Annotated in this window: 42 protein-coding genes (1 of these 42 running past the window's edge); 23 read left to right on the forward strand and 19 right to left on the reverse strand. The window is 68.9% G+C overall.

What is annotated here, in order from left to right:
• Positions 1–623, reverse strand: a 623-nt coding sequence (locus tag VMD50_RS26985; RefSeq protein WP_325432551.1) for a ribonuclease Z, incomplete at its 3' end; no start/stop codon positions are given.
• A 172-nt stretch (positions 624–795) separates the two neighbouring features.
• On the opposite strand from VMD50_RS26985, the gene VMD50_RS26990 reads away from it, so the two are divergent.
• The gene (locus tag VMD50_RS26990; protein WP_325432553.1) at positions 796–1,224 is read left to right on the forward strand and encodes a CBS domain-containing protein; all 429 of its coding nucleotides are present in this window, start codon (positions 796–798) and stop codon (positions 1,222–1,224) included.
• Positions 1,225–1,305: 81 nt separating this feature from the next.
• Here VMD50_RS26990 and VMD50_RS26995 read toward each other — a convergent pair whose 3' ends face one another.
• Positions 1,306–1,920 carry a type II toxin-antitoxin system PemK/MazF family toxin gene (locus tag VMD50_RS26995; RefSeq protein WP_325432555.1) on the reverse strand — a complete coding sequence of 205 codons (615 nt, stop codon included), beginning with the start codon at positions 1,918–1,920 and terminating at the stop codon, positions 1,306–1,308.
• Positions 1,921–2,048: 128 nt separating this feature from the next.
• Here VMD50_RS26995 and lepA point away from each other — a divergent pair, with 128 nt between their 5' ends.
• The 3 genes from lepA to VMD50_RS27010 all read left to right on the forward strand — a co-directional run bounded on the left by lepA (position 2,049) and on the right by VMD50_RS27010 (position 5,628).
• Complete coding sequence (gene lepA / locus VMD50_RS27000; protein ID WP_325432651.1) at positions 2,049–3,896, forward strand: translation elongation factor 4; 1,848 nt, start codon at positions 2,049–2,051, stop codon at positions 3,894–3,896.
• Between the two features lie 2 nt (positions 3,897–3,898).
• Positions 3,899–4,678, forward strand: a complete 780-nt coding sequence (locus VMD50_RS27005) for a sensor domain-containing protein (RefSeq protein ID WP_325432557.1) — start codon at positions 3,899–3,901, stop codon at positions 4,676–4,678.
• A gap of 212 nt (positions 4,679–4,890) precedes the next feature.
• Positions 4,891–5,628, forward strand: coding sequence for a sensor domain-containing protein (locus tag VMD50_RS27010; RefSeq protein WP_325432653.1), 738 nt, complete (start codon positions 4,891–4,893; stop codon positions 5,626–5,628).
• A 9-nt stretch (positions 5,629–5,637) separates the two neighbouring features.
• Here VMD50_RS27010 and VMD50_RS27015 read toward each other — a convergent pair whose 3' ends face one another.
• Together VMD50_RS27015 and VMD50_RS27020 are read right to left on the reverse strand one after the other, a co-directional pair.
• Positions 5,638–7,677 (reverse strand): glycoside hydrolase family 15 protein, encoded by a 2,040-nt coding sequence (locus tag VMD50_RS27015; RefSeq protein ID WP_414686188.1) that lies wholly within the window; start codon positions 7,675–7,677, stop codon positions 5,638–5,640.
• A 58-nt stretch (positions 7,678–7,735) separates the two neighbouring features.
• Positions 7,736–8,989: an FAD-dependent oxidoreductase gene (locus VMD50_RS27020; RefSeq protein WP_325432561.1), complete on the reverse strand. Its 1,254-nt coding sequence runs from the start codon at positions 8,987–8,989 to the stop codon at positions 7,736–7,738.
• Between the two features lie 54 nt (positions 8,990–9,043).
• Between VMD50_RS27020 and VMD50_RS27025 the strand changes: the two genes are divergently transcribed.
• The 5 genes from VMD50_RS27025 to VMD50_RS27045 all read left to right on the forward strand — a co-directional run bounded on the left by VMD50_RS27025 (position 9,044) and on the right by VMD50_RS27045 (position 13,358).
• Positions 9,044–9,238: a hypothetical protein gene (locus tag VMD50_RS27025; protein WP_325432563.1), complete on the forward strand. Its 195-nt coding sequence runs from the start codon at positions 9,044–9,046 to the stop codon at positions 9,236–9,238.
• Between the two features lie 289 nt (positions 9,239–9,527).
• Positions 9,528–10,574, forward strand: coding sequence for an extracellular solute-binding protein (locus tag VMD50_RS27030; RefSeq protein WP_325432565.1), 1,047 nt, complete (start codon positions 9,528–9,530; stop codon positions 10,572–10,574).
• Entirely contained in the window at positions 10,571–11,434 is an 864-nt protein-coding gene (gene cysT / locus VMD50_RS27035; RefSeq protein WP_325432567.1) for a sulfate ABC transporter permease subunit CysT, read from the forward strand. Before VMD50_RS27030 ends, cysT begins: the two co-directional genes overlap by 4 nt.
• Positions 11,431–12,243: a sulfate ABC transporter permease subunit CysW gene (gene cysW, locus VMD50_RS27040; protein ID WP_325432569.1), complete on the forward strand. Its 813-nt coding sequence runs from the start codon at positions 11,431–11,433 to the stop codon at positions 12,241–12,243. Before cysT ends, cysW begins: the two co-directional genes overlap by 4 nt.
• A 20-nt stretch (positions 12,244–12,263) precedes the next feature.
• Positions 12,264–13,358: a sulfate/molybdate ABC transporter ATP-binding protein gene (locus VMD50_RS27045; protein WP_325432571.1), complete on the forward strand. Its 1,095-nt coding sequence runs from the start codon at positions 12,264–12,266 to the stop codon at positions 13,356–13,358.
• Positions 13,359–13,364: 6 nt separating this feature from the next.
• Here VMD50_RS27045 and VMD50_RS27050 read toward each other — a convergent pair whose 3' ends face one another.
• The 5 genes from VMD50_RS27050 to VMD50_RS29945 all read right to left on the reverse strand — a co-directional run bounded on the left by VMD50_RS27050 (position 13,365) and on the right by VMD50_RS29945 (position 18,745).
• Positions 13,365–15,299, reverse strand: a complete 1,935-nt coding sequence (locus VMD50_RS27050; protein ID WP_325432573.1) for a gamma-glutamyltransferase family protein — start codon at positions 15,297–15,299, stop codon at positions 13,365–13,367.
• Between the two features lie 113 nt (positions 15,300–15,412).
• Positions 15,413–16,129, reverse strand: coding sequence for a sirohydrochlorin chelatase (locus VMD50_RS27055; protein WP_414686189.1), 717 nt, complete (start codon positions 16,127–16,129; stop codon positions 15,413–15,415).
• Positions 16,126–16,854 (reverse strand): phosphoadenylyl-sulfate reductase, encoded by a 729-nt coding sequence (locus VMD50_RS27060; protein ID WP_414686190.1) that lies wholly within the window; start codon positions 16,852–16,854, stop codon positions 16,126–16,128. Before VMD50_RS27060 ends, VMD50_RS27055 begins: the two co-directional genes overlap by 4 nt.
• An 11-nt stretch (positions 16,855–16,865) precedes the next feature.
• Entirely contained in the window at positions 16,866–18,533 is a 1,668-nt protein-coding gene (locus tag VMD50_RS27065) for a nitrite/sulfite reductase (protein ID WP_325432578.1), read from the reverse strand.
• A 113-nt stretch (positions 18,534–18,646) separates the two neighbouring features.
• Positions 18,647–18,745, reverse strand: coding sequence for an Ms4527A family Cys-rich leader peptide (locus VMD50_RS29945; protein WP_414686191.1), 99 nt, complete (start codon positions 18,743–18,745; stop codon positions 18,647–18,649).
• Between the two features lie 222 nt (positions 18,746–18,967).
• On the opposite strand from VMD50_RS29945, the gene hemW reads away from it, so the two are divergent.
• Positions 18,968–20,140 carry a radical SAM family heme chaperone HemW gene (hemW, locus tag VMD50_RS27070; protein WP_325432580.1) on the forward strand — a complete coding sequence of 391 codons (1,173 nt, stop codon included), beginning with the start codon at positions 18,968–18,970 and terminating at the stop codon, positions 20,138–20,140.
• A gap of 3 nt (positions 20,141–20,143) precedes the next feature.
• Here hemW and VMD50_RS27075 read toward each other — a convergent pair whose 3' ends face one another.
• On the reverse strand, positions 20,144–21,388 hold the full coding sequence (locus tag VMD50_RS27075) for a sodium-dependent bicarbonate transport family permease (protein ID WP_325432582.1): 1,245 nt from the start codon (positions 21,386–21,388) through the stop codon (positions 20,144–20,146).
• 242 nt (positions 21,389–21,630) lie between these two features.
• On the reverse strand, positions 21,631–22,866 hold the full coding sequence (locus VMD50_RS27080) for a sodium-dependent bicarbonate transport family permease (protein WP_325432585.1): 1,236 nt from the start codon (positions 22,864–22,866) through the stop codon (positions 21,631–21,633).
• A 387-nt stretch (positions 22,867–23,253) separates the two neighbouring features.
• On the opposite strand from VMD50_RS27080, the gene VMD50_RS27085 reads away from it, so the two are divergent.
• Both VMD50_RS27085 and VMD50_RS27090 read left to right on the forward strand, forming a co-directional pair.
• Entirely contained in the window at positions 23,254–24,606 is a 1,353-nt protein-coding gene (locus VMD50_RS27085) for a salicylate synthase (protein ID WP_325432590.1), read from the forward strand.
• Positions 24,607–24,710: 104 nt separating this feature from the next.
• Positions 24,711–25,727 carry an acyl-ACP desaturase gene (locus VMD50_RS27090; RefSeq protein ID WP_325432592.1) on the forward strand — a complete coding sequence of 339 codons (1,017 nt, stop codon included), beginning with the start codon at positions 24,711–24,713 and terminating at the stop codon, positions 25,725–25,727.
• Between the two features lie 6 nt (positions 25,728–25,733).
• Here the strand turns inward: VMD50_RS27090 and VMD50_RS27095 are convergent, their stop codons facing one another.
• The 4 genes from VMD50_RS27095 to VMD50_RS27110 are packed head-to-tail and all read right to left on the reverse strand — an operon-like array spanning position 25,734 to position 30,020.
• Positions 25,734–26,672, reverse strand: a complete 939-nt coding sequence (locus VMD50_RS27095; protein ID WP_325432593.1) for a MerR family transcriptional regulator — start codon at positions 26,670–26,672, stop codon at positions 25,734–25,736.
• Positions 26,673–26,684: 12 nt separating this feature from the next.
• On the reverse strand, positions 26,685–28,187 hold the full coding sequence (locus tag VMD50_RS27100) for a flavin-containing monooxygenase (protein ID WP_325432595.1): 1,503 nt from the start codon (positions 28,185–28,187) through the stop codon (positions 26,685–26,687).
• Complete coding sequence (locus VMD50_RS27105; protein ID WP_325432597.1) at positions 28,184–29,104, reverse strand: ferritin-like domain-containing protein; 921 nt, start codon at positions 29,102–29,104, stop codon at positions 28,184–28,186. Before VMD50_RS27105 ends, VMD50_RS27100 begins: the two co-directional genes overlap by 4 nt.
• Before the next feature lie 52 nt (positions 29,105–29,156).
• Entirely contained in the window at positions 29,157–30,020 is an 864-nt protein-coding gene (locus VMD50_RS27110) for an SDR family NAD(P)-dependent oxidoreductase (RefSeq protein WP_325432655.1), read from the reverse strand.
• Positions 30,021–30,244: 224 nt separating this feature from the next.
• Here VMD50_RS27110 and VMD50_RS27115 point away from each other — a divergent pair, with 224 nt between their 5' ends.
• Positions 30,245–31,693, forward strand: coding sequence for an FAD-binding oxidoreductase (locus VMD50_RS27115; protein WP_325432599.1), 1,449 nt, complete (start codon positions 30,245–30,247; stop codon positions 31,691–31,693).
• A 109-nt stretch (positions 31,694–31,802) separates the two neighbouring features.
• Positions 31,803–33,410 (forward strand): MFS transporter, encoded by a 1,608-nt coding sequence (locus tag VMD50_RS27120; RefSeq protein WP_325432601.1) that lies wholly within the window; start codon positions 31,803–31,805, stop codon positions 33,408–33,410.
• Positions 33,411–33,420: 10 nt separating this feature from the next.
• On the opposite strand, the gene VMD50_RS27125 is transcribed toward VMD50_RS27120, so the two are convergent.
• Positions 33,421–35,061, reverse strand: a complete 1,641-nt coding sequence (locus tag VMD50_RS27125; protein WP_325432603.1) for a (2,3-dihydroxybenzoyl)adenylate synthase — start codon at positions 35,059–35,061, stop codon at positions 33,421–33,423.
• A gap of 99 nt (positions 35,062–35,160) precedes the next feature.
• Here VMD50_RS27125 and VMD50_RS27130 point away from each other — a divergent pair, with 99 nt between their 5' ends.
• The 9 genes from VMD50_RS27130 (at position 35,161) to VMD50_RS27170 (ending at position 55,967) form a co-directional block, all read left to right on the forward strand.
• A complete protein-coding gene (locus VMD50_RS27130; protein WP_325432605.1) occupies positions 35,161–39,381 on the forward strand; it encodes a non-ribosomal peptide synthetase in 4,221 nt (1,406 codons plus the stop codon).
• Positions 39,371–40,696 carry a beta-ketoacyl [acyl carrier protein] synthase domain-containing protein gene (locus VMD50_RS27135; protein WP_325432607.1) on the forward strand — a complete coding sequence of 442 codons (1,326 nt, stop codon included), beginning with the start codon at positions 39,371–39,373 and terminating at the stop codon, positions 40,694–40,696. The genes VMD50_RS27130 and VMD50_RS27135 overlap by 11 nt, the downstream gene beginning before the upstream one ends.
• Complete coding sequence (gene mbtD, locus VMD50_RS27140) at positions 40,696–43,731, forward strand: mycobactin polyketide synthase MbtD (RefSeq protein WP_325432609.1); 3,036 nt, start codon at positions 40,696–40,698, stop codon at positions 43,729–43,731. The genes VMD50_RS27135 and mbtD overlap by 1 nt, the downstream gene beginning before the upstream one ends.
• Complete coding sequence (locus VMD50_RS27145) at positions 43,724–48,895, forward strand: non-ribosomal peptide synthetase (protein ID WP_325432611.1); 5,172 nt, start codon at positions 43,724–43,726, stop codon at positions 48,893–48,895. The genes mbtD and VMD50_RS27145 overlap by 8 nt, the downstream gene beginning before the upstream one ends.
• Before the next feature lie 35 nt (positions 48,896–48,930).
• Positions 48,931–53,280 carry an amino acid adenylation domain-containing protein gene (locus VMD50_RS27150; protein ID WP_325432657.1) on the forward strand — a complete coding sequence of 1,450 codons (4,350 nt, stop codon included), beginning with the start codon at positions 48,931–48,933 and terminating at the stop codon, positions 53,278–53,280.
• On the forward strand, positions 53,277–54,566 hold the full coding sequence (gene mbtG / locus VMD50_RS27155) for an NADPH-dependent L-lysine N(6)-monooxygenase MbtG (RefSeq protein ID WP_325432613.1): 1,290 nt from the start codon (positions 53,277–53,279) through the stop codon (positions 54,564–54,566). Before VMD50_RS27150 ends, mbtG begins: the two co-directional genes overlap by 4 nt.
• The gene (locus tag VMD50_RS27160; RefSeq protein ID WP_325432616.1) at positions 54,544–54,759 is read left to right on the forward strand and encodes an MbtH family protein; all 216 of its coding nucleotides are present in this window, start codon (positions 54,544–54,546) and stop codon (positions 54,757–54,759) included. The genes mbtG and VMD50_RS27160 overlap by 23 nt, the downstream gene beginning before the upstream one ends.
• Positions 54,760–54,865: 106 nt before the next feature.
• Positions 54,866–55,339: an MTB12 family secreted protein gene (locus VMD50_RS27165; protein WP_325432659.1), complete on the forward strand. Its 474-nt coding sequence runs from the start codon at positions 54,866–54,868 to the stop codon at positions 55,337–55,339.
• A 124-nt stretch (positions 55,340–55,463) separates the two neighbouring features.
• The gene (locus tag VMD50_RS27170) at positions 55,464–55,967 is read left to right on the forward strand and encodes an MTB12 family secreted protein (RefSeq protein WP_325432618.1); all 504 of its coding nucleotides are present in this window, start codon (positions 55,464–55,466) and stop codon (positions 55,965–55,967) included.
• Here the strand turns inward: VMD50_RS27170 and VMD50_RS27175 are convergent.
• The 3 genes from VMD50_RS27175 to VMD50_RS27185 all read right to left on the reverse strand — a co-directional run.
• On the reverse strand, positions 55,961–56,854 hold the full coding sequence (locus VMD50_RS27175) for a sigma-70 family RNA polymerase sigma factor (protein WP_325432620.1): 894 nt from the start codon (positions 56,852–56,854) through the stop codon (positions 55,961–55,963). The genes VMD50_RS27170 and VMD50_RS27175 overlap by 7 nt on opposite strands.
• The gene (locus VMD50_RS27180) at positions 56,851–57,447 is read right to left on the reverse strand and encodes a carboxymuconolactone decarboxylase family protein (protein ID WP_325432622.1); all 597 of its coding nucleotides are present in this window, start codon (positions 57,445–57,447) and stop codon (positions 56,851–56,853) included. The genes VMD50_RS27175 and VMD50_RS27180 overlap by 4 nt, the downstream gene beginning before the upstream one ends.
• Positions 57,448–57,519: 72 nt before the next feature.
• Positions 57,520–57,671, reverse strand: the end of a protein-coding gene (locus VMD50_RS27185; protein ID WP_325432624.1) for a type II toxin-antitoxin system VapB family antitoxin. The gene runs 163 nt beyond the window's last position; 152 of the gene's 315 nt are visible here — the last part of the coding sequence; its start codon lies beyond the right edge, outside the window; the stop codon is at positions 57,520–57,522.

Raw genomic sequence — 57,671 nt, forward strand, 5'->3', positions numbered from 1 at the left:
TGCGGGATGTTGGCGACGATGTCCTTGCGGATCACGGTGTGCACCAAAGCGTCGGCGCCGCCGGCCAATTCGTCCAGGCCGGCGCACGGAACGGTATCCCCGGCCAGCACCACCGAGGAGCCGTCGGCCCCGATGCGGAAGCCGATGGTCGGTGCCACCGGCCGGTGATCGGTCGGTGCGACCCGGATCGACACCCCGTCGCGGTCCCAGACCGGGCCTTCGGTGCCTTCGTGCACCTCGACCGCCGGCGGCGCGTTCAGATCGGCGTGATGGGCGATCCGGTAGCCGATGTCGTGGCCGAACGCCTTCAGCGTCGCCTCCACCGTCTCCGCGGTGCCGGGCGGCCCGATGATCGGCAGCGGCGGGGCGTCGGGCGCGAACGTCGTGATCCAGCGGGTGATGAGAAGGTCGCCGAGGTCGCCGATATGGTCGCTGTGCAAATGGGTCAGCAGCAGCGCCGACAACCCGGCGGCGCCCACACCGACCGCCGCCGCGCGCTGCAGCACTCCACGCCCGCAGTCCACCAGGAACACCTGCCCGCCGGCCCGCACCAGGGTCGACGGCCCGGCGCGGTTGGGGTCGGGAATGGGGCTTCCGGTTCCCAGCAAAGTGATCTCGATCATGGCCCCATCCTTGCAAGCCGCGCCCGAGCCCAGTGGCGTTTGGCCGATCCGGGTTTGGGCCGTCAAACCCTGGGTGTGGGAGGCCCCGGTCCCGGTTCTCGTGGTGGCTTTCCCGGCGCGCGAGTTAGCCGTAACCTGGTGTGAAGCGGATCACAACCGGCTGGAGGCCCTAATGCGGATTGCGGACGTCTTGCGGAACAAGGGCGCGGCGGTGGTGACGATCAACCCCGACGCAACCGTCAGGGAGTTGCTCGCCGGCCTCGCCGAGCAAAACATCGGCGCCATGGTGGTGGTGGGCGACGAAGGAGTCGTCGGCATCGTCTCCGAGCGCGACGTCGTGCGCCAACTGCACACGCACGGCGCCAGTGTGCTGTCCAGACCGGTCTCGAAGATCATGACCTCCACCGTCGCCACCTGCACCAAATCCGACACGGTGGACTCCTTGAGCGTGCTGATGACCAAGAACCGGGTGCGCCACGTGCCGGTGCTGGACGGCAAGAAGCTGATCGGCATCGTCAGCATCGGTGACGTGGTGAAGACCCGGATGGAAGAGCTCGAGGCCGAGCAGCAGCAGCTGCAGTCCTACATCACGCAGGGCTGATTACCCGTTTCGCCGAACGTGTACACGGCGCGAAAATTTTGCCGTTTTCTCGCAGTGGTCACACGCTCGGCGAAGCGCTGACTAGCTCCACGCGTACTCCGCGCGCAGCCGGGCGGCCACCACGTCGAAGATCTCGCGGTCCAGGATCGCGCCCTCGCGGCGAATGCCCTCCTCGGGCACGTCGAGCACCCGGTCCAGCCGGACCCAGCTTTCCCTGCCCTCGTAATCCCAAGCGCCGGCGCCGATCCCGACCCAGTCGCGATCACCGGCGTGCCGCTCCTGGCTGGACACCATCAGCCCGAGCAGGACGCGTCGGTCACGACCCACGACGAGGACCGGTCGGTCCTTGCCGCGGCTTGGGTCGTCTTCGTAGACCACCCACGTCCAGACGATTTCTCCGGGATCGGCCCGGCCGTCGAGGTTCGGGGCGTAGACCAGTTTGCGCGCCCGCTGAGCGGTGGGAAAGCTGGTGCTGGTCACCGGCCGGCCGGCGGTGACCGCCGCCGGTGGCTGCGGGGCGGCCGCGGCGATGACGTTCGCGGTGATCTTCACCGCGTGCTGAAGTTCCCGCAGTACGGTCTGCGAGGTCTGGACGTGCCGGGCCAGCCGCGGGGCGCGGTCGAATACCAGGTTCTCCGCGAACCGCTGAAACGCCTTCCACTGAGATTTCCCGGACGACTTCTTGGCCGCTGCCATATTTGGAGCATAGACGCGGGCGGCCGGGTGCGATCGCGTCCAAGTAGGTCCCGACCACCCCGCACAGATACCCTGAATACACCGGCGCACCGCCGCCTACCCGGCCTCGAGCAGGCCCCGACCAGGAGATTCCCATCAGCAGTTTCGCCGACAAGACCTTCACGCCGCCGGCGCAGATCAGGAATTTCTGCATCATCGCTCACATCGACCATGGCAAGTCGACGCTGGCGGACCGGATGCTTCAGCTCACCGGCGTCGTCGATGAGCGGTCGATGCGCGCCCAGTACCTGGACCGGATGGACATCGAGCGCGAGCGCGGGATCACCATCAAGGCGCAGAACGTGCGGCTACCCTGGCAAGTCGGAGATCAACAGTACGTTCTGCACCTTATCGACACTCCGGGCCACGTCGACTTCACCTACGAGGTGTCGCGCGCCCTGGAGGCCTGCGAGGGCGCCATCCTGCTGGTCGATGCGGCCCAGGGCATCGAAGCCCAGACGCTGGCCAACCTCTACCTGGCGCTGGATCGCGACCTGACCATCATCCCGGTGCTCAACAAGATCGACCTGCCCGCCGCCGACCCGGACCGCTACGCCGGCGAGATCGCGCACATCATCGGCTGCGAACCGGGCGACGTGCTGCGCGTATCGGGCAAAACCGGCGAGGGCGTGCCCGAGCTGCTCGACGAGGTGGTCCGCCAGGTGCCGCCCCCGCAAGGCGACGCCGACGCGCCCACCCGCGCCATGATCTTCGACTCGGTCTACGACGTCTATCGCGGCGTGGTCACCTACGTCCGGGTGGTGGACGGCAAGATCACGCCGCGGGAGCGCATCGCGATGATGTCGACGGGCGCCACCCACGAACTGCTCGAGGTCGGCATCGTCTCGCCCGAACCCAAGCCCAGCGAGGGCCTGGGCGTGGGGGAGGTCGGCTACCTGATCACCGGCGTCAAGGATGTCCGCCAGTCCAAGGTCGGCGACACGGTGACGACGGCCCGGCACGGCGCCACCCGGGCGCTGACGGGCTACCGCGAGCCCAAGCCGATGGTGTACTCGGGGCTGTATCCCGTCGACGGCTCCGACTACCCGGACCTGCGCGACGCCCTGGACAAGCTGCAGCTCAACGACGCCGCGCTGACCTACGAGCCGGAGACGTCGGTGGCGCTGGGCTTCGGGTTCCGCTGCGGCTTCCTGGGTCTGCTGCACATGGAGATCACCCGCGAGCGCCTGGAGCGCGAGTTCGACCTGGACCTGATCTCGACCTCACCCAACGTCGTCTACCGGGTGATCAAAGAGGACGGGACCGAGATCACCGTGACGAACCCGTCGGACTGGCCGGAGGGCAAGATTCGCACGGTCTACGAGCCCGTGGTGAAGACCACCATCATCGCGCCCAGCGAATTCATCGGCACGATCATGGAACTGTGCCAGTCCCGGCGCGGCGAGCTCGGGGGGATGGATTATCTGTCTCCCGAACGGGTGGAACTGCGCTACACCATGCCGCTCGGCGAGATCATCTTCGACTTCTTCGATTCCCTGAAGTCGCGTACCCGCGGTTATGCGAGCCTCGACTACGAGGAGGCCGGCGAGCAGGAGGCCGAACTGGTCAAGGTCGACATCCTGCTTCAGGGCGAAGCCGTCGACGCGTTCAGCGCGATCGTGCACAAGGATTCGGCCTACGCCTACGGCAACAAGATGGCCACCAAGCTCAAGGAGCTCATCCCGCGCCAGCAGTTCGAGGTGCCGGTGCAGGCGGCGATCGGATCGAAAATCATTGCCCGCGAGAACATCCGGGCGATCCGCAAGGACGTGCTGTCCAAGTGCTACGGCGGTGACATCACCCGCAAACGCAAACTTCTGGAAAAGCAGAAGGAAGGCAAGAAGCGGATGAAGATTATCGGCCGGGTCGAGGTGCCGCAGGAAGCGTTCGTTGCCGCGCTGTCGACCGACGCGGCCGGGGACAAGGGTAAGAAATAGCCGTGCGCAGGGTTGGGCCGGCGGCGGCGTTGTTGGTGGTCGCCGCGTTGGCGGTGGGCTGTGGCGGAGTCGTGAACGGCACCGCGAAGCCGGCGCCGAATCTGAAGCCCCGGCCGCTTACCGGTGAGGCCGTCAAGCAGGTGCTCCTCGACGGTGCCGCGCTGTCGCGGATGCTCGACCAGCCGTTTGTCGCCCGCAACCCACCCGAGTTCGGCGGCCCCGAGGCGCTCTACCACAAGGACGAAACGGTGTCGCCGGCCAGTTGCCTGGGCGTGGCCGCGATGCTGCGGAAAAGCGTTTACCAGCAAGGCCCCCAGCCTGCTCAAGTGAAGGACGTCGCGTCGGAGTCGTGGTGGAACAATGGCGAGCCGGCGCAGGTGCTCACCGTGATAGAGGGCGTGGTCACGCTGCCCTCGGCCGCGCAGGCCAACGCGCTGTTCGCGCAATTCTCGCAGCAGTGGCAGCAGTGCGCGGGCACGACGGTGACGCAACAAACCGGCCCGATCAGCACGACGAACGCGATCAGCGACGTCCGCGTTGCCAATCCCTCGAATACGATTGTGGCGGCGACCAATACCGCGACATCGACGTTGCCCGACATGCCACCGCTGCAGCCCACGCCCCAGGCGCGAGCGATCGGTGTCCAGCTGAACTGCCTGGTCGAGGTCGAGGTGGTCTTCTTCGGCGAGCGTCGCCCTTCCGACCCGGGATCGGGCAACGTCGACACCAGCGCCATCGACATCGCGCACGCCATGATGGACAAGGTCAACGCCCTGAGCTGACGCCTGAGACTTTGCTGGCTTTGCGCTGTGCCTTCGGTGTGGCTTACGGCGATCACATCACCCCAAACCTAAACTGCGGGTAAACCGGAGTAAGAGGCAAGGAACCAATGAAGAACATCGGGGGATGGACGCAGCTCACCGTCCGTTTGTCGAGAAATGCGTGTGACACCAAGCGAATTCGCTGGTTTTTCGTTGTTTTACCGGCGACCGTGATGCTCGTCGCCGGCTGCGCTGCGACGGTCGGGGGCACAGCGAAACCGGCGCCGAGTTTGACGTCGCGACCGCTCACCGGGCTGACCGTCGACCACGTGCTGCTTGACGACAGAACGCTATCGCGAATCGTCAAGCAGTCCTTGAACATTGATCCTCGTTTCCCGCCGCGGTTCGGCGGCGCCGAGGAGTTGCGGGACGATGCGCCGGCTTTGCCTGACGACTGTCTCGGCGTCGCGGCGATGCTGCAGCAAAGCGTCTATCAATCCAGCAAGGTCGAGGATGTCGCGGTCGAGACCTGGCGGCACGCCGCCAAATCCGCCGATGTGACCAGCGTCCAGGAGGGCGTGGTCAGCCTGCCCACGGCCGACGACGCCCAGGCGTTGTTCAGGGACTTCTCCCAGCAATGGCAGAAATGCGACGGCACGACGACGTCGCTGCCGGGCAGCGTTTTCAGGCTCAAAGGCAAGATCACCAATGTGCAGGCTTTCACTTCCCTTCTCGCGGCGACCGTTTCGGTCGGATGGACGCCCCGCGATGCGGAGCCCAATTGGGATGCGGAATCAATTCCCGCGGGCCGCGCCATCGGGGTGCGCGGCAATTGCGTTATCGAGGTCGAGGTCGACGTGTTTCACGGCTCGAACCCGCTGGGCCAGGGATCGGGCACCGCGGGCAATTTCAATGCCGCCGCCATCGACATCGCGCACGCCATGATGGACAAAATTCGCGCGCTGATCTGACCCCGCGTTTCACATGGGAGCGTTCGCGGGCTGGAAACCCCCGGTGCTGTCCGCCTCCTCCTCGGCCCGGATGACGTGCACCACCGCGTTGATCAGCGCCAGGTGGGTGAACGCCTGCGGGAAATTGCCCAGGTGCCGCCCGGTACGCGGCTCGATCTCCTCGGCGTACAGGTGCAGCGGGCTGGCGTAGGACAGCAGTCGCTCGCACAGCCGCTTGGCGCGGCTCACCTCGCCGATCTCGACCAGTGCGGACACCAGCCAGAACGAGCAGATCGTGAAGGTGCCCTCCTCGCCGGACAGGCCGTCGTCGGTTTCTTCGACGCGGTAGCGCAGCACCAGGCCGTCCTGGGTCAGTTCGTCGGCGATCGCCAGCACGGTGTTGCGTATCCGAGGGTCGTCCGGTGGCAGGAACCGCGTCAGCACCGCCAGTAGCAGCGAGGCATCCAGCGCATCGCTGCCGTAGCGCTGGGTCAGCACACCGCGGGAGTCCACGCCGTGTTGCAGAATGTCGGCCTTGATTTCCTCGGCGATGGCGCGCCACTGCTGGGCGTAGCTCTTCTCTCCCTGCTTGTCGGCCAGCTTGGCCCCGCGATCGAGCGCCACCCAGCACATCACCTTGGAGGAGGTGAAGTGCTGCGGTTCGCCGCGGACCTCCCAGATTCCGCGATCAGGTTCGCGCCAGTGCTTGATGGCCTCTTCCACCTGCTTTTTCAGTACCGGCCACAAGGTCTCGGGGACTTGCTCACGCGACTTGGCGTGCAGGTAGAACGAGTCCAGGATGCTGCCCCAGATATCGTGCTGGTCTTGGTTGTAGGCCCCGTTGCCGATCCGCACCGGCCGGGCATGGTCATAACCGGACAAATGGTGCAGCTCGTCTTCGACCAGGCTGCGCTCGCCGCCGACGCCGTACATCACCTGCAGCGGGTGGCGCTCGTTGCTGTTGGCGCCGGAGACGTCGGCAATGAACGCGAAGAAGTCGTCGGCCTCGCGGTCCAGCCCCAGGGTGTACAGGCCCCACAACGCGAAGGTCGAGTCCCGCACCCAGGCGTAGCGATAATCCCAGTTGCGCTCGCCGTGCGGTGTTTCCGGGAGCGACGTGGTGGAGGCCGCCAACAGTGCACCGGTTGGCGAGTACGTCAAACCCTTCAGCGTGAGCGCGCTGCGCTGAAGGTATGCCCGCCACGGGTGGTCGGGAAAGTTGCCGATGTTGATCCATTGCCGCCAGCACTCGGTGGTTTGCCACATTTTGTCGGCGGCCTCTTGATAGGTCTGCGGCGCCGGGTGCTTGGTCCAACTCAGGGCGACGAACACGTCGTCGCCTTCCTTCATCCGGGTGCGTGCCCGCGCTTCGCGGCCCTCCAGACCGATCCTCAGGTTGCTGGTGAGCCGCAGCGTCGGGTGGGCATCAGGCTGCCTGTTCCCCCGTGCGATCGCCTCCCCGTACGCATTGGCCGAGTATTCCCAGCTGGCCCCGACGCGGTGGTAGTCGAAGGCGGGCTCGCAGCTCATCATCAGTTCGACCGTGCCGCTGACGCACCGCACGGTGCGCAACAGGATGTGTTCGGCGTCCCAGTCCATCGGGGTGCGACGATGCGTGCGTGATCGGCGCTCGATGTCGTGCCAGGGTCCCATCACCAGCGCGTCACGCACGATCACCCACCCGGTGTGGGTCTGCCAGGTGGTTTCCATGATCAGGCTGCCGGGAAGGTAACGGCGGGCCGACGGCACCGAGACCCCGTAGGGGCCTAGCCGGAAGTGCCCGGCGCTGCGGTCCAAGATCGCGCCGAAGACGCTCGGCGAGTCCGGCCGTGGCAGACACATCCACTCCACCGAGCCGGCCGGCGAAATCAGGCAGGTCGTCTCCCAGTCCGAGAGGAAGGCGTAATCGGCGATAGGGGGAAACGGGTTCCGCAACGATCCGATCGACGCAAACGGCGCGGGCGCGCTGAAATCGAGGGAGGAAGCCATGGCCGGTGCTGGGAATGGTTCAAACCCTTCCTCAGGCGCGGCGTCTGCGGGTTGGTCATCTGGCTGGGCTTGCAGAACCATCCCGACATCATCGACCGTCAACCTGCCCGGCGTCCAATGTTTGCACCGGATGTCGGGTTTAGCGGGGGCGCCTGGCGTATTTCGGCACGTGCTCCGGCAGCGGGCCGATCGCCACCAGGTAGCCGACGAGTCGCCGCAAGGCCACTGCCCGGCTCGCCAGGCGCACGCCTAGCGGCGCCGGCACATCACCGCCGGCCACCGCGACCGCGATGACGTCGGCGTGGATCATGCGTTGTGCCGCTTGCAGGATCGCCGTCGGGAACCAGCGGCGCGCCTGCACCCGCGCCAGCTGCCAAGTGGACACGTGTCCCGCACGAAGCGGCCGGGCCAGGATCCGGGCCGTCGCCACCGCGTCGGCCACCGCCAGGTTGATCCCGACACCGCCGACCGGCGACATCGCATGGGCCGCATCGCCGATCAGCAGCACCCCGTCGGAATACCAGCGGCGGAGCCGATTGAGCTGCACGTCAAGGAGTTTCACGTCGTCGAAGGACGTCAGCGTGTCAACGCGGTCGGCCAGCCAGGGCACCATGCCGATCAACGCCCGGTGCAGCGCCTCGATGCCTTGGGCCCGCAGCTCGGCGTCGGTGCCTTTCGGAATGATGTAGGCGATCTGGTAGTAATCACCGCGGTCGATCGTGATCGTCGCGTGCCCGGCGCGCAGCACACCGGCCAGTCCGCTCGGATCGTCGGGCCGGCGCGGCAACCGGAACCACCACACGTCCATGGGCGCGCCGAAGCTACGGGGCGTCATTCCCACCGCGGTGCGCACGGTCGACGAGCGGCCATCGCAGGCCACCGTCAAGACGGCGCGCATCTGTTTCGTTTCGCCCGTCCGGTCGCGGTAGGTGACCCCGGCGACGCGGTTGCCGTCGCGGATCACGCCGGTGACCTCGGTGCTGCGCAACAGCCGGAAGGTCGGTTCGTCCTCGGCGGCGGCGGCCACCATCTCGAGGAAGTCCCACTGCGGCACCAGGGCGATGTGCTGATGCGCGCCCGGCAGGCGGGTCAGGTCGAGGCTCACCGGGGTGTTCTGTATCTCCATGCGGATGCTGTCGACGAGGCGATGGGGAAGTTGCGCGAACCGCGGCCCCAACCCGAGTTCGTCGAGCAGCCGCAACGTGCTCGCGTGCACGGTGTCGCCGCGGAAATCGCGCAGGAAGTCGGCGTGTTTTTCCATCACCGTGACTTTTATGCCGGCCCGGGCCAGCAGCAGCCCGAGGATCATGCCCGCCGGTCCGCCGCCGGCGACGAGAACGGTCGTCGCGTCGGCTGCGGCGGGTCCGGGTGGCGGGGGAGGCGCTGGGGACACCGCACGATCCTGGCACATTGGGTTTCGGATGCCGGGGCGAATAGGGTGAGCCGGGTGAGCGCGTTCCTGAATTGGTGGGACGGCAACGAGCTGTGGCTTTCCGGCCTGCCGTTCGTGCTGCAGGCCCTGATCGTGATGCCCATCGTTTTGGCGGTGGCCTACGGCGGGGCGACCCTGCTCGACGGCCTGCTCGGACGGGGCATCAAGCTCATGCGCCGCGTCGGGCACGCCGATGAGGCGCCCGGGTAAGCGCATGCCCAGGTCACACGTGACCTTGATTCTGATCACACTCGTCGTGCTGGTGATCGTCGCGTGGCTGGCGACGCACTGAGAGGACGGGCCCAGCGAATCCTGTTAGGCTTCGCGACATGCACGTGGCATCCGGCGTTTTCGCATGCGCCGTGTTCGCGCACCGTTGTCGCTGATTCCCAAACCCGTGTGCGGTCTGGTCTGGAGTCGTGAACTCTCCTGCAATGCTCAACGCTTTTCCGCCGCAACGGGACGCCAACCGCTAAGTCCGCGCACCGAAAGGCCACCAATGCTCAACGACATCGCCAGCGCCCCGCGCCCGCGGCTCGTCCGGTGTGTGGGGGCCCTCGCGCTGATCGCCGGTGTCGTCGCCGCGTGCGCGGGCGGCCCCAGCGACGTCGTGGGGGGCGGCGGGCCCGGCAATGCGCACACCAGCATCACGCTGGTCGCGTATTCCGCTCCAGAACCCGGCTGGAGCAAGGTGATTCCCGCGTTCAACGCCTCCGGCGAGGGCAAGGGCATACAGGTGATCACCTCGTACGGCGCCTCCGGCGACCAGTCACGGGGCGTAGCCGAGGGTAAGCCGGCTGATCTCGTCAACTTCTCGGTCGAACCCGACGTCACCCGGTTGGTCAAGGCCGGCAAGGTTTCCAAGGACTGGAACACCGACGCCACCAAGGGAATCCCCTTCGGGTCGGTGGTGACGCTGGTGGTGCGCAAGGGCAATCCGAAGAACATCAGGGACTGGGATGACCTGTTGCGGCCCGGTATCGAGGTCGTCACGCCCAGCCCGTTGAGTTCGGGATCGGCCAAGTGGAATTTGCTTGCCCCCTACGCCGTCAAGAGCGAGGGCGGCACCAACAGCCAGGCCGGCATCGACTTCATCAACAAGCTGGTGAGCGAACACGTCAAGCTGCGGCCCGGATCGGGACGGGAAGCCACCGACGTCTTCGTCCAGGGCAGCGGCGACGTGCTGCTCAGCTACGAGAACGAGGCGATCGCCACCGAGCGGGCCGGCAAACCCGTCGAGCACATCAACCCGCCGCAGACCTTCAAGATCGAGAACCCGGTGGCGGTGGTGACCACCAGCTCCCACCTGGACGCCGCCGTCGCCTTCAAGAACTTCCAGTACACCGCCGCCGCGCAGAAGGTGTGGGCGCAGGCCGGCTTCCGGCCGGTCGATCCGGCCGTCGCCGCCGAGTTCCGCGACCGGTATCCGGCGCCGACCAAACTGTGGACGATCGCCGACCTCGGCGGTTGGGGCACAACGGATCCGCAGCTGTTCGACAAGAACACCGGCAGCATCACCAAGATCTACATGCAGGCCACCGGATGACGGCCACCGTTGCGCCCGAGCACCGCGGCGACGCCCGGCAGGCGCCCCCGGGTTTATGGCGTCTGCGCGGATCCGGAACCACGTCGCTGCGGGTGGGCGCTGCGACGCTGTGGCTTTCGGTGATCGTGCTGCTGCCGTTGGCCGCGATCGCGTGGCAGGCCGCCGCGGGCGGCCGGCACGCCTTCTGGCTCGCGGTCACGTCGAACGCGGCGCTGGAGTCGTTCCGGGTGACGCTGACCATCTCCGCCGGGGTGACCGCCCTCAACGTGGTCTTCGGCCTGTTGATCGCGTGGGTACTGGTGCGCGACGACTTCTTCGGCAAGCGGCTCGTCGACGCGATCATCGACCTGCCGTTCGCGCTGCCGACCATCGTGGCCAGCCTGGTGATGCTGGCCCTGTATGGCAACAGCAGCCCGGTAAGCCTTCACCTGCAGCACACCCCCTGGGGGGTGGCCGTGGCGCTGGCCTTCGTGACACTGCCCTTCGTGGTGCGCGCCGTTCAGCCCGTGCTGCTGGAAATCGACCGGGAGACCGAGGAGGCGGCGGCGTCGCTGGGCGCCAGCGGCCCGAAGGTCTTCACCTCGGTCGTGTTGCCGTCCCTGACGCCCGCCCTGTTATCCGGTGCGGGGCTGGCGTTCTCGCGAGCGATCGGCGAGTTCGGGTCGGTCGTGCTGATCGGTGGCGCCGTCCCCGGCAAGACGGAGGTGTCATCGCAGTGGATACGGACGCTGATCGAGAACGATGACCGCACCGGTGCCGCCGCGATATCAATAGTGCTGCTGGCAATTTCGTTCTTCGTGCTGCTCATCTTGCGGATCGTGGGCGGGCGTGCCGCCAAGCGTGAGGAGCTGGCCGCATGACGTCGTCGCCCGGGATCCGCTATCTCATCCGGTCCGTGGCGCTCGCCTACATCTTCGTGTTGCTCGTCGTGCCGGTGTCGCTGATCCTGTGGCGGACATTCCGGCCCGGTGTCGGTCAGTTCTTCGACTGGGTGAGCACACCGGCGGCGATATCGGCGCTGAACTTGACGCTGCTGGTGGTCGCGATCGTGGTGCCGCTCAACGTGGTGTTCGGCGTTCCGACCGCGCTGGTTCTGGCGCGCAACCGCTTTCGCGGTAAGGGGGTGCTGCAGGCGGTCATCGATCTGCCGTTCGCGGTGTCGCCCGTCATCGTGGGCGTGGCGTTGATCCTGCTGTGGGGGGCGGCCGGCGCCTTCGGGTTCGTCGAACGCGACCTCGGGTTCAAGATCATTTTCGGACTGCCCGGGATCGTGCTGGCCAGCATCTTCGTCACCCTGCCATTCGTGGTGCGCGAGGTGGAGCCGGTGCTGCACGAGCTGGGAACCGACCAGGAGGAGGCGGCGGCCACCCTGGGATCCAGCTGGTGGCAGACCTTTTGGCGGATCACGTTGCCATCGATCCGGTGGGGTTTGACGTACGGCATCGTGCTGACCGTGGCGCGCACACTCGGCGAATTCGGCGCGGTGATCATCGTGTCGTCCAACCTGCCGGGTAAGTCGCAGACCCTGACATTGCTCGTGGCGGATCGGTACAACCGCGGGGCCGAGTACGGCGCCTACGCGCTGTCGACCCTGCTGATGGGGGTGGCCGTGCTCGTCCTGATCTTCCAGCTGGTTCTCGACGTCCGCCGGGCACGAGCGACCAAATAAGCGCGACAAGGAGACTCGTGATGACCGACAACCGGCCCGAGCGCGGTGACAACGCGATCATCGTGCACGACGCCTACAAGCAGTACGGCGACTTCATCGCCCTGGACCATGTGGACTTCGTCGTGCCGAAGGGCTCGCTGACGGCATTGTTGGGTCCCAGCGGTTCGGGCAAGTCGACGCTGCTGCGGGCCATCGCCGGCCTGGACCAGCCCGACAGCGGAACCGTCACGATCAACGGTCGCGACGTCACCGGGGTGCCGCCGCAGCGCCGCGGCATCGGGTTTGTGTTCCAGCACTACGCGGCGTTCAAGCACCTGACCGTCCGGGACAACGTGGCGTATGGGTTGAGGATCCGCAAGCGGCCCAAGGCCGAAATCAAGGAGAAGGTCGACAACCTGCTGGAGGTGGTGGGGCTGAGCGGATTTCAGACCCGCTATCCCAACCAGCTTTCCGGCGGCCAACGACAGCGTATGGCGCTGGCCCGGGCGCTGGCCGTCGACCCGCAGGTGCTGCTGCTCGACGAGCCGTTCGGGGCGCTGGACGCCAAGGTCCGCGAGGACCTGCGGACGTGGTTGCGGCGCCTGCACGACGAGGTGCACGTCACCACGGTGCTGGTCACCCACGACCAGGCGGAGGCGCTCGATGTGGCCGACCGGATCGCGGTGCTGAACAAGGGGCGCATCGAGCAGGTCGGATCGCCCACCGAGGTGTATGACTCACCGGCGAGCGCGTTCGTGATGTCGTTTCTGGGCGCCGTCTCCGAGCTCAATGGTGCGTTGGTGCGTCCGCACGACATCCGGGTCGGCCGCAAGCCGGACATGGCCGTCGCGGGCGGAGACGGCACCGCAGAATCGATCGGAGTCGTGCGCGCCAAGGTGGACCGTGTGGTCGCCCTGGGTTTCGAGGTGCGCGTGGAGATGACCAGTGCGGCCACCGGGGGCGCCTTCACCGCGCAGATCACCCGCGGCGACGCCGAAGCGCTGGCGTTGCGCGACGGGGACACCGTCTACGTGCGGGCCACCCGTGTCCCACCCCTGCCTGGCGACATCGCGATCCCGGGGAGCGGGGGAGTCGGGGGCGCCGACAAAGACCGGAGCACGCTGACGTCGGCCTGACCTTTGTTATCCGTTGTCGCCGATGACCGCGCCCTCGCGGCGGGGATCGGCGCCGCCGGTCCATTCCGATGCGCTTCGGGTGATCGCGGAAAGCCCGCTGGACTGGTCGGTCAGGTTCACCTGATGGCCCAGTGCGCGCAGGCCTTGCACCAGCGGATCGTGGTCGCCGTTGTCGGACCGGTTGATCTCGGGATCCTCGCCGCCGACGTTGGTAAGTGGTGAGTTGTCCGCGCCGAAATCGACCAGGGACACCGCCTGCTGCGGGTTGAGGCCCCAATCCAGCATCGCGACAAGCGTTTTCACGACATACTGGATGATCGTGGAACCGCCGGGCGAGCCCGTCACCGCGTACAGCGCGCCCCGCCCCGCCGGCCCGGGATCGAACACCAGCGTGGGCGCCATCGAGCTGCGCGGCCGCTTCCCCGGCTGGACGCGGTTGGCCACCGGCGATCCGTCGGCCGCGCGCGGGTCGGCGGCGAAATCGGTGAGCTGGTTGTTGAGGACGAAACCGTCGACCATGTGGAACGAGCCGAACGGCGACTCGACGGTCGTCGTGAACGCGGCCGCATTGCCGTAGGAGTCGATGATGCTGACGTGGCTGGTGCCGTGTTCCCTCCCGGGTGGTGCGACGCCGCCGGGCGTGCCGAAGTCCCCCGGCTTGGCGGTCCCCATGCTGTGCTGCGGCGAGATCAGCGCGGCGCGCCCGGCCAGATAGCCGGGGTCGATCAGCGTGGCGAGGGAGCCGCCGGGCAGCGCGACGAAATCGGCGTCGGCGACGTACTTGTCACGGTCGGCGTAGGCCAGCCGCTCGGCTTCGGAGACCAGGTGAACGCCCAGCACACTCGGCCGACCACCGTTGAGGTCGGCGTGGCTGGGCGGGTAGTCGCCCATTGGGAAATGCTCGAGGATTCCCAGCGTGGCCGCCACCGCGACGCCGCCCGACGACGGGGTGGGCATGCCGCAGACCTGCCGGCCCCGATACGACGCGCACAGCGGGTCGCGTTTTTTGGCGACGTAGCCGGCCAGGTCGTCGGTGGTCATCAGGCTTGGGGTGCGCCCACTCGAAGTGTCGCCCGCTGCGGCGGCGATGTCGTGGGCGATGTCGCCGGTGTAGAAGGCGTCGACGCCCGCGGAGGCGATGGCCGACAAGGTCTTTGAGTATGCCGGGTTCGTCAGCCGGGTTCCCGAGGACTTCGGGCTGCCGTCCGGGTTCAGGAAGTATCCGCGCGCCTGCGAGTCGGCCCGCAGCTGCGCCGCCGAGTCGGCGATGGCGGCGGCCAGCCTGGGGCTGATGTCGAAACCGTTGTCCGCCAACGCCTGCGCGGGGGCGAAGAGGTCGCGCCATGGCGTGCGGCCGTGCTCGTTGTGGACGAGTTCGAGCATCCGGGGAATGCCCGGCACCCCGATCGATCGCCCCGAGGCGCGCGCGCTGGGTAGGGGTGCCGTGCGATCGGCGTCGCTGATCCAGCGCAGGTAGTTCTCGTCCGCGCCTGCGGGGGCGGTCTCGCGGCCGTCGTAGGCCTGCACCGAACCGGTGCGCGCGTCGTAGTAGACCGCGAATCCGCCGCCGCCCAGGCCCGAAGACTGCGGTTCGACCAAACCCAGCACCGCCTGGGCCACCACCATCGCGTCGGCGGCCGTGCCACCGTCACGCAGCACCCGGCAGGCGGCCTGGGTCGACAGGGGGTTGGCGGTGGCCACCGCGTAGCGGGCCGTGCGCACCACGGTCATGTCGCTGCGGTATCCGGTCGCGGTCTCGGGGCGGGCCGCGGTGTTCCGCGCCGAAGGGGTTGAGGCCGAAGGGGTCTCGGGCGCCGGCGTGCCGTTGGGTACGATCTCGCACGGACCCGCCGCGTGCGGCCCAGCCGCATGGTTGCCGCCACACGCGGCCAGCCCTAGCACCAGAGCGGTCAGCAGAGCTGCGATCGACGGCGTGTTCAAGCCACGAAGTTTACTGGACTAATCGCGCCAATCCGGCGGCGATCCGACCGACAGATCTCCGCGTCCTGCGGCGGGTGATGCCGTTGTGGGAAGTAAATCGATACGCCGCCAGCTCAGGCCGCTATGCGGTTGACCCACGAGCTGAGCGCCCGGTCGAAGCGGTCGAGCACGGTTTCGGCCACCAGCCGGTGTGCGCCCAATGGTGCCGCCATCGCGATGCCGGCACCGTCCGCGAAGCCCCGCACCCGGTCCGGCAGTAGCCCCGGCGCCAGGAACCACGGCGCGATGACCACCCGTCGGGCGCCCCGCCGGCGCAAGGCGGCGGCCGACTCGGCCAACGAGCGTTCCGGACGAGTCACGAAAGCCGTCGTCGCGGCCGCCCACCGAGTGCCGGCCAGCAGCTTCGGCGCCACCCGCGCGGTGCGCGCGTTGGCCGCCGGGTCGGACGAACCGATCGCCACGACGAGTACACCGAGCCCGTCGTCGAGCCGGGAGGCGCCCGATTGCGTAACCCGTTGGCGCAGAACCGAAATCAGCCGATAGTCCTCGCCGAGCACGTCGGCCTGGGGAACGGCAACACCAGCGCCGGCGATCTGGCGGGGGATGTCGATGCGCGCGTGGTAGGCGTTCGCCAACAGCAAGGGCGTCACCACCGCCTCACCCGACAGCCCGTCGAGCACGTCGACCAGGCTGGGCGCGTTCAGCTCGCAGAAGGCCAGCCGCACGTCCAGGCCGGGACGCAGCTGCGCCACCCGGTCGGCGACGGCCCGCGCGTTGGCCGCCGACCGCGGATCCCTGCTTCCGTGCGCGGTCAGCACGAGCGCGGTCACGACGCGTGCAACCCGCATTCCGTCTTGGCGTGCCCCTGCCAGCGTCCGCTGCGCGGGTCGGCCCCCTCGGCCGGCTTGGCCGTGCAGGGCTCGCAACCGATCGACGGATAGCCGTCGTAGACAAGGGGATTCACCAGGACGTCGTGCTCGTCGATGTAGTTCTGCATATCCTCGTCGGTCCACGTCGCCAGCGGGTTGATCTTCACCAGCTTGTAGCCCTCGTCGAAGGAGATCACCGGGGCATTGGCGCGCGTCGGTGCGTCGCTGCGGCGCAGGCCGGTCACCCACGCCGAGTAGCCACGCAGCGCTTTACCCAACGGGGCGACTTTCCGCAGCCGGCAGCACTTGCCGGGGTCGCGCGCGAACAGATCCTTGCCCAGCAGCCTGTCCTGCTCGGCCACCGTGTGCTCCGGCGTGACGTTGACCACCCTGATGTCGTAGACGGACTCGATCGCGTCCCGGGTGCCGATTGTTTCCACGAAGTGGTAGCCGGTGTCCAGGAACATCACGGGCACGCCCGGCCGCACCTTGGCGGCCAGATCGATCAGCACCGCCTCCTGCATGCTGGACGCCACGACGTAGTTGCACGTCGCCCAGCCGCGCGGCCCGTTCACTCCGCCGAAGTTCGCGTCGGTCCACCTCAGCAGTTCGGTGGCGCCGGCGCCCTCGAGCTCCGCCGCGCCACGGGCGGCCAACTCGCGCAGCTCGTCTTCCGTGTGCCTCATCGCTTCCACCGTCATCGCAAGTCGCCTTCCTCGGCGCGAACGACCCACTGGGCGAATCGTTCGCCGTCGCTCCGGTGCTTGATGAAGTTCCGTACCACCCGATCGATGTAGTCGCCCAGCTCGTCGCTGGTGACCTTGTGTTGGCGCAGCTTTCGGCCGAAACCGCTGTCCAGGCCGAGGCTGCCGCCGAGATGCACCTGGAAGCCCTCGACCGAGCCGCCGTGACCGTCGTCGACCATCTGGCCCTTGAACCCGATGTCGGCGACCTGAATTCGCGCACACGAGTTGGGGCAGCCGTTGATGTTGACCGTGATCGGCACGTCCAGCCGGGAGTTGAGGTCGTCGAGCCGGCGCTCCAGCTCGGGCACCAACTCCTGTGCCCTGCCCCGTGTTTCGGCGAAAGACAACTTACAGAACTCGATCCCGGTGCAGGCCATGAGGTTTCGGCGCCACTGCGACGGGCGCGCCTGTAGGCCGAGCGCCTCCACACCGGTGATCAGGCCCTCGAGCCTGTCGTCGGGCACGTCGAGGATGATCAGCTTCTGGTAGGGCGTGAACCGGATTCGGTTTGAACCGGCCTGCTCGGCCAGGTCGGCCACCGTCGACAGGATGGTGCCGGACACCCGCCCGGCGATCGGGGCGACCCCGACGGCGTTGAGCCCGTTCTTCAGCCGCTGCACCCCGACGTGATCGATCGGATGCTTGACCGGCTCGGGGGCCGGCCCATCGATCAACGGGCGCTTGAGGTATTCCTGTTCGAGAATTTCCCTGAACTTTTCTATGCCCCAGTCTTTGATCAGAAACTTCAGCCGCGCCTTCGATCGCAGGCGCCGATAGCCGTAGTCGCGAAAGATCGAGGTCACCGCGGCCCACACCTCGGGCACCTCGTCCAGGGGCACCCAGGCGCCGACGCGTTGGGCAAGCATCGGGTTGGTGGACAGGCCGCCGCCCACCCAGAGGTCCAACCCGGGACCGTGCTCGGGATGGTCGACCCCGATAAAGGCGATGTCGTTGATCTCGTGCGCCACATCCTGCAGGCCCGAGATGGCGGTCTTGTACTTGCGGGGCAGGTCGGCAAAGTCTGGCTTGCCGATGTAGCGACGCACGATCTCCTCGAGCGCCCAGGTGGGGTCGATCACCTCGTCGAGGGACTCGCCCGCCAGGGGTGAGCCCAGGATCACACGCGGGCAGTCGCCGCAGGCCTCGGCGGTCTGCAGGCCGACCTCGTCCAGTCGCCGCCAGATTTCTGGGACGTTCTCCACCTCGATCCAGTGCATCTGCACGTTCTGCCGGTCGGAGATGTCGGCGGTGTCCCGGCCGAATTCGGTTGAAATCGCGCCCAACGTGCGCAGCGCGGCGGTCGACAGCGCGCCGCCGTCGCAGCGCACGCGCATCATGAAGTACTTGGCTTCGAGCAAATCGGCGTTCTCGTCGCCGGTGAACGACCCGTCGTAACCCTGTTCGCGCTGGGTGTACAGGCCCCACCACCGGAAGCGGCCACGCAGGTCGCTCTTGTCGATGCTGTCGAATCCGCCCTGGGCATAGACGTTTTCGATACGGTCCCGGACCTCGAGCGGGGCGCCGGCCTGCTTCATCTCTTCGTTGGGGTTGAGCGCCTCGCGATTTCCCAGCGCCCACTGGCCCTCGTTGCGAGACTTTGCGGGAGGGGCTGTTGTCATTCCGGGGTTCTCCTTCACGGATGTCAAGGCGTAAGACAGCGCAATTCACCGGTTTATTTCGGCGGCGCAGATCCGGCAGCCAGCTGGAAGTACAGGAGGGCGGGTCTACGAGATCAAGACAGACAGCAACAGCTGCAGACGCGCTTGAGATCGATGTGCCGCCGCGCCACGAGGGCGATGTGCAAGCTGCGGTTGGCGGTCACGGCTGCCATTCTGCCATGGACCGCGACGGGGGTTGCGATCAGGTCATATTTTTCCTCACGTTGACCCAAACTAGGCAGCGACCCTGGATGGTCGGGCAAACGGAGCCAACAATCGCCTGAGAAAACGGCTCGACTCGATCCAGGGCTCGCTTGGACCGCGTTACCTGCGTCGATGCGCTCGCCGACGGGGACGTCGCACGGCCCGAGCCGGCCGCCATGGGAGGATTTGGCATGCCACTTCGCGAGGCCCCGGGCGACCTGCCCGCCCTGCAGCCGAGTCCCGGGCAGCCGTTCGGGCTCTATATCCACGTCCCGTTCTGCTTCATACGTTGCGGATACTGCGACTTCAACACCTACACCCCGGCCGAACTCGGCGGCGTCAACCCGGACGCCTGGCTGAACGCGCTGGGGACCGAACTGGAGTTGGCGGCCGCCCGGTTGGACGGACCGACCGTGAGCACGGTGTTCGTCGGGGGAGGGACGCCGTCGCTGCTCGGTGGCGAGCGCCTGGCCAGGCTGCTGGGCATGGTGCGCGACCAGTTCGCCCTGGCGCCCGACGCCGAAATCACCACCGAGGCCAATCCCGAATCGGCCTGGCCGGACTTCTTCGCGGCGACCCGCGCCGCCGGCTATACCCGGGTGTCGCTGGGCATGCAGTCGGTGTCGCCGCGCGTGCTCGGGGTCCTCGACCGGATACACACGCCGAACCGGTCGGCGGCCGCGGCCCGCGAGGCGTTGGCCGAGGGCTTCGAACACGTCAGCCTCGATCTGATCTACGGCACGCCGGGGGAGTCCGACGACGACCTGCTGCGCTCCGTCGACACCGCGGTCGACACCGGCGTCGACCATGTGTCGGCGTATGCCCTGGTGGTGGAGGAGGGCACCGCGCTGGCCCGGCGGGTTCGGCGCGGGGAGCTGGCAGCTCCCGACGACGACGTGCTGGCGCACCGCTACGAGCTGGTCGACGCGCGGCTGTCCGCGGCCGGGATGGGCTGGTACGAGGTGTCCAACTGGTGCCGGCCGGGCGGTGAGTGCCGGCACAACCTCGGCTACTGGAACGGCGGCCAGTGGTGGGGCGCGGGGCCGGGCGCCCACGGCTACGTCGGGGCGACGCGCTGGTGGAACGTCAAGCACCCCAACGCCTATGCCGAGATGCTGGCCGGCGGCACGCTTCCGGTTTCGGGTTTCGAGCAACTGGACAGCGACGCGATGCACACCGAGGAAGTCTTATTGAAAACCCGTCTGCGACAAGGGCTTCCGTTGGACCGGCTGGGAGCCGCCGAACGTCAACGCGCCGACACCGTGGTGGCCGACGGGTTGCTGGTGTCCGACGGTGAGCGGCTGGTGCTCACCCCGCGTGGCCGGCTGCTGGCCGACGGGGTGGTGCGCACGCTGTTGGGGTAGGCGTTAAACGCCCGGGAACCAGTGCGCGGCTACGCGATTGAACTCGATGTAGAGCGGGATCCCGATGGTGACTTGATAGGAGAAGGTCAAACCCAGTGCTGCGGCCAGCGGAAGCGTCGGGCTGGCCTCGGGGATCGCCAGCCGCTGCACCGCCGGGACCGTGATGTAGGACGCCGCGCCGCACAGCACCGCGAACAGCACGTAGGTGCCCGGCTGGAAGTGGGTGTGGGTCAGGTCCGCGTAGGTGTAGGCGGCCAGGATCCCGAGCGCCGCAAACACATTGGGCGCCAGCAGACCGAAGAGGACGAAGCCGCGCCCGGCGAGCTTGAGGTCGTGCAACTTTCGCGACGCCGTCATGCCCATCTCCAGCAAGAACAGGCAGAGCACACCCTGAAACGCCGCAACGAAGAGCTCGTTCTGGTCGTGAACGACCTTCTGCCCCTGCAGCGCACTGATGAAGCCGATGACGATGCCGCCGATCAGGAGAATGAGCCCGGGGTTGAGGAACACTTCCTGAAAAATCTCGCGGGAGAACACGGGCATTCTCTTGGCCCTCCCGCGGGGTGGGATTTGGTCGGGCTCCCAGTCCGGATGTTCCAGCTTCTCCATCGAGAATTCGAGCTCCTGCTCGACGCCGCGTTCGTGCTCGCTCTCGAGACTCCGGCCGTGCCGGGGGAGGGTAGCGGTGCCGGGACCGCCCGCGACCTTGACCGGCGGGATGTAGCCGGGCTCGCCCGGCATGTAGCCCGCTTCGGTCAGACCTCGATGGCGCAGCCGCACCACCAGGTAAAGGGCCACCAGGCAGCCGGGAATCTCCATGACGGCCAGCAAGACGGGCATGTAGGCGTTGAAGGCCATGCCCACACCCGTCAGGACGGCCACGCAGGTTGCGAAGGTTCCCGCCGAGTCCGACCCGTAGTACCCGGCGACCGTCGCTCGGTCGACTCGCCGCATGGTGGTCATGTACTTCAGCAGCACATAGGCCAAGCATCCGATCACGAAGTTCAGGACGAAGCCCATGACGGCGAAGCCGGCGATGTTGTCGATGTCGGCCGGCTGGACCTTGGCGAGCTCTTCGCCCCCCTGCCAGCCGATCGACACCAACAGGTACATGGTCAGGCCCTGATAGATCACGTACGGGAACTCAAACCGCACCTTGAGGATTGGGATCAGGAACCCGAAATAGAAGAAGAGCAGCAACGGCTTGAAAAGATTGTGCGTGAAGTTCTGCCAGAACTCCTGCAGCATTTTGGCGCCTCCGTGCGACTCAGTCCGGTGATGCGGGAACCAGCAACTGACGCGGGGCGTCCCAGAACATCAATAGAACATTGAGGACTCACGCGGCCCGAGTCAACGGAGTCATCCCGTCTTTACGAACAATTAACAACGGTGGTTCGCACGCGCCGACACCGTCGCGAAGTCCGAATCGCTGTGGCCGATCACCGTGAAGAGGCGCGCGCGTCACGGTGATCGGCCGCGGGCCGCGGGCGCTAGAACCAGTGCGCGACGAGGCGGTTGATCTCGATATACAGCGGGATCCCGATGGTGACGTTGTACGAGAACGTCAAACCCAGTGACGCGGCGAGGGGCAGGGTTGGACTCGCCTCGGGGATGGCCAGCCGCTGGACCGCCGGAACGGCGATGTATGACGCCGCCCCGCAGAGCACGGCGAACAGCACATAGGTGCCCGGCTTGAAATCGGCGTGGGTGGCGGACGCGTAGATGTGGGCGACCAGGATTCCGAGCGGCGCGAAGATATTCGGCGCCAGCAAACCGAAGAAGATGAAACCGGGACCCGCCGACCGAAGGTCTCTCAGTTTCCGCGAGGCCGTCATGCCCATCTCGAGCAGGAAGAGGCACAGCACACCCTGGAATGCCAGCACGAAGAACTTGTCGTCGTCTGCCACGACCTTCTGTCCCTGCAGCCCACTGATGAGGCCGATCATGATGCCGCCGAAGAGAAGGACCAGTCCGGGGTTGAGGAACACTTCCTGCAGGAGCTCACGAGAGAACATCGGCATCCTCTTGGCCTTGCCGATGGGTGGGCTCTGGTCGGGCTCCCAGTTCGGATGCTCCAACTTCTCCATCGCGAGCTCCAGCTCCTGCTCGACTCCCCGCTCGTGCTCGGCCTCCAGGCTCTGGCCGTGCGGGGGTTTTGCCGCCGTGCCGGGGCCGATTCCGACCTTGACCGGTGGCGTGTAGCCGGGCTCGTCGGGCATGTTGCCCGCCGCGTCCATGTTGCGGTGGCGCAGCAGCGCCACGAAGTAGAGCGCCACCAGGCAGCCGGGAATCTCCATGACGGCCAGCATCACGGGCATGTACGGGTTGAACGAGATGCCGACGGCGGCCAGGACGGCCACGCAGGTGGCGAACGTGCCGGCCGAGTCCGATCCGTAATAACCCGCGACCGTTGCTCGGTCGACCTTTCTCAGGGACGTCAGCCAACCCATCAGCACGTAGGCGATGGCCCCGATCAGGAAGTTCAGCAGGAAGCCCAGCACCATGAATCCGACGATGACCGCGATGCTGGAGGCGTTGATCTTGGCGAGTTCTTCGCCACCGTGCCAGCCGATGGCCAGCAGCAGGTACATCGTCAGGCCCTGATAGATCACGTACGGGAACTCGAAGCGCACCTTCAGGATGGGGATCAGGAACCCGAAGTAGAAGAACAGCAGAAGTGGCTTGAACAGATTGTGGGTGAAGTTATGCCAGAACTCTTGCAGCATGGGTGCCTCTCTTTTTGAAGCAGTGATTGGGGGAAGCACCGTTCACGACCGGGGCAACCACGACATCCCGAAACCGGTGCAAAATTTAGCCCCGCCGATAGGGGTCCGCCACTCGGACACAGCTCGAAGTGCGAAAGTTTTACACAGCCTTATTGCAATAGCTGAGTTTCCCAAAGCCGGTGGTCACAGCGTCGCTGGTCGAGGGGCGTATGCGGCGCTTGACGTGAATCCTCTGTGACTTTTCTGGGGATTTGCTGTAGGGAGCGGCGTGCCCTGGATCCGCTCGAGGAAGCCGGCGCCGAGAAAGCGACTGCCGCCCCGTGGCTTCCGGCGCCCCTGAGGAAGGGCTTGTGCGGATTTAGATAGGTTAGGCTACATTTACTAACCGTGACCGAGGTCAGCGTCGAGACGAGTTCCGCCGGCTCCGCGTCACCGCCGATTCCCGTGCCCCCCGACGTGCACCCCGCCGACCTGGCGGCCGAGCTGGCCGCCGCGCTGCCCGAGCGGTTCGGCGAGGAGTACCTGCTCTACGAGCGCGACGGGCAATGGGTGCTGGCCAGCGGTGTGCGGGCGATGGTCGAGCTGGACAGCGACGAACTCCGGGTGATCCGCGACGGCGCCACCCGGCGCCAGCAATGGTCCGGGCGCCCCGGCTCGGTCCTGGGCGAAGCCATCGACCGGCTGCTGCTCGAAACCGACCTGCTCTTCGGCTGGGTCACCTTCGAATTCGGCCTCCACCGCCACGGGCTGCAGGAGCCGCTGGCGCCGCGAACGCCGTTGGCGCGGGTGTTCTGGCCCCGCACCCGCATCGTGGTGACCGCGGAGGAAGTTTGCCTTTACGGCGCCGAAGCCGGCCAGATCGAGGCCGTGCACGGATTGTTGGGCGACGGTCTGGGCGGCGTACCCCACCCCCGCGCGGTCGATGTGACCGCCGACCCGTCCGGCTACCGCGATCGGGTGGCCGCGGCTGTCCGCGAGATCGCCCGGGGCGACTACCGCAAGGTGATCCTGTCCCGTTGCGTGGAAGTCCCTTTCGCGCTTGACTTCCCGTCCACCTACCGCCTGGGCCGGCGGCACAACACCCCGGTGCGGTCATTCTTGTTGCGGCTCGGCGGGATTCGCGCCGTCGGCTACAGCCCCGAACTTGTCGCGGCCGTCGACCGCGATGGCGCCGTGGTGACCGAGCCGCTGGCCGGCACGCGCGCGCTCGGCCGCGGCGCGGCGCGCGATCGCCAGGCTCGCGACGACCTGGAATCGAACTCCAAAGAGATTGTCGAGCACGCCATTTCGGTGCGCAGCTCGTTGCAGGAGATGATCGAGATCGCCGAACCGGGAACCGCGGTGGTCACCGACTTCATGACGGTGCGGGAGCGGGGGAGCGTGCAGCACCTGGGTTCCACGGTCAGCGCGCGGCTGGACGCGTCGAGCGACCGGATGGACGTGCTGGAGGCGCTTTTTCCGGCGGTCACGGCGTCGGGCATCCCGAAGGCGGCCGCCGTCGCGGCCATCCTGCGCCTCGACGACGGCCCGCGCGGGCCGTATTCCGGCGCGGTCGTGATGGTATCGGCGGACGGCGGGCTGGACGCGGCGCTGACGCTGCGGGCGGCCTACGAATGCGACGGGAAGACGTGGTTGCGGGCCGGCGCCGGGATCATCGAAGAGTCCGAACCCGAGCGCGAATTCGAGGAGACCTGCGAAAAGCTGTCCACCCTCGCGCCGTACCTGATCGCGCGGCAGTAGCGCCCGTAGGGACTTTTGGCCCTAGTCGACCGGTTCCCGGCGTGTCATCTTGATGTAACTGCCTGAAACAGGTACTCATCGACACACATAACTGGGAGGACCACGTGTCAGAGGGCTTGACGAACCTGCAGCTACTTCGCGAACTCGAGCCGGTGGTCGAGCAATTGCTCAACCGCCATCTCTCACTGTTCAAGGAATGGAACCCGCACGACTACATCCCATGGTCGGACGGCAAGAACTTCTACGCCCTCGACGGCCAGGATTGGGAGCCCGGACAGAGCCGGCTGTCGGATGTGGCACAAGTTGCGATGGTGCAAAACCTGCTGACCGAGGACAACTTGCCGTCGTACCACCGCGAGATCGCGATGAACTTCACCATGGACGGCCCGTGGGGCCAGTGGGTGAACCGGTGGACCGCCGAGGAGAACAGGCACAGCACGGCGCTGCGTGACTACCTGGTGGTCACCCGGGCGGTCGACCCGGTCGAGCTGGAGAAGCTGCGGATGGAGCAAATGACGCGAGGGTTCAGCCCGGGTCAGAACCACCAGGGTGACATGTTCGCTGACAGCCTGTTCGACTCGGTCATGTACGTGTCGTTTCAGGAGCTGGCCACCCGCGTCGCGCACCGCAACACCGGCAAGGCCGCCGACGACAGCATTGCGGAACAGTTGATGGCGAGGGTCTCGCACGACGAGAACCTGCACATGATCTTCTACCGGGACGTCAGCGCCGCCGGCCTCGACATCGCGCCCAACCAGGCGATGAAATCGGTGCACCGCATCCTGCGCAACTTCAAGATGCCCGGCTTCACGGTGCCGGAGTTTCGGCGCAAGGCCGTGATCATCGCGGTCGGCGGCGTCTATGACCCGCGCATCCATCTCGACGAGGTCGTGATGCCGGTGCTGAAGAAGTGGCGCATCTTCGAACGCGAGGACTTCACCGGCGAGGCCGCCCAAATGCGCGACGACCTCGGCGTGCTGATCAAGGAACTCGAAATGGCCGGCGACAAATTCGACGAATCCAAGCAGCGCTACCTCGAACGGGAGGCCCGCAAGGCCGAGCGGATCACCGCCAGCAGGGTGCTCAAAACCGAAGGCACGCTTACGCTCAGCGGAAGGTAGGCTCGCTCACTTCACCTGTCGCAGATGGTGCTCGCTTTCGCCGGACTGCTCGAGGTAGTCGGCGAGTATGCGGCTCACGAGTGACTCGATGTTCGATTCGATCGACGACGCCAGGGTGGCGGTGACCGTTGCCACGGCTTGGGTGCGGAACCGCACCAGCATGGTGATCAGCTCGGCGATCTCGGCGTCCGGGGGCAGCGCCTGCCCCGGCTTGATGCGGTCCATGACGTGTTCGGCTCCCGCGCGCACCAGCATGTCGCTGATCTTGTCGATCTCGGGCACGATGTGCTCGTGCAGGTCGATCAGCTTGTCCAATTGCACTCCGTAGCCACGGATTTCGTTGAACGCCTCGATGAGTTTCGGCCGGGTGACGGTCGCCCGCGCACCGTCGACGCGGATCACCTGGAGCGCGACCAACCGATCGAATGCGCGCGGGTCGTCGACGAGCCGCTTGGCGTCGGCGAGCGGCATCGTTTCCGGCTTTTCGGTGGTCCAGGCGCCGACGATGGCCGTCTCCAAACCCAGCACGTCGCCGAGGTCCTTGCCCTCCTCCCACGCGCTCAGCATTTCTCGCACGTGCGCGATGTTGTATCCGCGGTCGAGCATCGACGTGATCAGTCGCAGCCGGGTCAGGTGGGTGTCGTTGAACAAGGCGATGCGGCCCACGCGCAACGGGGGAGGCAGCAACCCGCGGTCGCGGTAGACCCGGATGTTGCGGGTGGTGGTGCCGGCCAGCCTGGCCAGGTCCTCGATCCGGTACTCACCGGATGCCGTAATGCCGTGAGGGTGGCGGACCGCCGCGTCGAAAAGCTGCGACACCGCGGTCTCGATCAGCTGCCGGTATTCGCGCGATTGGCGCCGAACCCGCTGGGGTGCGCGCCGCACGTTATGCAGCACGCCGGCGATCGTGCCGGGTTCGGGTCGCGACGGTCGGTCCGGTGTCATGTCAGTGCGGTGTCAGGCGGACGACGTCGCATGCGCCCGGGCGTCGTGCGCCACCGCCTGGTAGTCCTCATACCGGAAATCCCTCATCTGGCGAAGATACTGCGTCGCGAACCCGGGGTACATGGACCCGTTGTACCCATCCTTGGTGAGATACCAACTGCGGCAACCCGACATCCAGGTCGTCTTGGTGAGCCGGCGCTGGATGTGCTGGTTGTAGCGGCGCTGGACATCTTCGCGCACATCGAGATAGCGCAGGTCATTGTCGAGGATGGTGGTGATGCCTCGGACCGCGTAATCGAGCTGACCCTCGATGTAGACGAGCAGGGAATTGTGGCCGGGCCCGGAATTGGGTCCGGTCATGATGAACAGGTTCGGGTATCCGTGCGCGTTGATGCTCTTGTACGCGTGCGCGCCGTCCGCCCATTCGGTGGCCAGCGACCGACCGCCGATGCCGGTGACCGGAAACGGCGGCCCGGTCAGGTGGACGTCGTATCCGGTGGCGAAAACGATGCAGTCGAGATGGTGTTCGATCCCGTCGCTGGTGCGAATGCCGACCGGGCTGAGCGTCGCGATCGGCCAGTCGATCAGCTTGCAGTTGTCGCGCTGTAGCGCGGTGTAGTAATCGCTGGATATCAGCATGCGTTTGCAGCCGGGGGCGAAGTCCGGGGTCAGCTGGCGGCGCAGCCACGGGTCTTTGACCTGTCGGCGCAGGTGCGCCCGGCCCAGCCGGGCGACCAGCGACGTCAGGGGGGTGTTCCAGACCAAAGCCGTGGCGCTGGCCTCGTGGCCCCAGAACAGCGCCTGCCGCGCAAGCTGTTGGGTGGCGGGAACTTTCGCGAACAGGGCTTGCACGGCCGGTGGGGTAGCGAAATCCAGACGCGGCAGCACCCAGCATGGGGTGCGCTGGAAGACCTTGACGAACTCGGCCCGCTTCACCAATTGGGGGACGATCTGGATGGCGCTGGCGCCGGTGCCGATGACGGCGACCCGCTTGCCGGTGAAGTCGTAGTCGTGGTCCCAGCGTGCGCTGTGGATCGTGTGTCCGCCGTAGCTGTCCAAGCCCCGGAGGTCGGGGAAGGTGACGTCGGACAGCGGACCGGAAGCCAGCACCACGGTGCGGGCGCGGAAGTTCTTGCCATTCATCGTTTTTGCCGTCCAGACGCCGGCGACCGCGTTGAAGGTCAACTCGCTGACTTCGTGGCTGAACCTGATGTGACGGCGGACGCCGAACCGGGTCGCCATGTCCTCGAGATGACCGCAGATCTCCGGGGCCGGCGAGTACGTTCGCGACCAGGCCGGGTTCTTGACGAATGAGTATGAGTACAGCAAGGAAGGGACGTCGCAGCTGGCGCCCGGATACGTGGTGTCGCGCCAGGTTCCACCGAGCCGGTCCGCGCGCTCCAGCAGCACGATGTCGTCGACCCCGGCGTCGCCCAGGCGGATTGCCGCGCCGAGCCCGGTGAAGCCCGCTCCGACGATCAGCGCCGCATACGTGTGGTCGCCTGCCATGGTCATGCTGCGGGTTTGTAGGTGAGTTCCCTGAACCAGCTGGGCACCGGTCGCAGCAGTGGTTTGGGGTACCGATCCGACAGCCACACCATGGAGTTGGCCAGCAGGTGATAGGGGTGATCGGGGTTGACCACCATGGCGGCGTGTCGTTTGAGCAGTTGATACGCGGGCACCCGCCAGGTCCACTCTCCCCGCTCGCCGAGTTGCCTGAAACGCTTGACCGCGTTGTAGAGTCGCTCGGGCTCCATGCCCATCCCGGCCAGCTCATTGCGCACCCGATTGAGCAGCGGGATGTACATGAGCGTCCCGATGATGACACCCGGCGAGGCGACGGTGCCGACGAATTCGATGGCCAGGCGACGCGCGTTGGCGTAGCCGATCATGTCGAGCACCTCGAAATCGACCGCGATGTGCCGTGATTCGTCATTGTTGATCTTCTCGAACACCTGGTGGCACACCGGGTCTTCCACGGTGTCCAGCAGGAACTTCAGCAGCGCGCCGTCGAGGGCGACCTCCAGCATCGGGATGACGGTGCCCAGCACCGACAGCGGCATGTCGTCGGCGTAGGTGTCCAGCCACTCGATCGCCAACCGGATGTTGACGTTCGGCCTGGGGACTTCGTCGTCATCGAGCATGCCCCAGCGCTTCATCAGCGCCATCTCGGCGTTGGCGTGGCGTTGTTCCTCGGCGTGGAAATACCGATAGATCTCCGCCACCGTCGGGTTGGGCGCCTTTTTGGCCAGCGCGGCAAAGCCGCGGGCTCCCACGTTTTCGATCCAGCACAGGTCGGCCATGAACGCCTTGAGTTTCGGCCGGAACTCGGGGCGAATGCTCTCGGCACCCGGCGCGTCCCAATCGATGTCGGCGAGGGCCCACTGACGATCCTTGATCTTGGCGAGCATCGATTCCATGTCGATGGCCATCAAGCGCTCCTTCCGCTCAGCCGGTTCAACGCGTGTTACGGCGTTACGGGAATCAGAGGTTGGCCGCCACCCGCGATATCAGGCCGGTCGCACGCGTGTATGCCTGCGGTGCCAGCCGTTTGGCGCTCCAAATGACCTTGGCGTCGAGCTGCGGCATGCAGTAGAGCTCGCCGCGATCGTGTGCGTCCAGGCACAGCCGCGCGACCTTTTCGGCGGAGAATCCCGTCCAGCGCATCAACTTGGCCGCCCTTTCCCGGGCCTCCTCGCTGATATGGCCGGATTCGACGATGTTCGTCTTGACGAAGCTCGGGCAGAGCACGGTGACTTTGACCCCGCTGCCGGATAATTCGGCCGCGAGGGTTTCCGATAGCGAGAGCACGCCGGACTTGCTGACGTTGTACGCGGCCATGCCGGGAAGCGAACTGAACGCCGCGCCGGAAGCGACGTTGATGATGCCCCTCGGCGCGTGCGACGGGCCCGCGTCACGCAGGATCGGGGTGAACACGTGGCAGCCGTGAATGGGGCCCCACAGGTCGACGCCCAGGGTCCAAACCCAATCGTCCAGTGGCGCTTCGCCGATGGGCATGCCGCCGGTAGCGACGCCGGCGTTGTTGATGACCAACGTGGGCGGCGCCGTGAACCAGTCCTGTGACTGCTCGGCCAGCGCGCTTACGTCGTCGAATCTCGAGACGTCGCAACGGATCGCGGTGGCCTTTGCGCCCCGTTCGGTGATCGCGGCGGCGATCCGTCGGGCGGCGGCTTCGTCGATGTCGCCGCAGACCACCGCGCAGCCGCGGCGGCCGAGTTCAACAGCAAACGCCGCTCCGATGCCGCTACCGGCGCCGGTCACCACCGCCGACGCGCCGTGGCTGGTCGTGTTCGACCTTTTCAGCAGCTTGTCCAGCGGGCCGAGCATCATCAGCCTGCCGCCGCCGGAACGCCGTCCGTCATGCAACGTAGTCAATCGCAAATGGTGACATTAGTCAATGTCAGTTTCGGACGACTGAGTGTCGCGTGCCGCAGTTGAGCCAGGCGGGGTAACGGTTCGAACACGTTTCGGCCACCCCGCGACACGTCGTGCGCCACCGCGCATTTCGTGGCCGACAATCCGGGGCATGACGCAATCGCGGGAGCCCGACGATGGCGCGTGAGATCTCCCGCCAGGCGTTCCTGCGGGGCGCCGCCGGGGTGTTGGCCGCGGGCGCCGTTTTCGGATCGGGCCGAGTCGGCTCCGTCCGGGCCACCGCCGCTCCGGCCGCGTCCGGCTGGGACGGCCTGTCCACGGCCCTCGGCGGGAAGGTGCTACTGCCGGCCAGCCCCCAATTCGGCCCGGCCAAGCAGGTTTTCAACACCAACTACAACGGCTCCGCGCCGGCGGCGATCGTCACCCCGACATCGGCGGCGGACGTGCAAAAGGCGATGGCGTTCGCCGCTGCCAACAACCTCAAGGTCGCTCCGCGCAGCGGCGGCCATTCCTACATCGGCGCGTCCACGGCCAACGGCGCCATGGTGTTCGACCTGCGTCAGCTGCCCGGCGAAATCAATTACGACGCCGCCACCGGGCAGGTCACGGTGACCCCCGCGACCAGTCTGTACGCGATGCACCAGGCGCTGGCCGCGGCCGGCCGGGGCATCCCGACGGGCACGTGCCCGTCGGTCGGCGCCGCGGGACATGCCCTGGGCGGCGGGCTGGGCGCCCAATCCCGGCACGCGGGCCTGCTGTGTGACCAGTTGACGTCGGCGTCGGTGGTGCTGCCCGGCGGCCAGGCGGTCACCGCGTCGGCCGCCAGCAATCCCGACCTGTTCTGGGCGCTGCGCGGCGGCGGCGGCGGCAATTTCGGCGTGACAACCTCGCTGACCTTCGCCACGTTCCCCACCGCCGATGTCGACGTCGTGAACGTCAATTTCCCGCCGCAGTCGTTCGCGCAGGTCTTGCTCGGCTGGCAGAGCTGGCTGCGCACGGCCGACCGCAACAGCTGGGCACTGGCCGACGCCACCGTCGACGCGATGGGCACGCACTGCCGGATCATGGCGACCTGCCCGGCCGGGTCGGGTGGGAGCGTGGCGAGCGCGATCGCGTCGGCCGTCGGGATGCAACCGACCGGGACCGACAACCACACGTTCAACTACCTGGACCTGGTGCGGTACCTGGCCGTCGGGAACCTCAACCCGGCGCCGCTCGGGTATGTCGGCGGATCCGACGTCTTCACCACGCTCACCCAGGCCGCGGCCCAGGGGATCGCCTCCGCGGTCGATGCCTTCCCCCGCGGCGCGGGCCGCATGCTGGCGATCATGCACGCCCTCGACGGGGCGCTGGCGACCGTGGCGCCCGGGGCCACGGCCTTCCCCTGGCGCCGGCAGTCCTCGCTGGTTCAGTGGTACGTCGAAACCGGTGACCCGGCGGCGGCAACCAACTGGCTCAACACCGCACACCAAGCGGTGCAACCGTATTCGGTTGGCGGCTATGTGAACTACATCGAGGCGAACCAGCCGCCGTCGCGCTACTTCGGCCCGAATCTGTCCCGGCTGAGCGCCGTGCGGCAGAAGTACGACCCGGGCCGGGTGATGTTCTCCGGGCTGAGCTTCTAGCCGCACGTCGGGTGGTGCACCGGCCGGATGCGTGTCTAGACTTCTCACCCGTGCACGACGCGAAAGGCGCTGCGCGTGAAGCGACGGGCCGTCGTCAATCGGTCCGACGGTGACCCAGGTCCAGGAGCGTGCCGACGGCGGGCAACCGGCGCCCACACCGTTGCGCAATGCGCTGTACCGCAACCTGTTCATCGCGCAGTTCGTCTCCAATATCGGGACGTGGATGCAAAACGTGGCGGCCCAATGGTTCTTGATCGAGGACCACGCCAGTGCCGCCGTCGTGTCACTGGTCCAGACGGCCAGCCTCGGCCCGACGCTGCTGCTCGGTTTGTTCGCCGGAGTGCTCGCCGACCTGTTCGACCGGCGGCGGCTGTTGATCGTTCTGCAGTCGTACGCGGTTGTGGTGGCGCTGGCCCTGGCGGCGCTGACCTACGCCGGTCACCTCAGACCGACGTCGCTGTTGCTGTTCACCGTGGCCATCGGCTGCGCCTCCGCGCTCACCGCACCGGCCTGGCAGGCGATTCAGCCGGAGGTCGTCCCGCGCGAGCAGATACCGGCCGCCGCCACCCTGTCCAGCGTCTCGGTGAACGTCGGCCAGGCGATTGGACCCGCGATCGGCGGCATCGCCGTGGCGCTGGCCGGCCCCGCGGCCGTCTTCGTGATAAACGCAATATCGTTTACCGGCATCATCGTCGTCCTGCGGGGCTGGAAACGGCCCAAGCAAATCGCGCCGATCGAGCGAGAACGCATCGACCAGGCGATCGGCACCGGATTGCAATACGTGGTGCACAGCCCGATCTTTCTCAGGATCTTGTTGCGCGCGGCCCTTTTCCTGTTTCCCGCCTCGGCCCTTTTGGCTCTGTTGCCCGTGGCCGCTCACCACCGATGGCACCTGGGAGCCGGCGGCTACGGTCTGACCCTGGGGGCCATCGGCCTTGGCGCGACGCTCGCCGTCGCGGTCGCGACACCGCTGCGCCGTAAGGTGTCGGCCAACATGCTTTTGGCGGTGTGTGCCGCGGTCTACGGTCTTGCCCCGGCGGCGGTGGCGTGGCTGCCGTTCGCGGCGGCGATGCCCGTTTTGGTGTTGGCGGGGATGTTCTGGCTGATCACGTTGTCAACGTTGAACGCGGCGGCGCAGCTCCACTTGCCGCAATGGGTCCGGGCCCGCGGGTTGTCGGTGTATCTGCTGGTCTTCACGGGTTCTATGGCGATCGGCTCGTACTTCTGGGGTGTCGTCGCCACGCGGGAGGGGCTGGAGATCGCACTGACGTGCTCGGCGGTGCTGCTGGGCGTTGCCGCCCTCAGTGTCGCCGTGCTTCCGCTACGGGCGGCAACCGGGCTGCTGAGTCGCGACATTTCCACGTGCTGGGCGTCCCCGATGCTCGTGTTCGAGCCGCGGCCCAGCGATGGGCCGGTGCTGGTGACCGTCAACTATCGGGTGCGGCCTGAGAACCTCGACGATTTCGTGAAGGCGATGAGCGCGGTCAGGCGGTCGCGCCTGCGAACGGGCGGCCACAGTTGGCGGCTGTATCGCAGCGCCCAAAGTCCTGACACGGTCCTCGAGCGCTTCACCGTGGCGTCCTGGGCCGAGTTCGAACGCCAGCACACCGAGCGTTGGTTGGATTCCGACCACGACGCCGCCGCGAAGGCGTTGAGCTACACCGTCGACCACACCCGACGGCACCGGTATTACCTCGCCCTGCGTGTGCAGCGCTGAATTCACGCCGTTATGACCCGCCCAGCCGACGGGCGATCGCCTGTTTGTCGATCTTGCCGATCGGCGTGACGGGCAGCGCCGCCATCGCGACCAGCACGTCGGGCCGGGCGTGGGCGGCCGCGCCGCGCTCGTCGAGGTGCGCGTTCAGCTCCGCGAGGGTAACCGGTGCTCCGGCGAAAACAACTGCCGCGCAGATCCTTTCGCCGAGGTAGGGATCCGGCAGGCCAACCGCCGCCGCCGAACGGATCGCGGAATGGCTCAGCATATGCTCTTCGAGCTCCGCCGCCGCGACGGTTTCACCGCCGCGGCAGATGACGTCCTTGACCCGGCCGGTGACCACCAGGTAGCCGTCGTCCCTGCGGCGGACGAGGTCGCCGCTGCGGTAGAAGCCGTCGGGACCGAAGCAGCGCTCGTTGTCGCGCTCGGCGCGGAAATAGCCGTTGAGCGTGTACGGTCCGCGCACCAGCAGCTCGCCCTCTTCGCCGGGCGCCACCGGCTCGCCCGCGGCGTCGACGATGCGCAGTTCGTCGGCGGCGCACAGCGGCCGCCCCTGGGTGTTCTCAATGACTTCCGGCGGGTCGTCGAGCCGGGTGTAGTTCAGCAGTCCCTCCGCCATCCCGAACACCTGCTGCAGGCCCGGGGTCAGCGCGGCGCGCACCAGGCGGGCGTCCGCCGGCTCCAGTCGCGCCCCGCCAACCTGCAAGAGCCGCAACGACTTCGGCGTTACCGGCTCCCAGTCACACGCCTGCGCCCACAGCTTGGCCAGCGCCGGCACCAGAGCCGTGACCGTGACGCCGTGGCGCGCGACCGCGGCGAAGGCGGCCTCCGGGCTGGGATCGGCGCCGAACACGGTCGTGGCGCCCACCGCCATGGCGCCGAGCAGACCGGGGCACGCCAGCGGAAAGTTGTGGCCCGCAGGCAGCACTGCCAGGTACACGTCGTCGGCGCCCAGCCCGCAGACCTCGGCGCTGGCGCTCGCGTTGAAGAGGTAGTCGTCGTGGGTGCGGGGGATCAGCTTGGGGGTGCCGGTGGTGCCGCCCGAAACCAGCAGCAGGGCAGGCGTTTCCGGATCGGCCGGCGGCACTGGGGGCCGGCCGGCGTTTTCTTCGCACAGCTGCGTCCACGGCGTGAATGCCCCGGGGTCGCCGTCGATGATGACGTGCTGCAGCGCCGGATGATCGTCGACCAGGCCGCGCGCCATCGTCCGGTAGTCGAAACCGCTTGCGGCGTCCGGGATTATGAGACCCGTCGCCTCGCTGACCGCGGCGAAGTGGGCCAATTCGGCGGCCCGGTGGCCGGGGAGACACATCACCGGGATCGCCCCGCCCCGCAGCAGCCCGAACAGCGCCACCGCGAACGAACAGCCGTTCGGCAGCTGCAACAGCACCCGGTCGCCGGGCGCGATGCCCAGCCGCCCCAGCCCGGCCGCCGCGCGGTCGGCCCGCGCGTCGAGTTCGGCGTAGCTCAAACCGCCATCCGCCGGGGCGTCGACGACCGCGAGGCGGCCGGGCCCGCGCAGCGCCGCGTCGGTCAGCAGCGCGTCCAGCGTCCGTCCCGCCCAATAGCCGGCCGCCCGGTAGGACGCGGCCCGATCGGCCGGGAACGGCACGAATCCCTCGGGGCCCGGGCGCCGCGGCGTGTTCGGGGCCATCGGACTCCTTGGTTCGGGGGGTGGTAGCGGCGGCGCAGGTATCGAGGATAGGGTAACTAAACAACTTAGGGCAGCCTGTGCTAATTCAGGGAGGGTTTCGTGGTGCGTGCCCCGGCGTGCTCGGAGGACATCCGTGCGGAGGTGGCCGAGCTGCTCGGCGTCCGCGCCGACACCATCGACCCAGCTGGCAACCTCATCGGGCAGGGCCTCGACTCCATCCGGATGATGACGCTGGCCGGTCGCTGGCGCCGGGACGGCATCGGCGTCGACTTCGCCACCCTGGCCGCCGCCCCCACGATCGAGGCCTGGTCCGCGCTGGTCACCGCCGCCGCGCCGGCGCCGACCGCCGAACATCCCGCCTCGACCGTCGGCGCGGCCGTGCACCCCGGCGACCCGTTTCCGCTTGCGCCCATGCAGCACGCGATGTGGGTCGGGCGCCAGGACCACCAGCAGTTCGGCGGGGTGGCCGGCCACCTTTACGTGGAGTTCGACGGCGGCCCGGTCGACCCGGACCGCCTGCGCGCGGCGGCCACCCGGTTGGCGCGTCGCCACCCCATGCTGCGGGTGCGGTTCCTGCCCGACGGCACGCAGCGCGTCGCGACAGGCGAATGCGGCGACTTCCCCGTCGCGGTGGTCGACCTCCGCGGTGACGGGGCCGACCTTCGTGAGCCGCGGCTGGCGGCCCTCCGCGCCGCCAAATCGCACCAACAGCTCGACGGCGCAGTGTTCGAGCTGACGCTGACGCTGCTGCCCGGCGATCGCTCCCGGCTGCACGTCGATCTGGACATGCAAGCCGCCGACGCGATGAGCTACCGCACTCTGATGGCCGACCTGGCCGCCCTCTATACCGGCCGCGACCTACCCGAATTGGGTTACACCTACCGGGAATACCGCGAGGCGACCGCCCGGCACGACGCGCAACCGCGACCGGCCCACGACGCCGACCGGGACTGGTGGGCGCGGCGCATCCCGCAGCTGCCGGACCCGCCGGCGCCGCCGTCGATCGGCGGCCGAGGCTCGCGCACCAGCACCCGGCGCTGGCACTGGCTGGACCCGGCGACCCGCGACGCGCTGTTCGGGCACGCCCGGGCCCGCGGCGTCACCCCGGCGATGACGCTGGCCGCGGCCTTCGCCGACGCGCTGGCCCGCTGGTCCACCGCGCGATTCCTGCTCAACGTCCCGCTGTTCGGGCGGAGGGCCCTGCACCCCGACGTCGACCTGTTGGTCGGCGACTTCACCTCCTCCCTGCTGCTCGAGATCGACCTCACCGGCAAAGGCACCCCGGCGGCGCGGGCGCACGCCGTGCAGGACGCCATGCGGACCGCCGCCGCCCATTCCGCCTACCCCGGTCTGTCGGTGCTGCGCGACCTCAGCCGCCATCGCGGCACCCAGGTCTTGGCGCCCGTGGTCTTCACCAGCGCGCTCGGCTTTGGGGAACTGTTCTGTGCCGACGTCACAACGCAATTCGGCACGCCGGGATGGATCATTTCCCAGGGCCCCCAGGTGCTGCTCGATGCACAGGTCACCGAGTTCGACGGTGGCGTGCTGGTGAACTGGGACGTGCGCGACGGCGTCTTCGCGCCCGGCGTCATCGACGCCATGTTCGCCCACCACATCGACGAACTGCTCCGGCTGGCCGCCACCGATGACGCCTGGGACGCGGCCGGCCCACCGGCGCTGCCGGAGGCGCAGCGCGCGGTGCGTGAGGCGGTCAACGGCCGCGCCGCCGCGCCGAGCGGCGAGGCGCTGCACGACGGATTCTTCCGCCGGGCCGAGCGGCAACCCGACGCGCCCGCGGTCTTCGCCAGTTCGGGTGACCTCACCTATGCGCAGCTGCGCGATCGGGCGCTGGCGGTGGCGGCGGCCTTGCGGGCGGCCGGGATCGGCGCCGGCGACACCGTCGCGGTGATGGGCCCGAAGACGGCCGAACAGTTGCCCGCGCTGCTGGGCATCCTGGCCGCCGGTGCCGTCTATCTGCCGATCGGCGTCGACCAGCCACGCGACCGCGCGGAGCGCATCCTGAAAACCGGTGGGGTGAGCGTGGCGCTGGTGTGCGGCGGGCAGCCGCTCGTGTTGCCGGTGCCCGCGTTGGTGATTGCCGATGTGCCTCGGGATGCGCCGTCCGGCATTTCGCCCGCGCGAACGGATCCCGCCGGGCTCGCCTACGTGCTGTTCACCTCCGGGTCGACGGGCGAGCCCAAGGGCGTCGAGATGACGCACGACGGCGCCATGAACACAATCGAATTCATCACGCGGCACTTCGGCATCGGCGCCGCCGATCGGTGCCTGGCCCTGTCGACGCTGGAATGCGACATGTCGGTGCTCGACGTCTTCGCCACGTTGCGCGCCGGCGGGGCGATCGTCATGGTCGACGAGGCGCAGCGCCGCGATCCCGACGCCTGGGCCCGGCTGATCGACACCCACCGGGTCACCGTGCTGAACTTCCTGCCGGGCTGGCTGGAGATGTTGGTCGAGGTCGGTCGGGGCAGGCTGTCGTCGCTGCGGGTAGTTCCCACCGGCGGCGACTGGGTGCGCCCCGGACTGGCCCGCCGGTTGCGCGCAATGGCGCCCGGCGTGCGGTTCGCCGGGCTGGGCGGCGCCACCGAAACCGCCGTCCACGCAACCATTTTCGAAGTCGACGGGGACCCGCCGGACGGCTGGACGGCGGTGCCCTACGGCAAGCCGTTTCCCAACATCGCCTGCCGGGTGGTCGGCGAGGGCGGCGCCGACTGCCCCGACTGGGTGCCCGGCGAGCTCTGGGTGTCCGGCCGCGGCATCGCCCGTGGCTACCGCGGGCGCCCCGAACTGACCGCCGAGCGCTTCGTCGCCCACGAGGGCCGGACCTGGTATCGCACGGGCGATCTGGCCCGCTACCGGCCGGACGGCACCCTCGAGTTCATCGGCCGCGCCGATCACCGGATCAAGGTCGGCGGGTATCGCGTCGAGCTCGGCGAGATCGAGGCCGCGCTGCGCCGGGTGCCGGGGGTGCGCGCGGCCGTGGCCGCCCTGGTGCCCGCTCCCGGCGGTGCCGAGGTGCTGGCCGCGCAGGTCTGCCCCGATGGCTCCGCGCTGCCCGCCCGGCGAATTCGCGACTACCTCGCCGATCTCGTTCCCGCGCAAATGATTCCGGCGCACGTGTCGGTAGTGGACCGCATCCCCTTCACCGACGGCGGCAAGATCGACCGGGGCGCCGTCGCCGGCCGGCTCGTCACAGCGGTGGCCGAGCGGTCCCACGGGGCGCCCTCCGAGGCGCCCCCGACGCGGCTGGAACGGGCGCTGTGCCACATCGTGGCCGGGTTGCTCAACCGCGACGCCGACGCGGTGGGCGTGCACGACGACTTCTTTTCCCTCGGTGGCGATTCCGTGCTCGCGACGCAGGCCGTCGCCGGTATCCGGCAGTGGCTCGATTCGCCGGGCCTGATGGTCGCCGACGTCTTCGCGGCCCGGACCGTCGCCACCCTGGCCGCGTTGCTGGTCGGGCGAGAGGCCGACGGCAGCCGACTCGAGCAGGTGGCCGAGGTGTACCTGGAGATCGCGGACATGCCGAGTGTCGACGTGCTGTCCGCGCTCGACGCCCAGCCCCCGCCGCGGGAGTTCGAGCCCTGGGTGAAGCGGTTCACCGGTGGTACCGGGCGCGGCTCGGTGGTGGTCTTCCCCCATGCCGGCGGTGCCGCTGCTGCCTACCGGCCGCTGGCGAAAGCGCTGTTGGCCAACGGTGTTGACGCCTTCGTGGTGCAGTACCCGCAGCGGGCCGACCGGCGGGACCACCCGGCGCCCGGCGGCATCGGTGAGTTGGCGCTCGAGCTCTTCGAGGCGGGCGACTGGGCTTCGGCGGCTCCGTTGAGTCTGTTCGGGCATTGCATGGGGGCGGTGGTCGCGTTCGAGTTCGCCCGCGTCGCCGAGCGCCGCGGAGTGCCGGTGCGCGTGCTGTGGGCCTCCGCCGGGCATGCCCCGTCGACGGTCGCCGCGGATGGGCCGCTGCCGACCAGCGAGAGCGGCGTGCTGGCGGACATGGTGGATCTCGGTGGCACCGACCCCGTGCTCCTGGACGACGAGGAATTCGTCGAACTCCTCGTGACGGCGGTGCAGGCCGACTACCGCGCCCTGAACGCCTACTCCTGCCGTCCGGACGTGCGCATCGGCGCCGACATCCATTCGGTCGGCGGCGACCGCGACCATCGGATCAGCCGGGAAGCCCTGGGCGGCTGGGAAACCCACACCTGCGGCCGGTTCGAGGTGTCGGAATTCGAGGGCGGTCACTTCTACCTCAACGATCACCTCGACGCGGTGGCCCGGCTGGTGAGCGCCGATGTCCGATAACGACCCGGTCGACCCGGTTGTTGTGGTCGGACTGGCGGTCGAAGCGCCCGGCGGGGTGGAAACCCCCGACGATTTCTGGGCCTTGCTGTCCGAGCAGCGGGAGGCGCTGGGCCCGTTCCCCACCGATCGTGGCTGGGCGCTTCGCGAGCTGTTCGACGGCTCGCGGCGGGACGGATTCAAAGCCATCCACAACCTCGGCGGATTCCTCTCGGGTGCAACGACATTCGATCCGGAATTCTTCAGCATCTCACCGCGCGAAGCGACGGCCATGGACCCGCAGCAGCGCGTCGCGTTGCGGGTGGCCTGGCGCAGCCTGGAGAACAGCGGCATCAACCCCGACGACCTGGCCGGCCACGATGTGGGCTGTTACGTCGGCGCCTCGACGCTCGAATACGGCCCCGGTCTCTCCGAGTTCTCCCATCACAGCGGGCACCTGATCAGCGGGACGTCGCTGGGCGTCATCTCGGGACGCATCGCCTACACGCTGGACCTCGCCGGGCCGGCGCTCACCATCGACACCTCGTGCTCGTCAGCGCTGGCGGCGTTTCACACCGCGGTCGGAGCGATCGCGGCCGGCGACTGCGACCTCGCGCTCGCCGGCGGCGTGTGCGTGATGGGCAGCCCCGGCTATTTCGTCGAATTCTCCAAGCAGCACGCGCTGTCCGATGACGGCCGTTGCCGACCGTACAGCGCGCTCGCCAGCGGAACCGTGTGGGCCGAGGGCGCGGCGATGTTCGTGCTGCAGCGCCGGTCCGCGGCCAGGGCCGCCGGGCGTCGCATCCTCGCCGAGGTGCGCGCCAGCTGCCTGAATTCCGATGGGCGCAGCAACGGACTGACGGCGCCCAGCGGCGACGCGCAGCTGCGGCTGTTCCGGCGCGCCCTCGCTCGGGCGAGTGTCGAGCCCGTCGACGTCGGGATGGTCGAGGGGCACGGCACCGGGACCCGGCTCGGTGACCGGACGGAGCTGTTGGCGATGGCGGCCAGTTACGGCACCGCGCCGCCCGGGCGCGGACCGCTGTTGGGATCGGTCAAGTCCAACATCGGGCATGCGCAGGCCGCGGCGGGCGCGTTGGGCCTGACCAAGGTGATCGTGTCCGCCGAACACGCCGCGGTACCTCCGACCCTGCACGTCGACGAGCCGAGCCGCGAAATCTACTGGGAGAGACAGGTTTTGCGGTTGGCGGACAAGCTGACGCCGTGGCAGGCCATCGGGGGATGGCGCACCGCGGCGGTATCCGCGTTCGGGATGAGCGGCACAAACGCCCATCTGATCGTCTCGATGCCCGACACCGCCTCCGGGCGCGGGGTCGCCTGATGGCCCGTAAACGACTGCCCGACGGGCGGATCCCGGTACTGCTCGGCGCCCACGCCGACGAACTGGTCCCCGCGGATGCCCGTGCGATCGCCGACTATCTCGAGCGCTTTCCGGAAACGACTGTGGCGCAGGTGGCCCGGCAGCTGGGCCGGACCCGGCGGGTCCGAAGGTTCCGTGCGGTGGTCCGCGCCGCGGACCGGCCCGAGCTCGTCTGCGGGTTGCGCGCGCTGGCAGCCGGGCGCGAGCATCCGCTGGTCGCCGGCTCGGCGCTGAGTGCGGCGCCCCGACAGGTGTTCGTGGTTCCCGGTCAGGGCGGTCACCGGCCGGGCATGGGCGCCGCCGCCTACCGGACGCTCGGCAGCTACCGGACCGCGGCCGACGGGTGCGCCGCGGCGTTCGAGGCCGCCGGCGTCGAATCGCCGCTGCGCTACCTGACCGCTGACGGCTCCTTGGGCGATTCGCACCGCTTTACCGAGATCGAGGTCCAGGGGGCACAATTCGTCCACGCCGTCGCCCTGGCCGAGGTGTGGCGTTCGTGCGGTGTGGTTCCCGACCTCACCATCGGGCAGAGCCTGGGTGAGGTCGCCGCGGCCGTCATCGCCGGCAGCGTCACGCTGCCGGACGCGGTCGCGGTGGTCGCCGCGCGCGCCGCGGTGGTGGACCGCCTTCCGGGTCGCTACGCGATGGCAACGCTGGGCGTCGGCGCCGAGGCCGCCGGGGCGCTGATCGCGGCCGCCGACGGATGGGTGGAGCTGTCGGTGGTCTACTCCGCCTCGACGGTCGCGGTCTCGGGCGATGGCGACGCGGTGCTGGGCATCGTCGACGCCGTCCGCTCCAGCGGTCGGTTCGCCCGCGAGATCACCGCGGGCTTTCCGGGGCACACCAGCCTGCTCGAGCGGCTGCGCGGCGAATTCCGGCGACGACTGCCCCTCGCGGAATTCGCCGAGGCGCCCGTCCAATTCATCGGCGGCACCACCGGGGACGTGGTGGCGCCGGGCACGCCGTTCGGCGACTACTGGTATGCGAACCTGCGCAACACGGTTCGGCTTGATCGCGCATTCCTGGCGGCAATCCGTTGCGGTGTAAGGTCATTCATCGAGCTGTCCGCCCATCCCGCGCTGCTGTTCTCGATCGGTCAGGTCTTCGAGTCCGACCTCCAAGACGACCCCGCGGTGCTGGTGGGGTCGGCCCGCCGGGACGAGCCGCTGGTCGACGCGCTGTCGGCGAACATCGTCACCGCGGCGGTGGCCGACCCCGGCTACGCCTGGGGGGACCACCTGGACGGCGTGTCCGGTGACGCTGCGCTGCATGGGTTTCCGAACGCGCCGATGCGCGCGATCCCGATGTGGGCGCACCGGGACCCACTGAAGGCGCCGCCTGCTTCGGTCGGACTGACAACTGCCCTCGAGCACTGGGAGCCGGCGTCGCGGTCCGCACCGGTCGCGGGACCTCCGGTGCGCCTCGCGGTGGCCGGTCTCGGTGGTGACGATGCGCCGGCCCGGCGGCTGCGCGCGGCGATCGAGTCCCACCCCGCGACGGAGCTCAGCGCACCGCGGGACGCGGAGGTCGTCGCGGTGATCGCGCCGGCCTTCGACGGCGCCGACGCCGGCCGGGCGGCCGAGACCCTCGCGGGTCTGATCGGCTCCGGTAGGCACGACTATGCATCTGCGCTCGGTCCGCGGTGCCACACGGTCTGCCTGGTCACCGTGGGCGCCGAGCAAGTCACCGATCACGACGCGCCGCCGTCCCCCGGCCCGGCCGCACTGGCCGCGATGCACCGCAGCATCGGATTCGATCATCCCGAAAAGGTTTTCACCCACCTGGACCTGCCGCCGGGGGAGCTGACGCCGGCCGCCGGTAGCGCGGTCGTGGAAGCATTGCTGTCCGGTCGCGGTGCGGCCGCGCTGCGCCATGGCGCGAGCGGATACGTGCTGTGCGAGCGCTCGTTCCGCGATGCGCCCGCGGCATCGCAGTGGCCACCGGACTCTGGCGTGCTCGACGACGTGGTGATCACCGGCGGCGCCGGCGCCCTCGGTCTGCACTACGCCCGCTTTCTCGCCGAGCGTGGTGCGCGGCGCATCGTCCTGCTGAGCCGCCGTCCCGCGAACCCCGACGTGCTGAAGGCCTTGACGGCCCGACACGGCACCCAGCTGGTGTCACCGCCCTGCGACATCACCGATTCGGCCCAATTGTCCTTCGTCGCAGCGGAATACGGGGCTGCGGGCGCCTCGTTGATCGTCCACGCCGCGGGCATCGCCATGTTCGGCGGACTGGCCGGGCTGACAGCGGCCGCGGTCGCCGACACCTTCGCCGCCAAGGTCCGCGGGCTTGCCCACCTGGTCGAGCTGTGGCCGGCACGGCCCGACGCCCGAATGCTGCTGTGCTCGTCGGTGTCCGGGGTGTGGGGCGGCCGGGGACACGCCGTGTACTCGGCGGCCAATCGGCTGCTCGACGTCATGGCCGCCCAGCTGCGCGACGGGGGCAGGCAGTGCATCTCGGTGAGATGGGGCCTGTGGGAGGGCTCGACCGAATCGGGCCGGAGCATCGCGGATTCGGCGGGTCTCGCCGACATCGAGCGGGCCGGCCTGCGCCGGATGGCGCCGCACGCCGCGATCGCGGCGAGCCTGCGGGAGTGGCACCACGACCCGCTGGTGTTCGCGGCGGACGCGGCCCGGCTGCACATGTTTCTGGGGGACGGCGGCCGTTCCGCGCCGCCCGGCCCGCAAGCAACGGAAGTCGCAGCGCACGACCCGGCCGCCACCGTGTCGGTGGTCGATGCGGTGCGCAGCCAGTTGGCGGCCGTGCTCGGAATCGGGCGGCCCGCCGACGTGAACCTCACCGCGTCGCTCTTCGATCTGGGCATGGACTCGATGCTGGCGGTGGACCTGCGTAAGCGCCTCAAACGGATGATCGGCCGGACGGTCTCGCTGGCGACGCTGATGGGCGAAATCACCGGGGAGGAGCTCGTCGAAAAACTCGGGGGCGCCGCCGAGCGCACCGAAACAGCACAGAAAGTGGACATTTCGCGTGACTGACATCGCCGACACCGGCCGGCTCGACGCGGCGCGACTGGAGCTGCTTCGGCGCAGGCTCGCCGAACGAGGTCTCTCGGGGGACACCGAGGACCGCGATGCGCGGGCCGACCGTCAACTCTCCGACGGCCAGGCCCGCATGTGGTTCGTGCAGCTGGCCGACCCCAGTGGCGCGCTGCTCAACGTCTGCGTCTCCTATCGGATCACCGGCGAGATCGACCTCGCCCGGCTGCGCGACGCCGTCAACGCCGTGGCGCGCCGCCATCGCATCCTGCGCACCACCTACACCGTCAGCGACGCCGGCGACCCGCGGCCCATCGTGCACGACGATCTCCGCCCGGGCTGGGCGGAACACGACCTGACCGGCCTGTCGGAGCACGCCCGCCGGCTTCGCCTCGAAGTGTTGGCGCAGCGCGAATTCAGCGCGCCCTTCGACCTTTCCACCGACGCGCCGTTGCGGATCACCGTCGTGCGCACGGCGGCCGAAGAACACGTGCTGCTGCTGGTGGCCCACCACATCGCGTGGGACGACGGCTCCTGGCGGGTGTTCTTCGCCGACCTCGGCAGGGCGTATGGGGGGACCCGGCTGGAGCCCCACCGCCCGCCGGCCCCGGCCGGACCGGACACCAGCGAGGCCGACCTGGACTACTGGCGCGCCGTCATGGCCGATCCGCCCGAGCCACTGGAACTTCCAGGCCCGGCCGGCACCAGCGTGCCGACCAACTGGCGGGCCGCCCGCGCGACGCTGCGGCTGTCCGGCGACACCACCCGGCGGGTGATGGCGACGGCGCGCGACACCAACTGCACCCCCTACATGGTGCTGCTGGCCGCCTTCGGCGCCCTGGTCCACCGCTACACCCACTGCGACGACTTCCTGGTGGCCACACCGGTGCTCAATCGGGGCGCCGGAACCGACGATGCCATCGGCTATTTCGGCAACACGGTGGCGATGCGGCTGCAGCCCCGCGCGACCATGAGCTTCCGCGAGCTCCTGACGTCAACGCGAGACATCGCCACCGGGGCGTTCGCGCATCAGCGGGTCAACCTCGACCGCGTGGTGCGCGAACTGAACCCCGATCGCCGGCACGGCGCCGAGCGAATGACCCGGCTCAGCTTCGGATTCCGCGAGCCCGATGGCGGCGGATTCCGCCCGTCCGGGGTCGGATGCGAGCGCTACGATCTGCGCGGCAACCTCACCCAGCTGCCGCTGGGGTTCATGGTCGAATTCGAAAGCAGCGGTGCGCTCGTCGAGGCCGAGCACCTGCTGGAGATTCTCGAAACCGCCCTGGCACGCCAGATGCTGGATCACTTCGCCGTGCTGCTCGATGACGCCCTGGCCGAACCGGACAAGCCGCTGGCCGGCCTGGCGCTGCTGGGCGAGGCCGACGCCGAGTGGCTGCGTCAGATGTCGCGCGGTGAGGCGTTCGACACCGCGCCCAGGACCCTCGCCGCTCTGGTGTCCGAGCAAGCCGCGCGGACCCCCGATGCCATCGCGGTAGTGTACGAGGGCCGCCGGCTCACCTACCGCGCCATCAACGAGGCCGCAAACCGCTTGGCGCACTGGCTGATCGGGCAGGGGATCGGCAGCGAGGACCGGGTCGCCGTGCTGCTCGACAAGTCGCCGAACCTGGTCGTCACCGCGCTGGGCATCGCCAAGGCGGGTGCGGTGTATGTCCCGGTCGACCCGACCTACCCGCAGGACCGGCTGGAGTTCATCCTCGACGACTGCGACGCGAGGCTGGTGCTGCGCGGGCCCGTGGCTGACTTGGCCGCCCATCGCGCCGACGACCCGACCGACGCCGAACGGGTGCGGCCGCTGCGGCCGGACAACACCGCCTATCTGATTTACACATCGGGAACCACCGGACTGCCCAAAGGCGTCGCGGTGTCGCACCGCCCCGTCGCGGAGTACTTCGTCTGGTTCAAGGGCGAGTACGGGGTCGACCAGACCGACCGGCTGCTGCAGGTCGCCTCGCCGAGCTTCGATGTGTCGATCGCCGAGATCTTCGGCACGCTGGCCTGCGGCGCGCGGATGGTGATCCCGCGCCCCGGGGGACTGAGCGACATCGGTTATCTCACCGCCCTGTTGCGCGACGAGGGGATCACGGCAATGCATTTCGTGCCGTCCCTGCTGGGCCTGTTCCTGTCGTTGCCGGGCGTCAACCAGTGGCGGACGTTGCGGCGGGTACCCATCGGCGGCGAGCCGTTGCCCGGAGAGGTGGCCGACAAGTTCCACGCCACCTTCGACGCGCTGCTGCACAACTTCTACGGTCCGACCGAGACCGTGATCAACGCCAGTCGCTATCCGGTGGAGGGCCCACAGGGCACCCGCATCGTGCCCATCGGCCAGCCCAAGATCAACACCACGATGTACCTCCTCGACGATTCGCTGCGACCGGTTCCGGTGGGCGTGATCGGCGAAATCTACCTCGGCGGAACCCATCTCGCGCACGGGTACCATCGCCGAGCCGGGCTGACCGCGGAGCGGTTCGTCGCCGACCCGTTCAATCCCGGGGCCCGGATGTATCGATCGGGAGATCTGGCGCGCCGCAATGCGGACGGCGACGTCGAGTTCGTGGGCCGCGCCGACGAGCAGGTCAAGATCCGCGGCTTCCGAATCGAACTGGGTGACGTGGCCGCGGCCATCTCGGTCGATCCCACGGTCGGGCAGGCCGTGGTGGTGGTCAGCGACCTCCCGGGACTGGGCAAGAGCCTGGTCGGTTACGTGACCCCCGCGGCCGGCGACGACGGAAGGGACGGGGTGGACCTCGACCGCATCCGGGCCCGGGTGGCGGCGGCGCTGCCCGAATACATGGTGCCGGCGGCATACGTTGTGCTCGACGAGGTTCCGATCACCGCGCACGGCAAGATCGACCGCGCGGCGCTCCCGAATCCCGAGGTCGGTTCCGGTGTCGCGTTCCGCGAACCGCAAACTGCCACCGAGCGGGGCGTTGCCGAACTGTTCGCCGGGCTGCTCGGCCGGGAGCGGATCGGCGCCGACGACTCGTTCTTCGACTTCGGCGGCCACTCCCTGCTGGCCACCAAATTGGCTGCGGCGCTGCGCAACACGTTCGGGGTCAATGTGGGCGTGCGCGAGATCTTCGAACTGGCGACGGCGGCAGGGATCGCCGCACACCTCGACACGCTGGATCGGGATTCGGCCCGGCCGCGGCTGACGGCGACACGACACGACGGGCCCGTGCCGCTGTCGTCGTCGCAGCTGCGCAGCTGGGCCACCTATCGCTTCGACGGCCCCAACGCCGTCAACAACATTCCGTTCGCCGCGGCCTTGCGTGGCCCGTGCGACACCGATGCGCTGGCGGCGGCCGTCACCGACGTCGTGGCACGGCACGAGATCTTGCGCACCACCTACCGCGAAATCGGCAGTGTGCCATACCAGATCATCCACCCGCCCGCCGCGGTGCCGGTGCGGCGCGCCGACGGACCCGACGAGCGCTGGCTGCGGGCCGAACTGGACAACGAGCGCCGCCACGTCTTCGATCTCGAGGGCGATTCGCCGATTCGCGCCGCGCTGCTCGGCATTCCGGGCCAGGCCGTGCTGTCGTTGGTCGTGCATCACATCGCCGGTGACCACTGGTCCGCCGGGGTGCTGTTCACCGATCTGCTCACCGCCTACCGGGCCCGCGGCGGCGGGCAGGCGCCGTCCTGGGAGCCACTGGCGGTCCAGTACTCGGACTACGGCCGGTGGCAGGCTGCGCTGCTGGACGACAGCGCGGGCATCGCCGGCCCGCAGCGTGACTATTGGGCCCGCCAACTCGAGGGCTTGCCGACCGAAACCGGTCTGCGCCTGGACTTCCCGCGCCCGGCCGCGCTGAGCGGTGCCGGCGACGCCGTCGAGTTCAGTCTCGGGTCGGCGACCCGCGAGCAGGTGGCCGCCCTGACCCGCGATCTCGGCGTCACCGAGTTCATGCTGCTGCAAGCCGCCGTCGCGGTCGCGCTGCACAAGGCCATTGGCAGCACGGACATCCCGATCGGCACCCCGGTGGCCGGCCGCAACGAATCCGAGCTCGACCGGCTGATCGGGTTCTTCGTCAACATCCTGGTGCTGCGTAACGACCTGGGCGGAGACCCGACCCTGCGCGAGGTGCTGCAGCGGACCCGGGAGATGGCGCTGGCCGCGTACGCCCACCAGGACCTGCCGTTCGACCAGGTGGTGGACGCGGTCGGCCCGGCGCGGTCGCTGTCGCGCAATCCGCTGTTCGACGTGGTGGTGCACGTCCGTGACCAGTTGCCGCGGGACAACGTCATCGCCAGCGGCCCGGCCGGTGACACCACTTTCAGCGCGCTGGAGCCGACCTTCGACGTCGCGCACGCCGACATGTCGGTCAACTTCTTCGCCACCGATCGCGGCTATCGCGGGCACATCATCTTCCGCCCCGAACTCTATAAGCGCAGCACCGCGCGCCGGTTCGCCGAGTGGCTGGTCCGCGTCGTCGGGGCGTTCGCCGACCATCCCGACCAACGACTGAGCCAGGTGCAGATCGCCGGCGCGCAAGAGCGACAACGCATTCTGAACCGATGCAACGCGGGCGACGTCGTGGCGCGGGTATACCTGCTGGACGCCCGGCTGCATCCCGTCCCGGCGGGCGTGGTGGGCGACGTCTACTGCGGCGGCGGTCCGGCCGTCGTCGGTCGGCTGGCAAGCGCCTCGCTGACCGCGACCCGTTTTGTCGCCGATCCCTTTGCCGCGCAACCTGGTTCGAGGCTCTATCGCACCGGCGAGCGCGGTGTGTGGGATGACGACGGCCAACTCGAGCTGCTGGCCGGAACGGCAACGCCGGCGCAGGCGACGCCGGCCCCCGGCCGGGCCGAACCGGCCGCCACCGCCACTGAGCGCGCGCTGGCGGCCATCCTCGCCGACGTGCTCGACGCCGGGGAGGTCGGGCGCCACGACGACTTCTTCAACCTCGGCGGGGACAGCATCGTCGCGGTGCGGGTGGCCGCGCGGGCGCGAGACGCCGGAATGCCGCTGACCCCGCGGATGGTCTTCGAGCATCCCGTGCTGCACGAGCTGGCGGCCGCGCTCGACGCCAAGTCGGACGCCGAAACCGGTTCGCCGGACACGCATCACGCGCCGATGAGCACGTCGGGACTTCCCGTCGACGAACTGGCGACCCTCACCTCGTCCTGGGGTACCCCGCCGTGACCCGGGCCGAAGAGCGACCGGCCATCGAGGACGTGATGGCGCTCAGCCCACTGCAGCGGGGGCTCTTCGCGATGACCGCGCTGGCTGAATCCACTGACGGCGACGCCGCCGACGCCGTCGACCCGTACGTCATCGCGATGGCCGCCGACGTGGCGGGCTCGCTCGACGTCCCCCTGCTGCGCGAGTGCGCCGCGACGATGCTGGCCCGGCACCCGAACCTGCGGGCGAGCTTCGTGCATGGCAACCTCAGCCGGCCCGTGCAGGTGGTTCCGGCCGCCGTCGAGGTGCCCTGGCGGCAGGCCCGGGCCACGCCGGAGGAGGTCGAGACCCTGGCGGCCGACGAGCGCCGGCGCCGTTTCGACGTGGGCCGCGGTCCGCTGATCCGGTTCCTGCTCATCGAATTGCCGCACCGGCGCTGGCATCTGGTCGTCGTCGCGCATCACCTCGTCATCGACGGGTGGTCCCTGCCGCTTTTCGTCGCCGAATTGCTTGTCCTGTACCGGGCCGGCGGTGACGGCACCGCGTTACCACCGGCGCCGCGGCCGTATCGCGACTACATCGGGTGGCTGGCCGGCCGGGACCAGGCGGCCGGCCGGGCGATGTGGGCCGAGCACCTGAACGGCCTGGAGGGCCCGACCCTGTTGTCGCCGGCGCTGACCGCCGTCCCGCCACCGGCGGGCATCCCGCGCCGCACCACGCTGCAACTGAACCCAGATGCCACCGCCGCGCTGGCGGGCGCCGCCCGCACCCGAGGGGTCACGCTCAACACGCTGTTCCAAATGGGTTGGGCGGTGATACTTTCGGCCCTGACCGATCGCGGCGATGTGACCTTCGGGGTGACGGTGTCCGGCAGGCCCGACGAATTGTCGGGCGTGGAGGCGATGATCGGCCTGTTCATCAACACCGTGCCGTTGCGGGTGCGGCCGGATCCCCGCACGACCGTCGCGGCGCAATGCCTTGCCCTGCAACGGAAATCCGCCGAGTTGCGGGACCATAGCTATCTGGGGCACGCCGAACTGCGTTCCATCGCCGGTGTCGGTGAGATGTTCGACACCCTGCTGGTGTACGAGAATTTCCCGCCCGGCGGCGTGGTGGGTGCCACCGAATTCGCGGCAAACGGCGCGACTTTCCGTCCGGCGACGCTGGAGAGCGTGTCACACTTCCCGGTGACCATCGCCGCGCACACAAGCGCGGGTGAGCTCACCGTGCTGGTTGAGGTGCTCGACGGTGCGCTGGGCGCGATGACGCCCGAAAGCCTGGGCGCGCGGCTGCTGGCGGTGGTGCGGCGTCTGGTGGACAACTGGGACCGGCCCCTGCGCGAGGTCGGCATCCTGCTGGACGGCGAGCGCGGCCCGGGCTTGCCGGAGGCACCTGCACGCACGCTCGCGGCGCACGCCCGGTTCGCGGAAGTCGCTGCCGCGCAACCCGAGTCGATCGCGGTGAGCTGGCAGGACGGCCGGCTGACCTACCGCGAGCTGGACGCGCTCGCCGACCGGCTGGCCGCCGCCCTGGCCCGGGCGGGCGTGGTCGGCGAGACCCCGGTCGCGATCATGCTGTCGCGGGGCCCGGGTTACGTGGCCGCGATGCTGGCGATCCTCAAGGCCGGCGGCACGATCGTGCCGCTGGATCCGGCGATGCCACAGGAACGGGTGGCCGAGATCCTGCGCCAGACATCGGCCCCGGTCGTCGTCGACGAGGAACTGTTCGCGGCCGCCACCGAGACCGCCGCGCCGGCGGACTACCGGCCGGCCGCGGTACCACCGGACCATGCGGCCTACGCGGTGTTCACCTCGGGCACCACCGGCGCACCGAAGGGCGTCATCGGCACCCACCGGGCGCTTTCGGCCCACGCCGAGGACCACATCGAGCGGGTGCTGCGACCGGCCGCCGCGCGAATCGGGCGACCGCTGCGCGTTGCCCATGCCTGGTCCTTCACCTTCGACGCGGCGTGGCAGCCGTTGGCGGCGTTGCTCGACGGCCACTCGGTGCACATCGTCGACGACGGCCGGCAGCGCGACGCCGAGGCGCTGGTCGCCGCGATCGACGAGTTCGGCCTGGACATGATCGACACCACGCCGTCGATGTTTGCCCAGTTGCACGACGCGGGGCTGCTGCGCCGGGTGCCGCTGGCGGTGCTCGCGCTCGGCGGCGAAGCGCTGGGCAGCACCGCGTGGCAAGCGATCCAACGGGAATGCGCCCGCACGGCGATGGCCGCCTTCAACTGCTACGGGCCCACCGAAACCACGGTCGAGGCCGTCGTCGCCGCCGTCGGCGAGCATGCGCGACCGACCATCGGGCGTCCGACCCGCACCACCCGCGCCTACGTCCTGGACTCCTGGCTGCGGCCGGTGCCGGACGGCGCCGTGGGCGAGCTGTACCTGGCGGGCGAGCAGCTGACCCGCGGCTACCTCGGGCGCGCCGCCGAGACCGGCGCGCGGTTCGTCGCCGACCCCAACGGCGGCGGTCGCCGGATGTACCGCACCGGAGATGTGGTGCGCCGCATGCCCGATGGCGGCCTGGAGTTCCTCGGGCGCAGTGACACTCAGGTCAAGATCCGCGGTTTCCGCGTCGAGCCGGGTGAGATCGCCGCGGCGCTCAACGGCCTCGACGGGGTGCGCGGCGCCCACGTGACGGCCCGCACCCACGCCAGCGGGCCGCGGCTCACGGCGTACGTGGCGGCCGGGCCCAATCCGCCGGCGGCGGCCGAACTGCGTTCGATGCTGCTCAAGCGGCTCCCGCACTACCTGGTGCCGCACCACATCGTCGTCCTCGACGAGTTGCCACTCACCCGCCACGGCAAGGTCGACGAAAACGCCTTGGCGGCAACCGATACCGTGGTGGGCACGGCCACCCCGCCCGAGACGCCGACCGAGGCGGCGCTGGCCCAGGCGCTCACCGACGTCCTGGAAATCGCGGACGTCGACGTCACCGCCGGCTTTCCGCAGCTGGGTCTGGACAGCATCGTGGCCCTCTCGGTGGTGCAGGCAGCCCGCCGGCGCGGCGTCGCGCTGCGGGCCAGGCTGATGATGGAGTGCGAGACGATCCGCGAACTCGCCGCGGCGATCGACAACGATGCCCAACAGCTCGTGCCCGCCGAGGAGAATGGCCCAATCCCGTTGTTACCCAACGCCCGATGGCTCTACGAGTACGGCGAACCGCGGCGGCTCGCGCAGACCGAAGCCATCCGGCTGCCCGACACCGTCACGCGCGAGCACCTGCGCGCCGCGCTGGCAGGCATCGTCGATGGTCACGAGGTGCTGCGCACCAGGCTGGACCGCGCCGCCATGACGCTGGTCGAAGGTCCGGCCCCCAAGACCCTCACAGCCGTCCTCACCGAGGTGGACGTCGACGACCTGCGCGCGGCGGTCGGCGTGCAGGCCGCCACCGCCGTCGAGCGACTCGACCCGGAGCGGGGAACCCTGCTGGCCGCGGTGTGGCTCCGGCCGCCGAGCGGGCCGAGCGTGCTGCTGCTGGCCGCCCACGTGCTGGCGCTGGATCCGGCGTCATGGCGGGTGGTGCTCGGCGAATTGGACTCCGCGCTAAGGGCTTTGGCCTGCTGCCGCCCGCCCGCGCCGGTGCGCGAGCACACCGGCTATCGGCGCTGGGCCGCGGCGCTCGCCGAGCGCGCCCACCGGCTCGACACCGTCGGCTTCTGGCGCGCCCAACTCGAGGGCGACGATCCCGACATCGGGGCGCGGCGGATCCGCCCGGGCCGGGATGTGGCCCGCGACCTGGCCGTCCGCACGGCCGTGCTGGACGCCGACCTCAGCGGCCGGCTGCTGAAATCCGAGGCGCCGCTGCCCGAGCTGCTCGTTGCCGCCACCGCTGCGATGGTGACGAGCTGGCGGCGGGCGCGGGGCCAGGCCACGCCCCCACCCCTGCTCGCGCTGGAAACCCACGGCCGCGCCGACGCCGTGGTGGACGAGCCGGGCGCGCCCGCCATCGACACCGGCGACACCGTCGGACTGCTCAGCTCGATCTACCCGGTGCGGGTGGATCCGGCGCGGCGCGTCGGTGAGCAGCTGGCCGAGATCCCCGGCGACGGGATCGACTACGGGCTGCTGCGCTACCTGCGCGCCGACACCGCCGAGCAGCTCGCCGGCTTCCCCGGGCCGCAGCTGCTGCTGAACTATCTCGGCGCCGCCCACACCGGCGGCGGCACCGAACTACTCCTCGACCGCGACCTGCTCGCCGACGTGTCACCGGTGCCCGAGCCCGCCCTCGCGGTGCGCCACGAGCTCACCATCCTTGCCGTCGTGCTCACGGTCGGGGAACAGCGGGTCCTGGCGGCGCAGTGGCGCGCGCTGCCCGACATCCTCGATGACGCAGATGTAGCCGCGCTGCAACAGCTTTGGACAGAACACCTGAGGGAGGTGGCGCGATGAGCACGCTCGCGATCCTGGGCGCCGGAGCCAAGGCGGTGGCCGTCGCGGCCAAGGCTTCGGTGCTGCGCGACATGGGGGCCGAGGCGCCCGATGTGGTTGCCGTCGAACGCATCGGGGTCGGGGGTAACTGGCAGGCCAGCGGCGGCTGGACCGACGGGGCGCACCGGTTGGGCACCAGCCCGGAAAAGGACGTCGGGTTTCCCTACCGGTCGGCGCTGGTGCCGCGCCGCAACGCCGAACTCGATGAGCGGATGACCCGCTACGGCTGGCAGTCATACCTCATCGCCACCGCGTCGTTCGCTGAGTGGATCGACCGCGGCAGACCGGCGCCCACCCACTTCCGGTGGAGCCAGTACCTGGGGTGGGTCGCCGACCAGGTCGGCCTGAACGTGGTGCACGGCGAGGTCGAACGGTTGGCCGTCACCGGCGACCGCTGGGCGCTTCACACGCACGAAACCACGGTGCACGCCGACGCTTTGATGATCACCGGCCCCGGCCAGGCCGAAAAGTCCTTGCTGCCGGGCAATCCGCGGATGCTGTCGATCGCCCAGTTCTGGGACCGCGCCGCAGGCGACGACCGGATCAGCGCGGAGCGGGTGGCGGTGATCGGCGGTGGCGAGACGGCCGCGTCGATGCTCAATGAGCTGTTCCGGCACCGGGTTTCGACCATCACCGTCATCTCGCCACAGGTGACGCTGTTCACCCGCGGCGAGGGCTTCTTCGAGAACTCGCTGTTCTCCGATCCCACCGACTGGGCCGCCCTGACGCTGGACGAACGCCGCGACGCGCTGGCCCGCACCGACCGCGGGGTGTTCTCGGCCAACGTGCAGGAGGCGCTGCTGTCCGACGACCGCATCCGCCACCTGCGCGGCCGGGTCGCCCACGCGGTGGGCCGGGACGGGCAGATCCGGTTGACCCTGTCCAGCAACCGCGGCAGCGAAAACCTCGAGACGGTGCACGGTTTCGATCTGGTCATCGACGGCTCCGGCGCCGACCCGCTGTGGTTCACCTCGCTGTTCAGCCAGGACGCGCTCGACCTGATCGAGCTCGGGCTGGGCGGGCCGCTCACCGCCGACGGCCTGCAGGAGGCGATCGGCTACGACCTGGCCGTCACCGACGTCGCCCCAAAGCTGTTCCTGCCCAACCTTTCCGGACTCACCCAGGGCCCCGGCTTCCCCAACCTGAGCTGCCTCGGGTTGCTGTCCGACCGGGTGCTGGGCTCCACGGCAGGTTCCGTCAGGCACCCGACGATGAGGAGAAGCGATGAGCACCAACCCCTTCGATGACGATGCCGGGGCGTTCTACGTGCTGATCAACGGCGAGGAGCAGCACAGCCTGTGGCCGGCGTTCGCCGATATCCCGGCCGGTTGGCGCGTCGTGTACGGCGAGGCGAGCCGGTCGGCGTGCCTGGACTACGTCGATGAGAACTGGACCGACATACGGCCGAAGAGCCTGCGTGAGGCCATGGCGGGCGACTGAACGCCGGTAGCGTGGCCGTACCGTGACCCGCCCGAGACCGAGAACAGAAGTCGCTGCGGGCAGAATCACAACTCTTACTCACCAGGGGGAGGAACTGACGATGAGAATGAACCGCGTGAAATCCTTGGCCGTTGGCGCGCTAGCGATGGGCGCGGCGGCCCTCGGCGTGACATCCGTCGCTCCAGTCGCCGCCGCGCCACTGCCACAGGATCCGCCGCCGGCCCCGGGCCTGCCGACCCCTGACCAGTTGTCCAGCCTGTGCACCCAGGCCACCGATCCGGGCGTGTCGTACACGACCAAGGCCAACCTGGTCGAAAACGGCATCGCTCCGGACGAGGGCCACGTGGCCGACCACGACCTGAGGAAGGCGTACCGGAATGGAAACTTCCCGGAGACGTTCGCCGTGACGAACATTGCGCCGGCCGGACCGAACATGGCCCAGGCCGACGTGGCCATCTCGGGTCCGAAGTTCGCCGGACCGGTCGAGAAGCACCTCGTGTTCGTCAACCAGGGCGGCAACTGGATCCTGCAGCACGACGCCGCGATCGCCCTGATCCAGGCGGCGTCGGCGACGAACTAGCAAGGCCGACAGCGTAGGCGCACAGGTTGCTCACGCGACGTGGCCGTAACGTCACCGTGCCGTGGCGCGAAACAACAACCGCAAGAGGCACGCTGTCGAATCCGTGCCCGTTGAAGGGGGAGCGATGAAAACCGTCAAGTTCTTGGCTGCCGGCGTGGCGGCCCTTGCCGCCGTCGGGGGTGCGGCCGCCGGCATCACGTCCACCGCGACGCCGGGCGAGGCGGCGTCGGTGCGGCTGATCGCGGTCGGCGCGCCGTTACCGCAGGAACCCGCACCGGCGGCGAACGTGCCGAGCGCCGATCAGTTGACCGGCCTGCTGAACAGCCTGGCCGACCCCAGCGTTTCCTTCACCGGCAAGAGCAACCTGGTCGAAGGCGGAATCAGTGGGCTCGAGGCGCACGTCGCCGACAAGAAGCTGCAGAAAGCGGCCAAGAACGGCGACCTGCCACTGGCGTTCGGCGTCACCAACATCCAACCCTCCGCGCCCGGTTCCGCCACCGCCGACGTCGCGGTCTCGGGTCCCAAGCTCACGTCGCCGGTCACCCAGAACGTCACGTTCGTCAACCAGGGCGGCTGGGTGCTGTCGCGCGCGTCGGCGATGGGGTTGCTGCAGGCCGCCGGTCACTGATCGGCGCTCAGGCCGCGCAGGTCTAATTTGGCGATCCGTTCCGGGTCGGCCAGGACGTCGATCTCGGCGACCCGTCCGTCGCGTACGAGAAACGCCATGACCGCCGTGGGCCGGCCGTCGACGAAGACGACCGCACCGGCGGCGCCGTTGACGGTGGCGGCGCGCACCTCGCGTTCGGGCGCCGCGTAGCTCCGGGCGAGCTTGGCGACCGAGGCCGCGCCCTCGGCCCGGAACCCGGCGGTGCCCCGGCCGAAATCGCCGCGCAGCACGACGTCGGGATGCAGCACGGACACGAGCCGGTCGAAGTCGCCCGCGCGGCCCGCCGCGAAGAAGGCGTCGACGGCCTCGCGCTGCGCGGCGACGCCACGGTCGGGGGCCGGATCGGCGCGCTCGATGCGCCGGCGGGCCCGGCTGGCCAGCTTGCGCGTCGCCTCAGGCGTGCGCTCGACGATGGGTGCGATCTCGTCGAACGGAACGGCGAACACGTCGTGCAGCACGAAGGCCAGCCGCTCGGCCGGCGGCAACGTGTCCAGCACCACGAACAAGGCCAGCCCCACCGCGTCGGCCAGCATCGCCCGGTGCTCGGGGTCGGATTCGCCTACGGCGTCGACGATCGGATCCGGCAGGTGCGCGACCGGCTCCTCCCGCCCGTGGCCGTGGCGGTCGCGCAGGGTGTTCAGGCAGATGCGGGCCACCACGGTGGTCAGCCACGCGTCGAGGTTGGCGATCCCCTGATCGGTGCCGCTGAGCCGCAGCCACGCCTCCTGCACGGCGTCCTGGGCGTCGTCGATCGAGCCCAGCATGCGATAGGCCATGGCACCCAGCCGTGGCCGCGAAGCCTCGAAACGCGCCGCCAGCGCGGCATCCGGCGCATCCGGCCTCGTCACGCGCGGCCATTCTCGGGCAGGGCGCACACCCGGTTGCCGGAGAAGCCCGACGACCTGACGTCGAGCGCGATGTTGAACCGGGCGCGCAGGTTACCGAGCGTGATGACGTGGGTCAGCCCGACGAGCTGGGCGGTATCGAAGTGGGCGCGCAGCGCGTCGAAGAGCTGATCGCTCACCTCGACCGGGGTGCGGCTGATCGCGGTGGCGTACTCGAGGATCAGCTTGTCGAGCTCGGAGAAGCACGCGGCGTCCCGGTAATGGGCCATGGCCAGCAGCTCCTCGTCGGTGATTCCCCACTGGCGCGCGATCTGTGAACCCAGGTCGACGCAGTACTCGCAGCCCACCGTGGTCGCCGACTTCAGCTCGGCCAGCGCGCGGTGGCGGGGACTGAGGATGTCCAGCTTCGACTCGGCCTGCTCGAGCTTGCCGTAGGCGTTGAGCAAGCGGGGGATGTGCGCATACAGGCGCAGCGGTTCGAGCATCCCCGCGGTCTGCAGGCCGGTCATCTGTGCGAGCTTGCGCCTGGTGAAGAAGAAGGCGATCCTGGCGCCCAAACCGGCGTCCCGGTCGGAGACTCCCTGAAGGCGGGGCATGGCGGTCCTCCTTGAACGTGGTCCTTTCAACGTCGACACTCGGCGAGGCAGAAATGTGACCGCGCCCACGGACTACGTCTGGTGGCTCAGCGGCATGTCCATGTCGAACACCCGGGCGTGCAACACCGTGCGGTTCCGCAGCGCGGCGCGCACCGCGCGGTGCAGGCCGTCCTCGAGGTAGGTGATGCCCCGCCACCGCACCGCGTGCGGGAAAAGGTCGCCGT

It is taken from the genome of Mycobacterium sp., assembly GCF_035506235.1.
GTDB lineage: Bacteria > Actinomycetota > Actinomycetes > Mycobacteriales > Mycobacteriaceae > Mycobacterium.

Excerpts from the sequence above, each read along its gene's own strand:
- VMD50_RS26990 (WP_325432553.1), top strand. The coding sequence starts at position 796 with ATGCGGATTGCGGACGTCTTGCGGAACAAGGGCGCGGCGGTGGTGACG.
- VMD50_RS26995 (WP_325432555.1), bottom strand. The coding sequence starts at position 1,920 with ATGGCAGCGGCCAAGAAGTCGTCCGGGAAATCTCAGTGGAAGGCGTTT.
- VMD50_RS27010 (WP_325432653.1), top strand. The coding sequence starts at position 4,891 with ATGCTCGTCGCCGGCTGCGCTGCGACGGTCGGGGGCACAGCGAAACCG.
- VMD50_RS27015 (WP_414686188.1), bottom strand. The coding sequence starts at position 7,677 with ATGGTTCTGCAAGCCCAGCCAGATGACCAACCCGCAGACGCCGCGCCT.
- VMD50_RS27030 (WP_325432565.1), top strand. The coding sequence starts at position 9,528 with ATGCTCAACGACATCGCCAGCGCCCCGCGCCCGCGGCTCGTCCGGTGT.
- cysT (WP_325432567.1), top strand. The coding sequence starts at position 10,571 with ATGACGGCCACCGTTGCGCCCGAGCACCGCGGCGACGCCCGGCAGGCG.
- cysW (WP_325432569.1), top strand. The coding sequence starts at position 11,431 with ATGACGTCGTCGCCCGGGATCCGCTATCTCATCCGGTCCGTGGCGCTC.
- VMD50_RS27045 (WP_325432571.1), top strand. The coding sequence starts at position 12,264 with ATGACCGACAACCGGCCCGAGCGCGGTGACAACGCGATCATCGTGCAC.
- VMD50_RS27060 (WP_414686190.1), bottom strand. The coding sequence starts at position 16,854 with ATGAGGCACACGGAAGACGAGCTGCGCGAGTTGGCCGCCCGTGGCGCG.
- VMD50_RS27065 (WP_325432578.1), bottom strand. The coding sequence starts at position 18,533 with ATGACAACAGCCCCTCCCGCAAAGTCTCGCAACGAGGGCCAGTGGGCG.
- VMD50_RS29945 (WP_414686191.1), bottom strand. The coding sequence starts at position 18,745 with ATGGCAGCCGTGACCGCCAACCGCAGCTTGCACATCGCCCTCGTGGCG.
- hemW (WP_325432580.1), top strand. The coding sequence starts at position 18,968 with ATGCCACTTCGCGAGGCCCCGGGCGACCTGCCCGCCCTGCAGCCGAGT.
- VMD50_RS27075 (WP_325432582.1), bottom strand. The coding sequence starts at position 21,388 with ATGCTGCAGGAGTTCTGGCAGAACTTCACGCACAATCTTTTCAAGCCG.
- VMD50_RS27080 (WP_325432585.1), bottom strand. The coding sequence starts at position 22,866 with ATGCTGCAAGAGTTCTGGCATAACTTCACCCACAATCTGTTCAAGCCA.
- VMD50_RS27095 (WP_325432593.1), bottom strand. The coding sequence starts at position 26,672 with ATGACACCGGACCGACCGTCGCGACCCGAACCCGGCACGATCGCCGGC.
- VMD50_RS27100 (WP_325432595.1), bottom strand. The coding sequence starts at position 28,187 with ATGACCATGGCAGGCGACCACACGTATGCGGCGCTGATCGTCGGAGCG.
- VMD50_RS27105 (WP_325432597.1), bottom strand. The coding sequence starts at position 29,104 with ATGGCCATCGACATGGAATCGATGCTCGCCAAGATCAAGGATCGTCAG.
- VMD50_RS27110 (WP_325432655.1), bottom strand. The coding sequence starts at position 30,020 with ATGCTCGGCCCGCTGGACAAGCTGCTGAAAAGGTCGAACACGACCAGC.
- VMD50_RS27115 (WP_325432599.1), top strand. The coding sequence starts at position 30,245 with ATGGCGCGTGAGATCTCCCGCCAGGCGTTCCTGCGGGGCGCCGCCGGG.
- VMD50_RS27125 (WP_325432603.1), bottom strand. The coding sequence starts at position 35,061 with ATGGCCCCGAACACGCCGCGGCGCCCGGGCCCCGAGGGATTCGTGCCG.
- VMD50_RS27135 (WP_325432607.1), top strand. The coding sequence starts at position 39,371 with ATGTCCGATAACGACCCGGTCGACCCGGTTGTTGTGGTCGGACTGGCG.
- mbtD (WP_325432609.1), top strand. The coding sequence starts at position 40,696 with ATGGCCCGTAAACGACTGCCCGACGGGCGGATCCCGGTACTGCTCGGC.
- VMD50_RS27150 (WP_325432657.1), top strand. The coding sequence starts at position 48,931 with ATGGCGCTCAGCCCACTGCAGCGGGGGCTCTTCGCGATGACCGCGCTG.
- mbtG (WP_325432613.1), top strand. The coding sequence starts at position 53,277 with ATGAGCACGCTCGCGATCCTGGGCGCCGGAGCCAAGGCGGTGGCCGTC.
- VMD50_RS27160 (WP_325432616.1), top strand. The coding sequence starts at position 54,544 with ATGAGCACCAACCCCTTCGATGACGATGCCGGGGCGTTCTACGTGCTG.
- VMD50_RS27165 (WP_325432659.1), top strand. The coding sequence starts at position 54,866 with ATGAACCGCGTGAAATCCTTGGCCGTTGGCGCGCTAGCGATGGGCGCG.
- VMD50_RS27170 (WP_325432618.1), top strand. The coding sequence starts at position 55,464 with ATGAAAACCGTCAAGTTCTTGGCTGCCGGCGTGGCGGCCCTTGCCGCC.
- VMD50_RS27180 (WP_325432622.1), bottom strand. The coding sequence starts at position 57,447 with ATGCCCCGCCTTCAGGGAGTCTCCGACCGGGACGCCGGTTTGGGCGCC.